This is a genomic window from Cupriavidus sp. SK-4, assembly GCF_000611125.1.
In the GTDB taxonomy this organism is placed as follows: Bacteria; Pseudomonadota; Gammaproteobacteria; order Burkholderiales; family Burkholderiaceae; genus Cupriavidus; species Cupriavidus necator.
Window position 1 is genome coordinate 1 of the sequence record NZ_JFJW01000146.1, and the last position, 56,906, is coordinate 56,906.

Sequence of the window (56,906 nt, forward strand, 5' to 3'; positions counted from 1 at the left end):
CGCCGGCTCGCTGACCGGCAGTGTCATGCCGATCCGGATCGCGTCCGCCTGCACCTGCGCGAACACGCTGCCGCCGTGCATGGTGGCGATTGCCTTGACGATGGCCAGCCCTAGTCCGTGGTTCTGCAGGCTGTCGCTGCGCGCGGCGTCGGCGCGGTAGAAGCGATCGAACAGGCGCTCGGGCCGAATCGTGGACAAGCGATCGGATTCATTGCGCACGGCGATGGTCAGCGTCCCCGCCGATTGCGCGATCGTGACCGTCACCGGCCGCCCGGGCCGGCCGTGCTGCAGGGCATTGCTCATCAGGTTGGTCAGCGCGCGCTGCAGCAGCGAGACGTTGACGCGCACGCGTGCATCGCCGGTCACGTGCAGCGTGGCGCCGGCTTCCTCGAACAGCATGTCGAGGAAGTCCGCGCTGCGACGGACTTCCTGGGCGACCGAGACGTCGACCAGGTCGCGCGCCAGCGCCCCGCGGTCGGACTGCGCCACGAACAGCATGTCGATCACGATGCGGCTCAGGCGCTCCAGGTCTTCCAGGTTGGACTGCAGGATCTCTTCAAGCTGTTCGGCGCTGCGCGGACGCGACAGCGCCACCTGGGTCTGGCCGATGACATTGCCCAGCGGCGTGCGCAGTTCGTGCGCCACGTCGGCATTGAAGGCGGATAGCTGCTGGTAGGCGTGCTCGAGCTTGTCGAGGGCGCCGTTGAAGGCATGCACCAGGCCGCATAGCTAGGCGGGCAGGTCGGCGTCAGGCAGGCGCTCCAGCTGCTTGGGGTCGAGTGCGCCGGCATGTTGCGACAGGCGCTCGATCGGCGCCAGGCCCGACTTGGCAATGCGCCAGCCAAGCAGGCTCACCGCGATCACGCCGAGCACCGACGACACCACCAGGGCGATGCCAAGCGTGCGGCTGGTCTCGAAGAATGCCGCCTGGTCCACCGCGACCGCGAGGGCCACCTCGGGGCGATCATTCAGCGCCGGGATGCGGCGCTTCAGCATCAGGAAGCGGTTGTCGCCGAACTCCACCGCCCACACGTCGGGTGCGCGCGGGCTGGTGTCAGCCTCGCGCGGGAAGGGCTCGCCGTAGTCGAAGCGGGGGTCAGTGCTTTCGACAAAGTAGCGCACGCTGTGGTCGGCCGGCGTCAGGGTGCGCAGCATGGCGGCAAAGTGCTCCCATTGCTTTTCGGTGCCCAGGCCCGCGGCCTTGGTGCCGGCGAGGTCGAAGCGGGCGCGGATCTCTCCGAGCTGGCGCTTTTCCAGTTCCACGCACTGCACGCGGTACAGCACCATGCCCGTGATGGTGAAGACCAGGGCTGCCGCCAGCCCGAACATGGCGGCCAGCCGCGCCGCGATCGAGCGTTGCCGGTTCATGCGCTCAATCCGTCGCGGTGCTCCAGCACGTAACCCATGCCGCGGATGGTATGCAGCAGCTTGGCTTCGCCGGGCCAGTCGAGCTTGGCGCGCAAACGCTTGACGGCGACCTCGACCACGTTGGTGTTGCAGTCGAACGAGATGTCCCAGACCAGTTCCGTGATCGCGGTCTTGGACACGATCTGCGCCTGCCGCCTGGCCAGCACCGACAACAGCGTGAATTCGCGTGCGCTCAGTTCCAGTCGCCGCGTGCCGCGCGTTGCGCGCCGCGACAGCAGGTCGATGCGCAGGTCGCCCACGGTCAGTTGCGACGGCTCCGTCTGCCGGCCGCGCCGCGTCAGCACGTTAAGGCGGGCCAGTAGTTCCAGAAAAGGGAAGGGCTTGGACAGGTCGTCGTCGGCGCCGGCATCGAAGGCATTGAGACGGTCATCCAGGTCGTCGCGCGCGGTCAGCATCAGCACCGGGGTCTGCTGCTCGCGGCGCAGAGACTTCAGCACCGAGACGCCATCCAGCGCGGGCAGCATTACGTCGAGCACGATCGCGTCGTAGGGCTCGGTACAGGCCAGGTGCAGGCCGTCCACGCCGTTGTGCGCGGTGTCGACTATGTAGCCATTCTCGGACAGGCCGCGGCGCAGGTAATCGACCGTCTTGATCTCATCTTCGACCAGCAGGAGTTTCATTGGTCCAATCCTCGGAATCTAAGCAATATAGAAGATGTGTGCGGCTCCAACCTGTCAATCCTGTCAGTTTCCCGGTGCCGCACCGAAGCTGTGCAGCCAAGCCTTGCGGCGCCCGCTCCGCAAGCATGACAGGTGCACGTGCCGCTATTGTTCACGCTGGTGGAAAAGATTGTTTGAAGGCGCGCTGCCGGTCCAGCCTGACGCAATTGTCAGCGTTGCGTCAGGGTGGCGTCGGCTGCGCTCCCTAGACTCCATACGTGCCCGGCCGGGCCGGTTTTCCCACATGCACAGGAGTCTTTCCATGACCTCATTCAAGCGATCCCACCACCACGAAAGCACAGGCCACCGTTCCGCGCGGGGCGCAGGCACGCGCCGGCCACGCCTGCTGTGGCTGCGCGGTGGCACCCATCGGCGCGCGCTGCTGCACGCCCTGATCCCGACCTTGCTGATGATGATTGGCGCAAGCATTTCGTTGTCGGCCAAGGCTGCACCGCGGTCCGTTGACCCGTATACCGATGGCGCGGCCAGCGCGGCGACAGCCAAGGGCCGCTTCGATGTGTATAGCGACGGCGCCCGGGTGCGTGACCCGCGCGACACGTACACGGACGGCGCGCGCAGCGAGCCACGGCCCGCTGATGCGAACGGCTGAGGCCGCACGCAACTGCAGCGAAGGAAAGGCCCGGCGGCGTTCATCACTGCCGCCGGTTTGCCCCCCTCTCCCGCGAGCGGGAGAAGGGGGCAGGGGCAGGGGCAGAGGGCAGGCGCCTGCATACCACCGGCATGAACTGGATCGATACGCCGGCCGTCATCCCAACGGGGCTGCTGTGCCCCGATATTCCCGCAGTCCGCCGCCCAAGGCCCGATACAGCGCCACAGCATTCACCAGCCGCCGCTCGCGCGCCTGTACCAGTGCTTGCTCCGCAGCCAGCAACTGCCGTTGCGCATCAAGCGATTCAAGCTGCCCGGTGACGCCGCTGCACCAGCGCTGGCCAGCCAGCCGTACGCGCGCGGCCTCCGCGTCGCGTACGGCCATCTGGGCCGCCACCTGTTCCTGCAGCGTGGCGCGTGCCGCCAGGGCATCGGCAACGTCGCGGAATGCGGCCTGCACGGCGCGCTCGTAGGCGGCTACCTGGATCTGCTTGCGGGTTTGGGCCAGGTCCAGCCCGGCGCGGTTGCGCCCGACGTTGAATACCGGCAGCACCAGCTGCGGCGAGAACAGCCACGTGCCTGTGCCTGCCTCGAACAGGCTCGCCAGCGTCGGACTGATGCTGCCTGCCGTGGCGGTGAGCGTGATGCGCGGGAAGAAGGCGGCACGCGCAGCGCCGATGATGGCATTGGCCGACAGCAATTCCTGCTCGGCCTGGCGGATGTCCGGGCGCTGCGCAAGCAGTGCGGAGGGCAGTCCCGCGGGCAGGTCGGTCGTCACGCCCTGGTCGGACAGCGCGAGCGCATCGGGTAGCCCGACGATCGCACCAAGCGGGGTGCCAGTCAGGACCTCCAGCGCGTTCTGCGCCTGCGCACGCTGGCGCGCCAGTTCGGCGCTGGCGACGCGCGCCTGCGCTACCAGCGACGCGTTGTCCTGCACCTCCAGCGCGGACGCGGTGCCGGAGCCAAAGCGGCGCTGGCTGAGCGCCAGTGCGCGCTCGCGCGCGTCCAGCGTGGCGCGTGCGATGTCGGCCTGCTCGGCGTACGAGCGTTCCGCAAGATACCCGGTGGCCACCTCGGCCACCAGCGAAAGCTGCGCGGCGCGGCGTGCTTCTTCCGTGGCTGCGTACTGCGCCAGCGCGGCGTTGGACAGGCTGCGCACGCGGCCGAACAGGTCCAGCTCGTAAGCGGCAACGCCGCCGCCGGCCTGGTAGGTCTGGCGGATGCCGCGCTGGCCACCGGGCGGTTGTGCCGCCGAGAGGCGCTGGCGCGTGGCGCCCGCGGTCGCATCCAGTTGCGGCAGCAGGTCGGCACGCTGGACCTGGTACAGCGCGTGCGCTTCCTCGATGCGCAGAGTGGCGATGCGCAGGTCGCGGTTGTTGTCGAGCGCTGCCGCAATCAGTGCCTGCAGGCGCGGGTCGCGGAAGAATTCGCGCCAGCCGATGTCGGTGGCGGCGCGCGTGTCCCGGGCCAACGGCTCGGCAAAGCCCGGGGGCGGGTCGGGATAGGCAGCGGCGACCGGCGCAGGTGGCCGGTCGTAGCGTGGCGCCAGCGTGCAGCCACCCAGCATGGTGGCCAGCGCGGCAGCCAGCGCGAGCGCGCCACCCGGACGCGGCGTGTGAGATGTCCTGGCAGCCATCGTGGCCTCCTATTTGGTTGTGGCAGCGCCCAGCGGCGCCGCCGCCAGAGGCCGGCGATAGCGGGACAGCCGGTCCAGCGCGAGGTAGACCACTGGCGTGGTGAAGAGCGTCAGCGCCTGGCTGAGCAGCAGGCCGCCTACCACGGCCACGCCCAGCGGCTGGCGCAGTTCCGCACCGGTGCCGAAGCCCAGCATCAGCGGCACCGCGCCCAACAATGCGGCCAGCGTGGTCATCATGATCGGGCGGAAACGTGTGAGCGCCGCCTCGTAGATCGCCTGGCCGGCGCTGACGCCGCGGGTGCGCTGCGCCTCCAGCGCAAAATCGATCAGCAAGATGCCGTTCTTCTTGACGATGCCGATCAGCAGGATCACGCCGATCAGCGCCATGATGGAAAAGTCGAACCCGCCCAGCCACAGCAGTGCGAGCGCGCCGATGGCCGCCGACGGCAGCGTGGACAGGATCGTCAGCGGATGCACCAGGCTTTCGTAGAGCACGCCAAGGATGATGTAGACCGCCAGGAGCGCCGCCAGGATCAGCCAGGGCTGCCCGGCCAGGGCCTCCTGGAACGCCTGGGCCGAACCCAGGAACGTGCCTTGGATGGCGGCCGGCATGCCGATGCGCTGCCGTACCTGCTCCAGCCGCGCTACCGCATCGCCCAGCGGTGCGCCCGGCGCGAGGTTGAAAGACAGGTTGACCGCAGGGAGCATGCCGTGGTACAGGATCGAGACCGGCCCGGCGCCCGGCGGCGCGATGCTCACCACCGCGGCGAGCGGCACCATCTCGCCCGACAGCGGGGATCGCAGGCGGAACGACTGCAGCGTCTCGATATGCCCGCGCCCGTCGTCGTCGACTTCAAGCACCACCTGGTACTGGTTGGTGTCGGTCTGGAACTCGTTGATCTGGCGCTGCCCGAAGGCGCTGTAGAGGGCCTCGTCGATATCGGCTGAGGTGAGACCCAGCCGCGCTGCCGCCGCGCGGTCGATGCGCATGCGGATGACATTGGCGCCGAGCTGCAGGTCGCTGGACAGGTCGCGGTAGAGCGGCTCGCCTTGCAGCGCGCTGGTGAGCCGCTGCGACCACGCATAGAGCTCGGCGGTTTCGTTGCCCTTGAGCACGTACTGGTACTGCGCACGCGGCTGTCCGGCGCCGATATTGATGTCCTGTGCTGCGCGCAGGTAGAGCTGGATGCCCGGCACCGCGGCCAGCCTGGGCCGCAGGCGGTCGATCAGGCCGCTGGCCGAGACGTCGCGGTCGGAACGGTCCTTGAGCACGATCCAGAAGCGGCCGTTGGCCAGGGTCTGGCTGCCGCCGGTCATGCCGACCGAATGGTTGACCGTCAGCACGGCCGGGTCGGCAGCGATGATGTCGGCGAGGGCGCGATGCTTGGCGACCATGTCCGCATGGGGGATATCCGCCGCCGCCTGCGAGGTGCCCAGCACGAATGCGGTGTCCTGCAGCGGGAAGAAGCCCTTGGGGATCAGCACGAAACCGGCCACGCTGGCGCATACCGTCAGGCCGAACACCACCAGCACGCGCGCCTGGCGCCGCAGGCACCAGCGCAGCCCGGCTGCGTAGCGCTGCACCAGCCACGCGGACAGGTCCGCCTGGCGCGCCCCCGTATCGTGGTGCGCCTTGCGCATGGCGATGCCCGCCAGCGCGGGCGCCAGCGTCAGCGACACTACCACTGAGATCAGGATCGCCACCGCCGAGGTCAGCGCGAACTCGCGGAAGAGGCGGCCCACGACCCCGGACATGAACAGCAACGGGATAAACACCGCCACCAGCGACAGGCCGATCGACACTACCGTGGGCCCGACCTCGGCCACGCCGCGGCGCGCGGCCTCACGCAGGCCGAGTCCGGATTCGCGGTAGCGGTGGATGTTCTCCACCACCACGATGGCGTCGTCGACGATAAAGCCGACCGCCACCACCACCGCCACCAGTGTGAGGTTGTTCAGGCTGAATCCCATCAGGTACATCGCCGCGCAGGTGGCGGCCAGCGACACGCCCAGCACGGCCGTGACGATCAGCGTGGCCGACCACTCGCGCAGGAACAGGGCCATCACGCCGATCACCAGCACCACGGCGATCAGCAGGGTCAGCTCGACCTCGTGCAGCGAGGCGCGGATGGTGCGGGTACGGTCGTTCAGGACCTCCACGCGGACATCGGCGGGCAAGGCGCGCCGCAGGGCCGGCAGCGCTTCGGTGATGCGATCGAAGGTCTGCACGATGTTGGCACCAGGCTGGCGCATGACGGCGAGCGCCACGCCCGGCCGGCCATTCGGAAAGCCATTGACATAGGCGTCTTCAGGCCCGATCGCAACCCGCGCGACGTCTTTCAGGAATACCGGGCCGCCGTTGCGCCAGGCCACGACAAGCTCGCGGTAGTCGTCCGGCTCCAGCAACTGCCCATTGGTCTCCAGCGTGCTGACGCGCGCCTCGCCGTACAGCGCGCCCTTGGGCGCGTTGCGGCTGGCCGCGCGGATTGCGCTGCGGACGTCAGCCAGCGTCAGGCCCACGCCGGCCAGTGCCGCCGGCGAGGCCTGCACACGGATCGCGGGGCGGCGCAGGCCGGTGGTGTTGACCAGCCCAACGCCCGGCAACTGCCCCAGCTGGCGCACCAGCACGCGCTCGGCGTAGTCGCTGACTTCGGTCAGCGGCAGCGTGTCAGAGGTGATGCCAAGGATTGCCACCGGACTGTCCGCGGGATTGACCTTGCGCCAGGTCGGCATTGCCGGCATGTCCGGCGGCAGCCGGCTGGTGGCGCGGTTGATGGCCGCCTGTACCTCTTGCACGGCGCTGTCGAGCCGGGTCTCCAGCGTGAACTGCAGCACGATGGTGACCGAGCCCAGCGCACTGGTCGAAGTCATCTCGGCAATGCCGGGGATTGCGCTGAACTGTACTTCAAGTGGGGTGGCGACCGACGAGGCAATGGTGTCCGGGCTGGCGCCGGGCAGCAGGGCATTGACCTGGATGGTTGGCACTTCGGCTTCGGGCAGCGGTGCAACCGGCAGCCGGAAATAGGCGGCCGCACCCAGCAGCACCAGGGCGGCAGCCAGCAAGGCGGTGCCGATCGGGTGATCGATGCACCAGCCGTATAGCGAGGTGGATGACTTCACTTCAGGCTCTCGGGGCTGGGGTTGCGATCGGCAAGGAGACACGGCTGCCGGCGCGCAGCCGGGACTGGCCGTCTGACACCAGCTGGTCACCGGCGGCGACGCCCTCCAGCACCACCTGCTGGCGGTCCTGGTAGCGCACGCTGACGGGCACGATCTCCACGGAGTTGTCCGGCTTGACGCGGAACACGTAAGGTTGGTCCTGTTCCCCGTAGCGCAGCACCGCGGGCCGGGCCACCAGCGCATCGCGCAGCAGCCCGGTTTGCAGCCGCACCGCGACAAACTGGCCAGGCCACAACTCGCCGGCGCGGTTGTCGAACTCGGCCTTGACCCGGACCGCGCCATTGCCCGTGCCCACGCGGCTGTCGATCACAAGCAGGCGCCCCTGCGCCAGCGGCGCGCCGCCGTCCCGTGCATGCGCCTGCACGGCCGCGTTCGCGCCGCCGGCGGTCAGGTGTTGCAGCACCGGCAGCGCCGACTGCGGCATGGTGAATTCCACGGTGATGGGCGACAGCTGCGTGACGGTGAAAATCCCGTCGGCATCGCCGACCCGCACCAGGTTGCCTTCATCGACATTGCGCAAGCCGATGCGCCCGCCGATGGGCGAGCGGATGCGGGTGTATGACAGGCGCACTTCCTCGGCGGCGATGGCGGCGCGGTTGCCCTGCACGGTGGCGCGCAGCTGCTCGACGGTGGCGAGCTGCTGGTCCAGCGTCTGGCGCGGGATGGCATCGTCGGCGATCAGCGTGCGGTAGCGCCCAAGGTCGAGTTCGGCCGCGCGCAGCTGCGCCAGGTTCATCGCCAGCGTGGCGCGGGCCTGGCCCAGTGCGGCCTGGATCGGCCGGTCGTCGAGCGTGGCGAGCAGCTCGCCGCGGGCCACCTGCTGGCCTTCGCCCACATGCAGACGCATCAGCTGGCCGTCGATCTGCGTGCGCACCACCACGTCGCGCAAGGGGCGAACGGTGCCGACGCTTTCCGCCTGGCGGGCGACGTCGCGTGCCTCCACCCGTGCCACGCGCACAGGAACTGGCGGTGGCGGCGGTGGAGGCGCATCGGACTGGCTGCGCCGGATCAGGCCGAGCGTGCCGAGCGCGAGCACGCAGAGCGCGGCGGCTGCAAACCACAACCGTCGTGCATAGGGGCTGAGCGCCGTGAGGAGATAGGAGGTGAGGGAGAACGCAGGCATGGCAGTCGGACCCGCCGGGTCCACAAGTCATTGGCATGCTGGTTTATAGCCAACGGAGGTGGTTGGAACGGTGACGCCAGCCTGTCAGGGCTGTCAGGAAGGCCGAGGCGCCAGACTGGGTTCGCGCGTGCGGTGGTACACGGCCTGTTTGCTGACGGCTTTGCCAGTTGGCCGTCAGCACGCCGTTGGCCGCGGGCAGCTAGGCTGTGCGGTTGATCGATTGGCCGGGCCGGGCCATCATGCCCGGAATCCGGCGCACCGCAGCGAGGCTGCCAGTGAGGGTAGACGACGTGGAGGACAGCTTGACATCCAACCGCAACAAGCTGAACGCAGCCAGGGCCGTGCTGGGTGCCGTGGCACTGACCGTGGCTGCGTGCGCCGGCATCGACAGCGGTGGCCCGCAGCCCGCGCGCGCGAGCTTCAGCGACTACCGTAGCGAAACCCTCAGCCATTTGCAGGCGCGGCGGCACTTCCAGCTTGCCGACAAGGCAGCCGAACTCGCGTGGATTGGCCCCGGCGAATGGCTGCCAGCGCCGTCCCGTACCGGGACGAAGCCGGAGAAGGGCATCCTGCTGATCCACGGCCTTGGCGATTCGCCGTGGTCGTTCCATGACCTCGCCCGGCAGCTCGCCGCGCAGGGCTTCCTGGTCAGGACCGTGCTGCTGCCCGGTCATGGCACGCGGCCAGAGGACCTGCTGGACGTGACGCTGGAAGACTGGCAGCGCGTGGTGCAGGAGCAGGCCGAGGCGCTGCGCCGCGATGTCGGGCAGGTCTACCTGGGCGGCTTCTCCACTGGCGCCAACCTGGCGCTTGAATACGCTTACGCTCACCCGGACGTGGCGGGGCTGGTGCTGTTTTCACCAGCATTCCAGTCCAACAGCCGCTACGACTGGCTGACCCCGCTGATTGGCTGGATCCGCCCATGGCTGCTGGAGCCGGACGGGCGCCGGCCGATGCAGAACGCCGTGCGCTACATGACGGTGCCAACCAACGGCTTCGCCCAGTTCTACCGCAGCAGCCGCGCGGCGCGCCAGCGGCTGGAGCAGGGGGCCTACGACAAGCCGGTCTTCATGGCGGTGGCGCAGTACGATTCGGTGCTCGATACCCGCTATTTGCTGTCCGTGTTCCAGGACAGGTTTACGCATCCTGCAAGCCGCCTGATCTGGTATGGCCAGAAGCCGGAAACCACGGCGGACACCGGTCGCGTGCTGGTGCGCGGCGATGCGCTGCCGCAGCTGCGGATCAGCCAGTTCTCCCATATGGGTTTGCTGTTCTCGCCGGCGAATCCGCTGTACGGAGAACAGGGCCGCCTGCGCATCTGCTGGAACGGGCAGGATGAGTTGGCGACGCAGGCTTGCGAGCGTGGCGAGACCGTGTGGTATTCGGACTGGGGCTATCGCGAAGCCGGCAAGGTGCATGCGCGGCTGACGTTCAATCCCTATTTCTCCTGGCAAGGCGAGGTGATCGCGGGGGTTATCGCTGGCGCGGACTTGCGTGCCGGCGACCGTGCGCCAGAAATGCAGCGCATGACGCGGGACGACGACGGGCACAGCTTGCAGGCGATGTAGGCGAATGCAAAGCATGCAAGCCACCGGCAGTCCGCGCCCGGCTCCGCTGCATGGTGGAAAACCCGGGCGTGTCCCGCACCGGAACAATCTCTAATATGAAGTACCCGCCGCCAGCGCGGCGCACAACGATAACGTGGAGACTTCATCTATGGATCGTCGACAGTTCCTGAGCGCCGCGGCCATCGCGGCGACCGCCGGCGTCGCGCCGCACGCCATGGCGCAGCAGTGGCCGGCGCGCGCCATCCGGCTGGTCGTGGCCTATCCGCCTGGTGGCGGGACCGACGTGGTGGCACGCTTGTTTGCCGACTACCTGACGCGCGTGACCGGGCAGTCGGTGGTGGTGGAGAACAAGCCCGGCGGGGCCACCATTCCCGCCACGCAGGACGTGATCCGCGCCAGGAACGACGGGCAGACGCTGCTGGTGACGCTGGGTTCCTCGGCCACCTCGGGCGCGCATATCAACCGCGTCCCTTACGACCCGTTGACCGACCTCACCGCGCTGGCGGAACTCGGCCGCGCCCCGGTGCTGCTGGCGGCCAACAAGGATGCGCCGTATTCCACGCTGAAGGAACTGATCGCCTATGCCAAGGCGAACCCGACCAAGCCGATCCACTCGGCCTCGTACGGTCCGGGCACGTCGTCGCACTTTGGTCCGCTGCTGTTCAACCGGCTGGCCGGCACCAACCTTGAACCGGTGCTGTACAAGGGCTCGGCGCCGGCCACGCAGGACCTCGTGGGCGGCGTGGTGCCGCTGATGATCGACGGCCTGACCACCGGCGTGCCGCTATACCAGGCCGGCAAGACCAAGGCGCTGGCCACCACCATCCCGGAACGCTCCGATCTGGCGCCCGGGGCGCCTACCTTCCGCGAGCAGGGCTTTCCTGAGATGGAGCAGCTCAGCGGCTATTTCGCGCTGTTCGGCCCCAAGGCCATGCCCAAGGCCACGGTCGATGCGGTCTCTGCTGCGGTGCGCAAGGTGCTGGCCGATCCGGCATACCAGAAGCGGCTGGCAGGCGTTGGCGTGCTGCCGCCGCAGGCGGTCACGTATGAGGCCTTCGCCGCGCAGATCCGGGCCGATCATGCGCGCTGGGGGCAGTTCATCAAGGATATCGGCTTCAAGATCGATGGGTGAGGGCGCCGCGGCTGCGTCGGCGTGTGCGCAGGTGCATCGGCGTGGGTGGCGAGAGGCGGATTCTTGTCCATACTGAACTTTGACTGGCGGGCTGTCGCTGCCCGCCGGGATCAATCGCCCAAGGAGAAGAATCGTGTTCAAGCACATCTTGCTGGCCACCGATGGCTCGGAACTGTCAAAAATGGCAATGGATGCGGCCATTGGCTTTGTCAAAGCCGGCGGCGCCAGGCTGACGGCCTATACGTGCATGGAAGAGTATCCCTACGTGGCGTCAGGCGATGCCGGCCATCCCAGGCGCAAGGCCTTCGAAGAGCAAGAGGCCGCACATGCAAGCGCCAGGCTGGAAGCGGTTGTCGCTGCGGCCAGGGCCGCGGGAGTCACATGTGAAACGGATATGACGACCTCGATACCCTACAAGGGCATCATCGATGCGGCCGCGAGGCACGGGTGTGACGTGATCTTCATGGCGTCGCACGGCCGCAGGGGCCTGGAGGGCTTGCTGGTCGGCAGTGAAACCCAGAAGGTACTTACCCACTGCCGGGTTCCTGTCCTCGTCTACCGCTAGACACTGCGCAGCGTGCCGCCGCGGGTGCTGGCGTACTGTCGAATCCACCTCAGGGAGGAATCTGCCATGACGGAAATCGAACAGGAGAAAGTCGTCGGTGTGCTGGATCGAATACTCGAAGCCGAGCTCGCCGGGGTTGTGCGCTACACGCACTATTCGTTCCTGATATTCGGCTTCGGCCGCATTCCCATCGTGTCGTGGCTGCGTGAGCAGGCGAATGAGTCGCTGCTGCACGCGCACCAGGCCGGCGAATGGATCACGACCCTCGGCGCCTATCCCTCGCTTGGCATCGGCGAGCTGCTGGACAGCCACACGACCGATATCGGCGCGATCCTGCGTGAATCGCTTGCGACCGAGATGCAGGCCCTGGACCTGTACCGTGAGCTGCTAAGCCTGGTCGAAGGCCGTTCCGTCGCCCTGGAGGAGTATGCGCGGCAGTTGATCCAGCTGGAGGAACTGCATGCGGGAGAGGTCGAGAAAATGCTGCGCAAGCCCGGCCTTGCGGCGACGGTGCAGCCGCGGCAGGGCTGACCTGGGCTGGCCCGCCTGCATTCTCGTGCGTGCGAAAGCGCGCGTGCCACAAGGGCCGTGTCATCGCACCGGCCACCCACCCCCTTCGCGCACCGCGCCAACCGACCCCGTCGCCAGCGCCAATGTCGCCGCAGCGGCGAGCGCCCCGTTATAGGCGTCGGCAGACGCATTGCGCGCCAGCAGCAACTGGTTCTGCGCCAGATTGGCTTCGGTGACAGACCCCACGCCCTTGCTATACGCGGCGAAGGCTGCGTCATAGGTGGTCTGCGCGGCTTCGGCCAAGGCTCTGGCCGCATCGTAGGCGGCCAGGCTCGATTCGAGTGCGCTCTGGCTGACCACGACCTGGCGCACGGACTCTTCCTTGGCGCGCGTCAGCCTGGCCGACGCGCTGTCGGCGTCGTTGCGCGCCTGCGCCAGCACCGCGGAGCGCACCCCGCCGTCGTAGATCGGTACGGTCACGCCCAGGAACACGCTGGCGCCGTAGCGGTAGCCGCTCAGGTTGACCGTGGGCGGCTGCTGGCCGACCGGCGGAATCGCGGTGATTGCCGAGCCGCCGGACGCGTACGACGTGAATGCCGACATGAATACCTTGGGCATGAAGCCGGCCTCGGCCGCCCTGACCTTGGCCTGGCTGGCGCGTTCGATGGCATAGGCCGCCAGCACGTCTGGCCGGCTTGCAATGGCACGTTCGACGATCTGTTCGATCGAGCTGCGCATGGCCGGCGACAGGGGCCGCACCGGCATCTCGGCAATGCGGGGTTTGGAAAGCGGGGAGATGCCGATGGCCGTGACCAGTGCCAGGTAGGCATCGGTCTCGGCCCCTTGCGCCTGCACTGTGGCAAGGTTGGTCTGCGCACGATTCTGCGTGGCCTGGGCGACTTCCACCACGGTGCCGATGCCGCGCTGGTAACGCGCCTTGGCGGCGGCAAGCACGGCATCGGCGTTGCGCATCGCCTGCTGCACGGTGGTCGCGCGTGAACGCGCGGCCTGGTAACGGTAGAACGCCGTGCTGACTTCGTGAATGATCTTCTGGTGTGCCGCGGTAAAGCCGATGTTCGCGGCAATCGATGCCTGTTCAGTGGCATCGACAATACCCGCGCGCTCGCCGAAATCGAACAGCAGCCACTGCAGCGACAGCACCGAGACCGCGCCATGCGTCGACGCGTTCGCGCCCAGCGTGCCCAGCGCCGTGGACGAGGCGCTGTGCCCGTTCTGGTAGCCGCCCATCGCCGCCGCGGAGATGTACGGCAGGTAGCTGCTCCTGGCGATGCCGGCGGCCAGTGCGGCATTGCGCGCGTCGTTCCAGGCAATCCGGGTCAGCGGGTTGGTGGATTCGGCCAGGTCGATCAGCTCGGGTAGCGTGTACGCGTGCGTGGTGTCGAGTGCGGCAGGCGGGGGCACGGACGCCAGCGCGGTGTTGGCCGGCAGCGTGTAGTCGGATGGCCGGGTTGCCGGCGCCGGCTTGCTGGCCGCGCCCGGCACGATCTCGCCGGACGCGGTGGTCTCGGGCTGCCAGGGCCGGTCGGAGGCCGGCGGGGCCAGGTCGAGCGATGCGGTGGCACATCCGGCCAGCGTCACGGCGGCTAGTGTCAGCGGGATCGCCAGCGAATCAGGTTTGCGCATGAATGGAAGTCGGAGAGGTCGCAGCCGGTGCCTCGGCGGGCGAATCCGCCAGGCGCCGGTCGACCATTGCCAGCAGGGCGTGACGGGCCTTGTCGGCTTGTGCATCGTCGGTGCCGTTGGCAGCTTGCGCGGTTGGCGCTACAGCGTCGGTAGCCTGCAGCGTGTGCAATCGTCGTGCAATTTCCGGGTCGCCGGGAAAGCGTTCCGCGAGCAGGAACACGGGTCCCGCAATCGCATCGAGCACGGCCAGGCGCCGGCGCCGGTCGTCGATCCAGTCCCGGCCCGGGCCGACCGATGCGGGTTCATAGTTGGCCAGGATCAGGTCCTGCGTGATCTCGCCGTGCAGGGCCATGGCGGCCGCGGCATGGCTGCGCCGTGCATCGGACCGGCGCGCCTCGGTCAGTTGCTGCCATTGCGTGACCAGTGCCGCCAGTGCCGCTTCGATGCGGCTGGCAATGCTGACCGGCCAGATCCGCGTGAAGACCAGGTACACGACGAGATTGCCCAGCACCACGCCAATCACCCGGTCGCGTGCAATGGTCAGGTCAAAGCCCGGTCCGGAACCCTGGATCACGCACAGGTAGAACGCAAAGGCCACCTGGAAGCCTGCGTAGGCAATGCGCGGCGAGCCCTGCGCGACCCACGCCGATATCCACGTGCCGGCAAACACCAGCAGCATCAGCCCGCCCACCGAGGTGAGTGAAGGCACCACGTAGACAATGGCTGCCGTGCCGATCACCGCGCCGACCAGGCAGCCGGCCAGCCGCAGCGTCAGCTTTTCCACGGTTTCCGCCGCGGTGCCAAGCGACACCAGGTAGCAGGTGATAAAGCAGGTATGAATGCCCGGCCAGTTCAGCTGCTGATACAGCAAGTAGCAGAACATTGCCGCGCCGGTGGTCTTGAGGGCGTAGCGGACATGGACCGGATTCGAGAACGCGTCGGCATCGAGGAAGCCGCCATGCGCTTTGTCGGCTTGCTCCTGCGGCGCTGGGTCGCCTGGCTCCGCATAGCGGTTGATGGCGCCGACCAGTTCCGCGGCAACCGCTGCCTGCACGGGCGGCAGCCCTTCAAGACCGGGCACGCCCAGCCCGATTTCCACCGGATAGCCGCCGGCATCGAGCATGCGCGCCATGTCGTCGAGCGTGGCGGCGATGGGCATGGCAACTGCTGCCGGCAGTTGCGCCCCGGGCTGCCGGCGTGCGACATCTGCCGCCAGCAGGATCGCCATGGTCGATGACGCGGCCTGCCGCAGTGCCAGCAGGTCCTGCGCGTCGATGCTGCCTTCGATCTTTGCCAGCTTCAGCCAGCCTGCAATGGGCTGGACGCCATCGCGCAAGGCCTCGTGCAGCGCCTCGGGGTCACCATCGGGAGCTTGCAGGCTGCGTGAGGCAAGCCGCAGGCAATGGGCCAGGCGGTCGGTCGCCAGCCGGCGCGGCGCCGGGCCCAGCACCAGGTTGACCACCACATTGACGCCGAGGGGAATCGCCACCATCAGCCAGGCATAGAGCAGGGCACGCGTGGCGATTTCGCCGGCCGGCACCAGCCCGAGCTCATCGAGCGCAAAGCCGATGATCATCGCCACGATGCCGCCGATTGGCCGCAGCTTGCTGGCCGAGGTCAGGAACAGCACGGCCGCCGACGCCACCGCCATGCACGCCACGCGGCGCAGCGGGTCGTCGACACTGAAATCCGCCAGCCAGATAACCAGGCCGATGACCAGGCTGACCAGCACCAGCGCAGCCACGCTCATGACGATGCTGGAGGTGCGGTCGGCCCGGTTGATGAAGAAGATCACATAGGCGGAGATGGCAGCTTCAGGGGTGCCATAGATACTGGTCACCAGTACTGTCAGGGTGCAGGCCAACGTAATGCGCGTGGTGGCCGCCGCACGGCCGGGGAGCGGCGCCAGCAGGGCCCGGATATCCGCCAGGCCCAGGCGCAGCTTGTCAGCTGCAGGCTGCGCCATGCCGGATCTCGACGGTTGCGCTCGCGCCCACCCTGGCCAGCGCTTCCGGCGGATCTGCCAGCTTGATGCGCACCGGGAAGCGTTTGGCCACGCGTACCCAGTTCACCGACGGCTGGACATAGGGCAGGGAGCGCGGCAGGTTCAGGCGTTCAGTATCGGCGATGCCGACGCCGATGCCTTCCACCTTGCCGCGGATGGCCCGGCGCCGGTCGATCATCGAGTAGACCGTGGCACAGTCGCCGACATGGATATCTGCCAGCGAAGTCTCGCGGAAGTTCGCCACCGCGAACCATTCCCCGGTATGCACCAGCAGGAACAGCGACTGGTTGGGCAGCACGACCTCGCCGGACAGCACCGTCAGCCCGCTCACGCGGCCGGCATGCGGGGCGCGCACGACGGTGTCGTCCAGCGCGCGCCGCGCAATCGCCAGCGCCGCCTCGCGCGCATGCACGGTGGCGATGGCACCGGCTTCATCACCGACCGCCTGCGCCGTGGCGGCGCGCTGCACGTTGGCCTGCTTCAGCGTCACCGCTGCGTCGCGCTGCGCCACCTGCGCCTGGTCCAGCTGCTGCTTGGGCACGTAGCCATCCGCAGCCAGCGGGCGCAACCGTTCCACCGTGCGCGCCGTGAGCGCGTAGTTCTGCTCGGCCCGGGCGATCTGGTCTGACGCCACCGCCGCCGTGGCCTGCTCGGTGGCAATCGTGCGCCGCCGCGTGCCAAGGGTTGCCTGCGCCAGCTCCAGGTCGGCACGGGCCTGGGCCATGGCCAACTGGTACGGCACCGGATCGATCTCGAACAGGACATCGCCCTTGGCCACCAGCTGGTTCTCCGCCACGTGGATGCGCGCAATCCGGCCGCCGACCGGCGACGCTACGTGGACCAGGTCGGCATCGAGCGCGGCATCGTCCGATGCCGGGAAGCGAAGCGTGCGATGGTAGGCGTAGAAGGACAGCAGGGCGGCCAGCAGGACGATGACCAGCGCGATCAGTTTGCCGCGCAGCGGGCTCTTGCGGAGGCCGGCCATTTTCATAGGATGTGTCCCGTACCCAGTAGCCAGACGATTTCAGCAATCATGACGCCGATCGCCGTATTGACCAGAAGCTGGTAGCGGACCGTTTCCGCCCAGCCCGTCATGATGAAGATCCGATAGGACACAACCGCCCCGGCAATGCCAAGCACGGCGCTCAGGAGCCAGAGCGGGAAATAGGCACCGAACAGGCTGAAGGACGGGGCGCCGGCGCAGCCGTAGAGCGATGCCGCCAGCGCGGCGGGCAAAAGCGTGCGTGCCATGGAGGTTGGACCAGGATCGATCCACGCAATATAACAGCGTGGATTCTTGCTTGTCCAAGGCGCGGGCAGCGTGGGCGCACGGGCTGTTGCGTCGGCGATCAAGGATGATCGCGAACGCATGCGCGCGGCTATGGCAAATGCTTGCCGGGGAGCGTGGGTGCGGGTCCGCGCGTGCTGACAGGGCGTGCGCTACGCGGGTCGGCGGCTTGCCTGCCTGGCTTTGCCGTATTGTCCCTGCGCCCGGTGGGCATGCCGCGATTGCTGTCGGTGCGGTGCGTCGGACCGCCGAACGCGCCGATCCTGACTTCCTCGCCCATGCCCCCGACCACATGCTGCGCAAAGGCGGCCCCCGAGGCCGTAGTCAGCATGGCGATTGCCATCAGCGGGTACGCGTGGATCTTCTTCATTTTTGCCTGTTTTTTGTGTGGTGGGCCCGGGCGGGCAAGGTTCAGGCAGCGGAGGGTAAATCAAGCGGATGTCCGTGTATGTAAGCTATTGTTAGCGACGCCGGCAGTCGGATAGGGATGCGTGATTGGCGCGAGTTGTTCCAACCACCAAAGAATGGGGGTAAGTGCTTGTTGGTGCACGTGCGATCAAGAGGTGGATGGCTTGGCGACCGGCACTGGACGCTGCCCGGAGCCAGCTCCCCGATCAGGAGGCTGGCTCATTTTCTTGCCCGATGCGGTGTCAGACGTGCCCGAGGAACTGCCACCAAAGCGGGCCTATCACCAGCCAGACGAACATGTAGATCAGGCTCATCAGAAAGCCAGCCTTCCACCATTCCCCCTGGGTAACGTAGCCCGCGCCGAACATGACCGGTCCGGAGCCGATGCCATATTGGGTCAGGCAACCATTGACATTGCTCAGGACGCCGAGGGCGACTGCCGCGGTGAACGGCGGGATACCGGCCGCGACCATCAGCGCCATGGATAGCGGGAAGAGCGCGCTGATATGCGCCGTGGCGCTGGCGAAGAAGTAGTGAACGTAGCAATAGATCGCCGCCACCAGCATATAGACGGCCAGCCTGTGGAAGCCCTCTAGGTGTGCCCCGAACTCCTTCCCGAACCAGGCAACCATGCCGTACTCATTGAGCTTGGAGGCCAGCATGATCAGCAGGCCGATCCAGATCATGGTGTCCCAGGCGGACTTCTCGTTCAGGGCATCCTCCCAGGTCAGCACGCCGGTGATGAACAGCAGCGAGACGCCGAGAGCCGCCGCCAGCGTTGCGCCGATGGCCAGGTCCTCACCGAAAATCCAGAGCACCAGCAAGCCAAGGAAAATTGCCGCCATGATGATTTCCTTGGCGGAGATGGGACCCAGGGCGACGAGTTCCCTTTGGGCCAGGGCCGTTGCATCGGGGGTCTGGCGGATCTGCGGCTGGACAATCCACAGCATCGCGACCGGAATGATGGCCAGGCACACCAGGCCGGGAACCGATGCGGCCACCGCCCAGTCGAGCCAGCTGATCGAGACGCCCTGGTCCGCGGCCAGCTTGACCGCAAGGGGATTGCCAGCCATCGCCGTGATGAACATGCCTGCGGTAATGATGTTCGCGTGGAAGGCGCAGAGGATCAGATAGCTTCCCACCTTGCCGCGGGATTCCGGGTCATCGGCATGGCTGCCGAGGACTTCCGCGATCGCCTTGGTAATCGGCAGCATCACCCCGCCGGCGCGGGCGGTGATGCTTGGCATGGCGGGCGAGATCATGAGTTCGGTCAGGGCCAGCCCATAACCAAGTCCCACGGTTCGCTTGCCCAGCAGCCGCATGAACAGCAGTGCAATGCGGCGCCCCAGCCCGGTCTTGATCACGCCTCGGGAAATGAAGAAGGCGAGCATCACCAGCCAGACCAGGTCCGTGCCCGTGGATTTGGTGACGTCGGCAAAGGACACGACACCAGCAAGCACGCCTGCCGTGGCGCCGATGATGGCGACGGCCGCCATCGGCAGGGGAGCGGTCATGATGCCGGCGATGGTGGCGACAAATACCGCGAACATGTGCCACGCCTTCACCTCCAGGCCGGCCGGCGCCGGCAGGAACCAGAGCACGATGCCGATTCCCACCGGGACTAGAAATCTCCAGAGATCTTTGAGATGCCCTGCGGGGGCCGCTGGTTTCGTGGCCGGGGAGCTTGCAGGCGGTGGAGCCTTGGCGGGCGATACATCCATGATCAGCCTCCTGGCGGCGGCGTGGTTCGGTACTCCGGAGCGTGCGCGATGTCCCTACCGGTCCAGCAGCACGCTGTCGGTTGCCTCCTTGACGATGCGCGCGCTGCGCCGCAGGCCCTCGCGCTCGGCGGGGTTGAGTTCCGGGTAAGCCAGCAACTGCGCTCCGCCGCCATTGAGCACCATTGGCAGCGACAAACACACCTCTGGCACGCCTTCGACTTCGGGATGCACGATGCCAACCGTGAGAATGAGGTCGGCGTTATGCACGATGGCCTGGCAGATTCGCCCGATCGCACTGGCGATGCCATAGTGGGTAGCGCCCTTGCCTTCCTTGATGAGCTTGGCCGCCTCGTGCACGGAGCGTAGGATCAGATCGCGGCTGGCTGGCCCCAGCTCCTTGCCGGTCCTGGACAGGAAGGTTTCGAGGGGCATGCCGGAGACCGTTGCGCAGGACCATGCGATGACTGCGGATTCGCCGTGTTCGCCGACAACGTAGGCGTGAATCCCCGGCGCCACGACGCCCAGCCGCTCGGAGAGCAGCGATCGCAGTCGTCCGGTGTCGAGCGAGGTGCCGGTGCTGATGACGCGCTCCCGCGCGCAGCGCAGGCGGTCAAGAACGACGCCGGCCAACACATCGCAAGGGTTGGTCGCGATGACATAAATGGCATCCGGCGCCAGGGGCGCAATGCGATCCACGATTTCCGCCGCAATGCCCGCATTGGTCTTGGCCAGGTCCAGGCGAGTCTGTCCTGGTTTCACGCCGACGCCGGCGGTGATGACGACGACGTCCGCGTCGCGCGCGTTGTCGTAGTCGCCCGCGTAGAAGCGATTGTTTCCCCAGAATGCGGCGGAGTGGGCGAGGTCCAGCGCCTGCCCTTCGGCCCGGATTCGCGCAACATCGATGATGACCACCTCCGCGCTCGGGATGGCCACGGCCGCAAACAGGGCCGCCGAGCCGCCAACCAGTCCTGCGCCGACCACGACGATCTTGGGTTGATGCATTGGCATGCCTCCCACGTGCGTGGATAGTCGAATACCTGAACCAGGGGCCAGTCCGTGAACGCCGACGTCAAATGTGGAGTGAGGGGCGCGGGGCAGGCGAATAACCGTTCGTATGCTATGGTTTATAGACCTTTCCGGTAGAAGCGCCAGCGTCGTGCCGGCGCCGCCGAACGACGGCATGCCACCAGACGGGGCTCGAGGAGTAAGTCATGCATCCCAGCAAGCTAATCGTGGCGGCGGCACTCGCCGTGGCAACTCTTCCGGTGCTGGCACAGCCCGAGACGCGCGTGGACACGGTGTCGGGCGTGGGGGCTACCAGGACCACCGGCACGGTCAAGGCCACTGCCACGGTGGTGGCCATCGATGCCGCCACGCGCACCATTTCGCTCAAGAACAAGCAGGGGAAGGTCACGGACGTACAGGTCGGCGAGGACGTGCGCAACTTCGAGCAGCTCCGCGTGGGCGACATGGTCACCGTCGAGTACACGCAGGCCTTGTCAGTGGCTCTCGCCAAGCAGAGCGGCATGCGCTCCAGCACCGAACGCGAGACCGCCGACCGGGCCGTTCCTGGCGCCAAGCCCGGCGGCACGGTCGGGCGCGAGGTGACGGTCACTGCCGATGTGGTGGCCGTCAACGCCAAGACCGGCATGGTGACGCTCAAGGGGCCAAGGGGCAAGACGGTGGACGTGCATGTCGAGGATCCGAAGCAACTGAAGGCGGTTCGACGCGGTGACCAGGTGCAGGCCGTCTACACCGAAGCCCTTGCCATTTCTGTCACGCCCAAGCAGGCCCGCTGAGTAAGGCGGCGTCGGGTGGGAGCATGCCGATGGGTTTCCTGGGGTGGTTGCGCCGGCGCAATGCGCAAGTCCATGCGCACGGCAAGCAGGAGATTGCCGAGCTGGCCGAGCGCGTGACCCGGATCTATCCGCGCTTGCGGCTGGTGTCGCGCTACCAGCAGCGGCTTCGGCCTGCGCTCGAGCAAGCGCAGGACTACGTGCGCGAACTGGTCCAGGCTCTTCCCGCGCCGCGGGAGGCCAGCATGCAGGCATGGGGCGAAGACCCCTATATTCACGCCTTCTTCGGCACGCCGCGTGACGTGCAGCTGGCCTTCAGCCGCTCTCCTGAACTGCGAGCGTTCTTCGAACAGTGGCCCGATACGCCGCAGGCGTTTGCGGTGCTGGGGATGGCGATGACCGAGCGGCGCACGCTCGGGGTTGCGCTGGAAGGCGATGTCATGCGCACGGAAGTGCCGCAAACCACCGTCAGTTTCGGCGATCACAAGGTCAGGATCATCGCTCGCAGCGAGGCCGCGCTGCGCGAGGAAATTGTCCGGCGCATGTTCGATCAGTTCAGCATGGAGGGTCTCGCCCGTTTCGCTGCCGGCAAGTCACGCCGCGACGTGCTCGCGCGCGAGCAGGCGCTGCTGGTGGCGCGCCTGCGCCTGCTCCAGCAGCAAGGCACCGGCATGCGTTCGGTGCTCGGCGGCGATGCCGACGCAAGTCCCGGCGAGCAGACCGGCCTGAGCGAACAGATTGCCGTGAACGAGCAGGAACTTGCGCAGCTCGGCCCCGAAACCGGGGCGCTTGACCGTCAGCTGGAATGCCTGGCGGAGGTCCTGGCGGACGCACGCTCCTGCTTTTCCATCGAGCAAAGACACTTGCGGCTTAGTGCCATGAACGTGCTGCTCGCGGCGGACAGCGCGGGGCCGGCACAAGACATCGACCTGCTCACAGCCCACGTCCCGGGCGATCCGCCGCTGGTGCGATCCATCGCACTGGTGCGTTTCGCGCGTGGCGACATGCTGTCGCCCACCGCCCTGATCGAGGAGGCGGAGCGGCTGCTGTGAAAGCGAGGGGTTTTCTTGCGGAGGCCCGGACCCCTTAGGCCCGCACGGCGCGGCTCGGCCTGGAGCGCGATGCACTGGAGTACGCACCTGCGCTGCGTAGGCTATGCGGACGATGCCACCGCAATCCTCCTGATGGCTCCCCCGCAGACCACAGCCCTATAATGCTTCGTTCCCAATGCAAAGCGCTGCCGGAGTGATCAGACCGGCGCGACCCACACATGTCTTCGCATCCTTTCGAGCCGATTGCCGGTACCAAGCTGGTGCCCCCGCGACTTGCACGGCGGCCGTTGGTCCGCGATGCGTTGGCCGAACGCCTGCTCGAAGCGCGGCATCGGCGTTGTGTGGTGGTCCAGGGGCCGGCCGGATGCGGAAAGACCTCGACGCTCGTGACCTGGCGCAAGGCGCTGGTTTCGGTTGGCTTTGAAGTTGCTTGGCTGTCGGTGGCGGAAGAGGACAATGACCCGGCGCGCTTCTTCGACTGCCTGCTTGCCAGCATTCCGCTGGTTGATGCCGATATCGCGGCCAAAGCCGCCGATCTGACCGGGGACGGCAGCGATGCTTCGCGGGCAGAGCATTGGCTGGTGACGCTGATCGAGGCGATTGCCGGCCAGCCGCGCGACCTGGTCCTGATGCTTGACGACCTCCACCATATCGAGGACGCGCGCATCTGGCAGGCGCTGCAATGGCTGCTTGACTACGCGCCGCCGCAGCTGCACCTGGTGCTGTGCTCGCGTAGCCAGCTGTCGCTGTCACTGGCGCGCATGCAGTCGCAAGGGCTGCTTGCCGTCATCGATTTGCGCGACCTGCGCTTCAGCCTTGAGGAATCGGAGGCCTACCTGCGCGAGCAACTGGGCGAGATCAGCCCGCGCGATGCCCGGCGGCTGCATGAGCTGACCGATGGCTGGGTCGCCGGGCTGCAACTGTTCGCGCTGGATATCAAGGCCAAGCACGGCACCGGCTTCTCGCCCATTGCGCTGCGCGATGCGGGCGCCTTCGCCCGGTATTTCGAGCGCGAGGTGCTGTGCCGGCTCGACGCCGACGACCAGAAGCTGCTGACCTGCGTGGCCATTTGCAGCCGCTTCTGCGCGCACTTGTGCGCAACGCTGGTGGGCGAGCCGCGCGCGGTGGCGCGGATGATCACGCGGCTGGTCAGGCTCGACAGCAGCAATCTGTTCCTGATTCAGGTGAGTGGCCACGACCACGAGAGCTGGTACCGTCTCCACCCCTTGCTGCGCGAAGTGTTGCTTGCGCGTGTTGCGGCCATGCCCCACGCGCAGCAGCAAGCGCTGCACGCGGCTGCCTGGCGCTGGTTCGCGCAGCGCGAATACGTTGACGAAGCGGTCCGGCACGCGATGCTAGCCGGCGAGGAAGATGCCGCCGCGGATGCGATCCAGGCCCGCGCATCTGAACTGCTGGCGCGTGGCGGTCTTGGCCGGCTTACCAGCCTGCTGCGCTTGCTCCCCGCCAGGCAGGTCGAGTCGCGCTTTGCGCTGCAAATGCTGCAAGCGCACATCGACCTGCGCTCGTGCCATCTCGACGCAGCGGCCGAGGCGATCGGGCGGCTGGCGACGCAAGCTGCCGCCCTGGGCGAACGCGAGCGCTACGCCGTCACGGTGCTGCGGGGCGGCATGGCGCTGATGCAGGATGACATTGACGCGGCGGCGGCCTTGTTGCCGGAGCTGGAACGCGTGCCCCCTGACACGGATGACTTCCTGCTGACCGCGCGCGGCAATGTGATGGGCTGGGTCCACATGCACCGCGGCGAGCACGAGCGCGCGCGCCAGGTGCTGGCCGACAGCACGCTGCAGGGCGGCGCCATGGTCAGCGGCCTGGTCGGACGCTGCCTGTCCGGCCTCAGCTTGTCGATGGAAGGCAAGATCCTGCAGGCCGAGCCCGTGTTCCGCCAGGTACTGAGCGAGGCTGAGCAGCTCGGCGGCGTGTATGTGGGCGCCGCGCACATGGCAGCGGTGCTGCTGAGCGAGACCCTGTACGAACTCAATGAAATCGATGCGGTCTGCGAACTGCTGGAGAAGCGGATCGAGCAACTGGAGGCGGTCTCCGTTCCCGATGCGGTGCTGCGTGCCTTGCTGACGCTCGCGCTGGCGCACCGTGTCGCGGGCAGGCGACTGGAGGCCGCGGCCTACCTCGACCGTCTCGAAGACTACGCCGTGCAGCACCGCCTCGATCGCCTGCTGGTGATCGCACTTGGCGTCCGTTCGCGCTGGCTGTTGCAGGAGGGCGAGATCGACCAGGCCGAGGCCACCGTGACCCGTGCCCGCAAGCTCTGCCCGGACAGCGCATGCCGCTCTGCAACGTGGGAGATCAACGTCGCCGCGAGCCTGGCCTGCAGCGGATTGTGCCTGCACCGCCATGACTACGACGGTGCCATGACGCGCCTGAAGCCCCTGCTGGACAGCGTGCAGCTGGCCTCGCGCGGCCGGCACATTGCCATTGTGCTGATGCAGTGCGCCGTTGCCGAGCAGGGGCGCGGCAATGCCCGCGCCGCGCAGCATCACCTGTGCGAGGCCCTGCGCTATGGACAGCGGTTCGGCATGGTGCGCAGCCTGCTGGACGCCGCCAACGGGGGCATGAAGCTGATGGGCGAGTTTCTGCAGGCGCAGGCGCTCGAGCCGGTACTGGCCTTCTATGCGAGACGCCTGCAGGAGGCATCAGCGCGGTGGCGCGCCCATGCGGCGCCGGCCGCCGCCACGCGCCGCTCTGCGCCGATCAGGACGCTTAGTGAACGCGAAGCCGAGGTCCTGCAGCTGATCTCGCAGGCAATGTCGAACAAGATGGTGGCGCGCACCCTGTCCGTTTCGCCCGAGACGGTGAAGTGGCACCTGAAGAATATCTACATCAAGCTGGGTGTGACCGGCCGTGACGAAGCGGTGGCGTTGCTGCGCGACCTGCAGGCCGACGCGCCTGGCCGTCCCTCCGGCCGTCCATCCGGCCACTAAACGCCAGGCGCGTGTGCGCCCATTCTCCCTTGGATATTCCGGCCTTTGGCCGGCGCGGCTTGCCGACAGGCATCGCGCCGCCACGGCGAGGTGCTGCTCGTCTCCGCGAGGTGACGCTGACGCCCCATCTGTAACCGCCGCAGGGGGAGGGGGGAAGACTACCCAAATCGGGGAGGGGTGGTGGAGGGGCTCGCCCCGCATCATTGGCTCACCGCGGGCCGGCCCGGCATGCCAGCCGCCCAGCCTCGGCCAACACCGAACAGGGAGAAGTCTTCGTGGAAGTCGTCCGTCGTGTCTATCGTGAAGATCATGAGCAGTTCCGCACCACCGTGCGCCGGTTCCTGGAGCGCGAATGCCTGCCGCGACAGGAGCAGTGGTGGGCGGACGGCATCGTTGACCGCGAAACCTGGCTCAAGGCCGGGCGCGAAGGCCTGCTATGCACGGCGCTGCCGGTGGAATACGGCGGTGGCGGCGGCGACTTCGGCCACGCCGCCATCATTGCCGAGGAAATGGCGTTTACCGGCTGCAGCATTTCTTTCGGACTGCACTCCGATATCGTTGCGCCGTATATCGTCCGCCTGGGCACCGAAGCGCAGAAGCAGGCATGGCTGCCAGGCGTCTGCGCCGGCGAAACGGTGCTGGCGGTCGCCATTACCGAGCCCGGCGGCGGCTCGGACGTAAAGGCGTGCCGTACCACCGCCGTGCGGGATGGCGACGACTGGGTCATCAACGGCAGCAAGACCTTCATCTCCAACGGCTTCATTTCCGACATGGTGATGGTGGTCTGCAAGACCGACCCGTCGGCCGGGGCCAAGGGCATCAGCCTGATCATGGTCGAGACCAACCGTGAGGGATTCCGCCGCGGCCGCAAGCTGCAGAAGGTTGGCATGCACTCGCAGGACACCGCCGAGCTGTTCTTCGACAACGTCCGGGTGCCGGCAACCAATCTGCTGGGCGAGGAGAACAAGGGCTTCGGCTACCTGATGCACGACCTTGCGCAGGAGCGCTTCATCATTGCCATCAGCGCCGCCGCCAGGCTCGAGCGCCTGCTGGAGCAGACCATCGAGTACGTCAAGGACCGCAAAGCCTTCGGGCAGACCGTCTGGGACTTCCAGAACACCAGGTTCAAGCTCGCCGACGTCAAGGCCCAGTCAGTGGCGCTGCGCACGATGGTGGATTACTACCTCGGCGAGCATATGCGCCGCCGCCTCACGGCGGAGGAAGCCGCCATCGCCAAGCTGCATGCCACGGAAGTCCTGTGGAAGTGTATCGACGATATGGTGCAGCTGCACGGCGGCTACGGCTACATGCTCGAATATCCGATCGCCCGCGCTTTCGTCGACACGCGCGTCGCGCGCGTCTACGGCGGTTCCAACGAGGTCATGCGCGAGCTGATCTCGCGCAAGCTGTAACTCGCCCCCCCTTTCCAAGGAGACAAGACAATGTCCAAGCACGCGATAGTTGCCGGCGTCGGCATGATCCCGTTCAAGAAGCCCGGCCAGAGCGACCCATACGCCGTGATGGGTGCCAACGCCACCCGGCTCGCGCTGGAGGATGCCGGCCTTTCGTACGACAAGATCCAGCAGGGCTACGTTGGCTACGTGTATGGCGATTCGACCTGCGGCCAGGCGGCGCTGTACAAGGTCGGCGTGACGGGCATCCCCATCGTCAACGTCAACAACAACTGCTCGACCGGCTCATCGGCCTTGTTCCTGGCGCGCCAGGCGGTAGAGAGCGGCGCGGTGGAATGCGCGCTGGCGCTGGGCTTCGAGTTCATGCAGCCGGGCCCGCTGAAGAGCGCGTGGACTGACCGCGAGGCGGCCATGGTCGAGTTCACCAATATCGCTGCCCCGATGGTGCAGGACGCGGTCGAGGCCGGCGTGCCGCGCGCGCTGACGCTGTTCGGCGGCGCCGGCCGCGAGCACATGCAGCGCTATGGCACCAGGCTCGAGACCTTCGCCAGGATCCGCGCCAAGGCCAGCCGCCACGCTGCCAACAACCCGCTGGCCGTGTTCCGCACCGTCGTCACGGAAGCAGACGTGATGGCCGAGAAGGTGATGTGGCCCGGCGTGATGACCCGCTCTATGGCCTGCCCGCCGACCTGCGGCGCCGCCGCTGCCATTGTCTGCACCGAAGCCTTCGCGAAGAAGCACAACCTGCGCACCGACGTGCGCATCCTGGCCCAGTCGCTGACCACCGACGTGGCCCCGAGCTTCGAGCCGCCGTCGATGATCGGCCTGGTGGGCTTCCATATGGCCGAGGCGGGCGCGCAGGCCGTGTACGAGCAGGCCGGCGTCGGCCCGTCGGATATCCAGGTCTGCGAACTGCACGACTGCTTCGCGCAGAACGAGCTGCTGAGCTATGAGTCGCTGGGCTTCGCCAGGACCGGCGAGGCCGAGAAGATGGTGCTGGACGGTGACAATACCTACGGCGGCAAGGTCGTGGTCAACCCGTCGGGTGGGCTGCTGTCCAAGGGCCACCCGCTGGGCGCCACCGGCCTCGCGCAGTGCTACGAGCTGACTCGGCAGATCCGCGGCAGCGCCGGTCCGACGCAGGTGGAAGGAGCACAGCTTGGGCTGCAGCACAACCTCGGCCTGGGCGGCGCCTGCGTGGTGACGCTGTACGGCCGCGGCTGAACAAGATCCGGACAATCCAGAGGAGATCAGATGGCTGACAAGAGCATGATTGGGACGGACCTTGGCAAGGGCTCCATTGACGTGGAGAAGGGGCGCCTGCGCTTCTTCGCCAAGGCAACCGGCGAAACGAACCCCGTCTATATCGACGAAGCCGCCGCCCGCGACGCGGGGCACCGGTCGCTGCCGGTACCGCCGACATTCTTCATGTGCCTGAACAGCGACGTGACGGCCGCTTCCGGGATCGACCGCATGAAGCTGCTGCAGCTGGACCTCGGCCGCATCCTGCACGCGGAGCAGGCCTTCGACTATCACCGCATGGCCTACGCCGGCGACACGCTGCACTTCGACACAACGGTCAGCGACGTCTACGACAAGAAGGGCGGCGCGCTGCACTTCGTCGTCACCAGCACCCGCGTGACCAACCAGCACGGCGAACACGTCGCCGACATGCGCGGCACCCTCGTGGAACGCCGCGGCTGATCGTGCAGAAGGAGAACAGAGACATGCAAGCCCCCCGTTCTGCCGATGTGAAAGTTGGCGACAAGCTGCCCGCGCTGACGCTGCCGGCGATCAACCGCACCACGCTGGCGCTGTATGCCGGCGCGTCTGGTGACCATAACCCGATCCACATCGATATCGACTTCGCCCGCAAGTCGCGCATGCCGGACGTGTTCGCCCACGGCATGCTGTCGGCGGCCTACCTCGGGCGCCTGCTGACCGGCTGGGTCCCGCAGACCGCACTGCGCGGCGTGGCGATTCGCTTCACCGGCATCACGCACCTTGGCAACCAGCCGACCTGCACCGGTGAAATCGTCGAGAAGCTGGAAGCCGACGGCGAAAAGCGAGTCAAGGTCGCGATCAGGGCCACCAACCAGTACGGCGAAGACAAGCTGCTGGGCGAAGCCATCGTCGCGCTGAGCTGAATCCGGACAACCATATCTGTAGCAAGGAAAAGACACCATGAGCAAACTCGCAGGCAAGTCCGCCATCGTTACCGGCTCGGGCCGTGGCATTGGCCGTGAAGTGGCACTGAAGCTGGCGTCCGAAGGCGCCCGCGTGGTGGTGAACGACCTCGACGCCGACCCGGCCCACGAAGTCGTCGAACTGATCAGGTCGCAAGGCGGCGAGGCCGTGGCCTGTGCCGGCAGCGTGACCGCCCCCGATTTTGCCGATCGCCTGGTGGGCACCGCGGTGAAGCACTTCAAGGGCATCGACATCATCGTCAACAACGCCGGCTACACCTGGGACAACGTGATCCAGAAGATGACCGACGAGCAGTGGTACGCCATCATCGACTGCCACCTGACTGCCCCGTTCCGCATCTTGCGAGCCGCCCAGCCGGTGATCTCGGCCGCCGCCAAGGCCGAGGCGGCCGAGGGCCGCGAGGTGTTCCGCAAGATCGTGAACATCTCGTCGGGTGCTGCCGGCGGCAATGCCGGCCAGTCGAACTATTCGACGGCCAAGGCCGGTATTCTCGGCATGACCAAGACCCTGGCCAAGGAATGGGGGCGCCTGAAGGTCAATGTCAACGCCGTCGCGTTTGGCCTGATCGAGACGCGGCTGACGCAGGCGCTGGCCGGCGACCAGTCGAAGACGGTCAGCATCGAGGGCCGCGAGATCAAGGTCGGGGTGCAGCAGGCGATGCTGGACAACGCCAGCCGTGTGATCCCGCTGGGCCGTCCCGGCAAGGCGGAAGAAGCGGCGGGCGCGGTGTACCTGCTGTGCACGCCGGAGTCGAACTTCCTGTCGGGACAGGTGCTCTACTGCGGCGGTGGCCCCGGCGCCAACTTCTGAGCTGGCAGCCTAAAGCCGCCAGCCTGCCCACCAACCTGTGGGGCGGGGCCATCTGGCGGCGACAAAAACAGATGGCCGGCGTCCCTGCGGACGCAGCGGCCTGCACCGCCAGGGCATGCGGCGGATGACGGAGACCCAGACATGTACATGACTCAGGCGCTGCACCGTTCCATGCAGCAGCGACCCAATGCCGAAGCGGTGCGCTACATGGGCCGCAGCTTGACCTTTGCCGCGCTGGGGGAGCGCGTCGCGCGGCTGGCCGCAGGCCTGCGCAAGCTGGGTGTCAGGGACGGCGACCGCGTCGCGATGTTCTCGCTCAACTCGGCGCGCTATATCGAGTACTACATGGCCGTGCCCTGGGCCGGCGCCGTGCTGAACCCGGTCAACATCCGCTGGAGCGCGGCGGAGATCCTCTACTCGTTCGAGGATTCGGGAACATCGGTGCTGATCGTCGAGGACACGTTCAAGACCGTGGCCGCCACGGTGGCCGCGGACAGCAAGGGCCTGCGACACGTCATCTATGCCGGCGACGGCGAGGTGCCGCCGGGCATGATCTCGTACGAGGCGCTGATTGCGGAAAACCAGCCGATGGAAGACCGTCTGCGCCGGGGCAGCGATCTTGCGGGCATCTTTTATACCGGCGGCACCACGGGCTTTCCCAAGGGCGTGATGCTGAGCCATGGCAACCTGGTTTCGTCGGCGAGCAATGGCCTGATGGCCGGCACGGCGACCCTCGGCGGGACCATGTTGCATGTCATGCCGATGTTCCACCTGGCGTGCCTGTCTGCGATCAACACTGTATTCCTGGCCAACGGCACGCACGTCCCGATGGACGCGTTCGACCCGGGTCGCGTCATGCAAGCCGTCTCGCGAGACCAGGTCACAGACCTGCTGCTGGCGCCGACCATGATCCAGATGTGCCTGGACTGGCTCGACCAGCATCCGGAGCGTGCTGCGGCGCCGGATGTCTCGTCGCTGCGCGCGCTGCGCTATGGCGCGTCGCCGATGTCGCTGACGCTGCTGCAGCGCGCACGCATCGCATTCCCGAAGGCCGGTTTCAGCCAGGGCTATGGGATGACCGAGCTGTCGCCAGTGGCGACCTTGCTGGGGCCGGAGTACCACAACGAGGAATCGCTGGCCAACGGCCGCATGCGTTCGGTCGGCCTGCCGGCGTTCACCACTGAGGTCAGGATCGTCGATCCTGAGGGCAACGAGGTGCCGCGCGGCATGGTCGGCGAGATCGCGGTGCGCGGCCCCGGCGTGATGCTGGGCTACTGGAACCAGCCCGAGCAGACCGCTGCAGCCGTCCGTAACGGCTGGATGCATACCGGTGACGGCGGCTACATGGATGAGGACGGCTTCGTGTTCCTGTGCGACCGCATCAAGGACATGATCATCTCGGGCGGTGAAAACGTCTACTCGGCGGAGGTCGAGGCGGCGCTGGCGAGTCATCCTGCGGTCGCGCAGTCGGCAGTCATTGGCGTGCCACACGAAAAATGGGGCGAATCCGTGCATGCGGTCATCGTGCTCAGGCAGGGCACCAGTGCAACCTTCGAGTCGCTCCAGTCCCACTGCCGCGAACGCATTGCCAGCTACAAAGTCCCCCGCAGCGTCGAATTCGTGGAGGCGCTGCCGTTGTCGAGCGTCGGCAAGGTGCTCAAGCACGAACTTCGCAAGCAACACTGGAAGTAGGCGTTCGCTGGCATGCAGCCTTGCTCAAGGTTGCATGCTGACCGCTGCTTCACGCTGCGCGGGCACCACGACCGGATTCAGGAATGCCGGCGCCAGGCCGGTCAACTGTTCGGCAGCGGCCCGCAAGGGCGGGAGGAAGCGCTTCACCGCTTCCTCCCGCGTGACTTCGCCCGAGGGCAGGTTGACGCTGATCGATGCCACCACGTTGTGGTGTTCGTCGCGCACCGGCACTGCCAGGCCTGCGATGTGCTGGTCGAATTCTCCATCCACCCACGCATAGCCATCCCGGCGCACGGCAGCGAGCGCTTCAAGCAATGCCGCCTTGTCGTGCACGGTGCGGTCCGTGTAGGCGCGCAGGGAGGCCTCGTCGAGAAAATGCGAGAGAAATTCCGTGGTCTGGAAGCCCAGCACCGCCCGGCCCGGTGCCGTGGCGAAGGCCGGCACATGGCTGCCCACGCCAAGTCCCAGTGAGCGGATCTTCAGCGACGGAATGCGCAGGACGTACACCGCATCGTGCCCGTCGAACACACACATACCGCACGACTCAGTGACCTGCGTCCAAAGGGTTTCCAGCGCGCGCTGGGCGTGGCCCCAGAAGGGCAGCGAAGTCAGGTAGGTCATGCCGAGGGTGAGGATCTTCGGCGTCAGGCGAAAACCCCGCGTTTCGGATTCCGCCGCGTAGCCCAGCTCGCACAGCGTGAGCAGGATCCGGCGCACCACGGTCCGCGGCAGGCCAGTGGATGCCGTGATGCTGGCAACGGTGTGCGTGCCGCTGCGCCCGAGTGCGTGGATAACGGCCAATCCGCGAGCAAAAGAGCGTACGAAGCCATCGTTGTCGGTAGTAGTCATGTCTGTGCGAGGTCTGATTTCAGGTTGACATTGTAGCAAGGCCGGACGTAAAGTTCGAAAAAACGGGCGACAATGACCGCTAGGCGGACATGATTGTCCGAAAAAATCAAACAGGAGACAACCATGAAGCGGCGTTTTCTTTGCCAGGCGCTAGCCTGCCTTGCTGTCGTGTCCACCTCGGGCCTCGCATTCGCCAACCCGTCCCCCGAGACCTTCCAGGCCAAACGTCCTCTGCGCCTGATCGCGCCCAGTTCGCCCGGCGGCATCCTTGACCTGACCAGCCGCCTGCTCGGCAAGACACTGTCTGAGCAACTGGGGCAGCCCGTCGTCGTGGAGAACCTGCCGGGCGCGGGTGGCGTGATCGGGATGCAGGCCATGCTGCGCGCGGAACCGGACGGCCACACGCTGGTGATGGGCAGCCTTGGCCCCAACGCGGCCAACTACGCGTTGCACGACAAGTTGCCTTACAAGTTCGAGGACTTTGCACCGGTGGCGCATGTGCTGACGATGCCGGACGTCGTGGTGGTCAACCCGAAACTGCCGGTCAAGACCATTGCCGAGCTGGCGGCTTATGCCAAGACGCGCCCCAACGGCTTGTCCATGGCCGTGTCGACGAGCGGTTCTTCCGGTCATCTCGCCGGGGACCTGCTGAAGCAGCGCGCCGGCATTACCGCCGTCGACGTGATCTATCGGGGCGCATCGCCGGCGCTGACTGACCTGGTGGCAGGGCAAGTCGATTTCATGGTGGACAACCTCATCACCGCACTGCCGCTGGTGCGCGCCGGCAAGCTGCGTGCGCTTGCCGTCACGACCAGGCAGCGTGCCCCGGAACTCCCGGATACGCCGACCATGGCCGAATCCGGTTACCGCGACTTCGACGTTTCGGTCTGGCTCGGCCTCTTTGTCTCATCCAGGACGCCGCTCGCGGTGGTGCAGGCGTTGAACGCTGCCGTCAACAAGGCGCTGGCCGATCCCGCGCTGCGCCAGAAGCTGGCGCAGCAGGGCGGTACGGCGGCGGGCGGGTCGACGCGGCAGTTCGACAGCTTCGTGCGCGCCGAAAAAGCCCGCTGGGAGCAGGTCATCAAGGACGGGAACATCAAGCCCGAGTAAGCGCGAACAAATTCATCACTCTCTTCTTGCAGACAACGCCATGCAAAACAATTTCAAGGACAAAGTCATCGTCGTCACCGGAGCCGGCAATGGCATCGGCCGTGCCATTGCCATGCTGCTCGGCGCGCAGGGCGCCAGGGTGGTCGTCAACGACCTGGGCTCCAGCGGCAGCGGCGAGGGCAGTGATGCCGGACCAGCCCAGAAGGTGGTTGACGAGATCCGTGCAGCCGGCGGGAAGGCTGCGGCGAACACCGATTCGGTAGCGACTGCCGAGAGCGCGCAGGCCATTGTCGATACCGCCATCCGCGAGTTCGGCCGCATCGATGGCGTGATCAACAACGCTGGCATCCTGCGCGACCGCATCTTCCACAAGATGAGCACCGCCGAATGGCAGGCGGTACTGGATGTGCACCTGGGCGGCGCTTACTTTGTCAGCCGTGCTGCGGCACCTTATTTCAAGGAACAGCACAGCGGCACCTACGTCCACATGACCTCCACCACCGGCCTGATCGGAAATTTCGGGCAGGCCAATTACGCCGCCGCCAAGCTTGGCATCGTGGCACTGTCGAAATCCATCGCCCTGGACATGGCCCGCTTCAATGTCCGTTCCAACTGTATAGCCCCGTTCGCATGGAGCCGCCTGATCGGCACGCTGCCCAGCGAAACCGAGGCCGAGAAGAAGCGCCTTGAGCGGATGCAGGCGATGAAGCCGGAGCAGGTTGCCCCGGTTGCCGCGTTCCTGTCCGGCGATGCTTCGGCCGACGTCAATGGCCAGGTGCTGGCCGTGCGCGGCAATGAGCTGATCGTCATGAGCCAGCCGCGCCCGGTGGCATCGGTGCATCGCGCCGAAGGCTGGACGCTGGAGACGCTGGCGGAGCATGCCGTGCCGGCGGTGAAGCGCGCCTTCACGCCGCTGGAGCGCTCGCCGGAGGTGTTTTCCTGGGACCCGATCTGAGAACGGAGGTACGCAGCGATGGCCATCGACTATCACCGCCTGCGCTCGTGGGCGTTCTTTGACCAGGTTTCCAGCTATGCGGCGAACGACAGCATTCGCTATGCGCTGAGCCTCGGCTTCGGCACCGATCCAATGGACGAGGCGGACTTGCCCTTTGTCTTTGAGGAAGGACTGAGCGTGGTGCCCACCTTCCTCGCCACCGTCGGCGCGCCGGGTGCGTGGGCAAGCGACCCGGGTACGGGCATCGACTGGATGCAGATCCTGCACGGCGAGCACCGGATGCGCTTTTTTGCGGTGCCCGCGGCGTCTGGCGCGGTACGCAGCCAGACGCGCGTCAGCCGCGTGGTGGACAAGGGCGCCGGCAAGGGCGCGCTGGTGGTCACTGAGCGGCGCATCGACGACCAGGCCAGCGGCGAGTTGCTGGCGACCGTCGAGCATGTGTCGTTCTGCCGGGCGGATGGTGGCTTTGCCTGCGCCGCCACGCCCGGCGATGCACCGCTCGAGCCATTGCCCGCGGTGCCGGAGCGCGTGCCTGACATGATCATGTCGATGCCGACCCAGCCTTCGGCGGCCTTGCTGTACCGCCTCAATGGCGATCGCAATCCCATCCACGCGCTGCCCGCCGCCGCCCGGCAGGCCGGCTTCGAGCGGCCGATCCTGCATGGCCTTTGCACTTACGGCATAGCGTGCCGGGCGCTGCTGAAGCAGGCTTGCGGTGGGGATCCGTCGCGCCTGGCCAGCCTTTCGGTGCGCTTTTCATCGCCATTCCTGCCGGGTGAAACACTGCGCGTGGAGATGTGGCGCGGCGAAGGGCAGGTCCAGTTCCGTGCGCTCGCCGACGAGCGCAATGTGGTGGTGCTGAGCCACGGCGTCGCGGACCTGCATCCGTAATCAAGGAGTCAAGATGTCCGTGATCGAGCAATTCGCCCGTGCCACGCCCGACCGGGTTGCCTACCGCATGGTGCCGTCCGGCCAGGCGGTGACGTGGGCCGAACTGGAGCAGCGTTCGCGACAGTGCGCTGCCGCACTTCTGGCTGCCGGTTTGCGCGAGGGCGACGGCATTGCCGTGCTGCTGGAGAACCATGTCCGCTATTTCGAGATCCTTTGGGCCGCGCACCGGATCGGCTTGTACTACACCACGATCAGCCGTCACCTGAGAGCCGACGAGGTGGAGTACATCGTGCAGGACTGTGGCGCCCGGGTACTGTTCTGCTCGGCGCAGACCCTTGGCGACCTGGCGCCCGGCGCGCTGGCATCGCTTCGGGTCACGCGTGTGCTTCTGGATGGGAACGACCCGGGCTACAGCAATTACGAAGCGTGGCTGGAGCAGATGCCGGCCGATGTCACGTTGCCGCGCACGGTAGAGGGAACTGACTTCTCATATTCGTCCGGCACCACGGGCAGGCCCAAGGGCATCAAGCGTCCACTGCAAGGCGCAAACGCTTTCTTCCGCACCGGTGATGACCCTCGCCTGGCCTGGAAGTCGCTGGACCGCGACACGGTCTACCTGTCGACCGCGCCTTTCTATCACACTGCCCCGGTACGCTGGAACATGGCCACGATGCGCGCCGGTGGCACCTCGATCTTGATGGAAAAGTTCGAGCCGCTGGCGGCGCTGGATGCGATCGCGCGCTACGGCGTGACCCATAGCCAGTGGGTGCCGACCATGTTCGTGCGCTTGCTGCGGCTGCCTGCCGCGGAGCGCGAGCGCTTCGACTTGTCGACCATGCGCTATGCGATCCACGCCGCCGCGCCGTGTCCGATTTCGGTCAAGCAGCAGATGATCGACTGGTGGGGACCGATCCTCTATGAGTTCTACAGCGGCACCGAACTGGTCGGGCGCACCTCGCTGGACTCCGTGGAATGGCTCGCGCACAAGGGGTCGGTCGGACGGGCCGAGTTCGGGCGGGTACACATCGTCGGCGACGATGGCAATGAAGTGCCGCAGGGCCAGACCGGCGTTGTCTACTTCTCCGGCGGCGGGACCTTTGCCTACCACAATGATCCGGAGAAAACCCGGCAGGTCTATAACGACCGTGGGTGGGCCACCTATGGGGACGTCGGCTATGTCGATGCCGATGGCTTCCTTTACCTCACGGACCGCCTTGCCAACACCATTGTCTCGGGCGGCGTCAACATCTATCCGCAGGAATCCGAGAACGTGCTGATGAGCCATCCGGCGGTCTTCGACGTGGCGGTGGTCGGCGTGCCGAATACCGAGTTCGGCGAGGAAGTGAAGGCGGTGGTCCAGTTGCATGAGCCTGAGCGGGCGTCGCCGGTCCTGGCCGAAGAACTGATCGCGCTTTGCCGCAGCAGGATCTCCCCGATCAAATGCCCGCGCTCGGTCGACTTCGTCACGGCGCTTCCGCGCACCGAAACCGGCAAGCTGCTCAAGCGCGCCGTCAAGGCCAGCTACTGGCCAACCGAAAACCGAATCGCGCATTAAGCGCGCCTGATGCCATGTCCCGACAAGAAGCCAGCTACCACGCGCCGCGCAAGATGTTCGCGCCGGAGCACGAGATGTACCGCGACAGCGTCGCCCGTTTCCTGGCTGACAAGGTCATGCCTGGACACGCCGAATGGGAAGCTGCCGGCCTGGTTCCGCGCGGCCTCTGGCGCGATGCCGGCGCCCATGGCCTGCTGTGCCCCGGATTGCCCGAAGCCTACGGCGGTGCCGGCGGTGACTTCCTGCACAGCGCCATCGTGGTGGAAGAGATCGCCCGGGCCCTGGCCAGCGGCGTGACCGGGTTCACCACGCACTCGGAGAACGTCGCGCCGTACCTGCTGGAGTTCGGCACCGAGGCGCAGAAGCGTGAGTTCCTGCCGCGCATGGCCAGCGGCGATGTGGTCGGATCGATCGCGATGACCGAGCCGGGGGCTGGCAGTGACCTGAAGGCCATCCGCACCAGCGCTGTCAAGGTGGATGGTGGTTACCGGCTCAACGGCCAGAAGACCTTTATCACCAACGGCTACCACGCTGACCGCGTGCTGGTGTTCGCCAAGACAGTGCCGGCCGCCGGTGCGCGCGGCATCAGCCTGTTCTGGGTCGACACCACCAGCCCCGGATTCAGCCGCGGCCGCCTGCTGGACAAGATCGGCCAGAAGGCCCAGGACACCGCTGAACTCTTCTTCGAGAACGTCTTCGTGCCGGACGACATGCTGGTCGGCGAGCGCAATGCCGGCTTCGGCTACGCCATGAGCGGGCTGGTGCGTGAGCGCCTGCTGATCGCCTTGCGTTGCGCCGTGGCGCTGGAGGTGGCGCTTGACTGGACCATCGCGCATGTCAAGGAACGCCGCGCCTTCGACAAGGCGCTGATCGAGAACCAGTTCATCCGCTTCCGCCTGGCCGAAATCAAGACACATGCCTGTGCCACGCGTGCCTTCGTCGATAGCTGCCTTGAACAATACCTCGCCGGCACGCTGACGCCCGATGGTGCCGCCATGGCCAAGTACTGGGCCGGCGAGGCCACGCGGGCCATCGATGACCTGATGCAGTTCTTTGGCGGCTACGGCTATATGCGCGAATACCCCATCGCCCGTGCCTACACCGACGTGCGTCCGAACCGGATCTACGGCGGTTCGGCCGAAATCATGCGCGAAGTCATCGCGCGCGCACTCTGAATTCACCATGACCAAGAACCTTCCTCGCTCGGTCGCCATCGTCGGTGCCGCGGAATCCGACCTGGGCAAGGTGCCCGGCAAGACGGCACTGGAGTTGCAGGCGCAGGCCGCGCGGCTGGCCCTGCAGGACGCGGGGCTGTCGCTGCGCGATGTGGATGCCGTCTTTGCGCATACCGATGACCGTTTTGCCACCGTGCAGCTGGCCGAATACCTCGGTATCCAGCCAAGGTACGTCGACTCCAGCAACGTCGGGGGCATGTCCAACCTGATGCACATCCGCCATGCGATGGCGGCCATTGCCGCCGGCATGTGTTCGGTGGCGCTGGTGACCTATGGCAGTACGCAACTGTCCGACGGCTCGCGCAAGAGTGGCGCCGTCGCCGCGGATACGCCGGAATCGCCGCGTGGCCAGTTCATCGCGCCCTATGGCCAGCTCAGCCCGATCGGCTACTATGCAATGGTTGCCCAGTTGCACATGCATCGCTACGGCACCACGTCCAGGGATCTCGCCGAGGTGGCAGTGGCGGCGCGGCGCTGGGCGCAGCTGAACCCGAAGGCATACCGGCGCGAGCAAACCAGCATCGAGGAGGTCATGGCGTCGCCTGTGATCGCGTCGCCGCTGCGTACGCGTGACTGCTGCCTTGTCACGGATGGCGGTGGCGCACTGATCATCACCTCCTCCGATCGTGCCCGAGACCTGAAGTCGAAGCCGGTCTATGTGATGGGCGCAGCCGAGACCTTCTCGCACCACTACACCCCGTTCAGCACGGCCGACTGGCTGGATACGCGCGTCGCCGAGACGGCGGACGAAGCGTTCCGCATGGCGGGCGTTACCCGCGAAGACATCGACGTGGTGCAGGTCTATGACCACTTCACCATTGGTGTCATCCAGTCGCTGGAAGAGCTGGGCTTTTGCAAGCGAGGCGAGGGCGGTGCCTTCGTCGCCGATGGCGCCCTGGGCCCGGGTGGCCGCTTCCCCATCAACACCTCTGGCGGCGGCCTCTCCTACGGCCACCCTGGCATGTTTGGCATGTTCGTGCTGATCGAGGCCGTGCGCCAGCTGCGGGGGGAGTGCGGCGAGCGGCAATTGCCCGATGCCGAACTGGCGCTGTGCCATGCGCCCGGACTGGTCTTCTCCTGCAACACCACCATGATCCTCGGAGTCTGAAGCATGAGCGAAGCACAACGTCCCCTGCCGCGTCCCACCGAGATCACCGAAGGCTACTGGCATGCGGCGGCGCAGGGCCGGCTGGTGGTGCAGGGCTGCCGCGCCTGTGGCCACCGCCAGTTCTATCCACGCACGCTGTGCCTTGCGTGCGAATCGGACCAGGTCGACTGGACCGAAGTCTGCGGCTTTGGCTCGATCTATACCTTCACGATCAACCATCGCGCACCCAATGCCTTCATGAAGGCGCGCGTGCCGTACGCCGTGGCCATTGTCGAACTTGACGAAGGGGTGCGCATGATGGCGAACATCCTCAACGCATCGCCCGAGGCCATCGCTATCGGCAAGCGCGTTCGAGTGGTGTTCGAGAAGGCGAGTGACGACGTGAGCCTGCCGCAGTTCGAAATGATCGACTGACCCAATCCTTCCCCAAGGAGAGCCTATGCCCATCATCACTTCGCCGCGGCGGTGTGCTGCCCTGGCCGCGCTGGCGTGCATCGCCGCGCTGCCGGCCTTGTCGCACGCCGCGGACGATTCTGCCTATCCGCAAAAGCCCATCCGGCTGGTCGTGCCATTCCCGGCCGGAGGCGGATCCGACACCGTGGCCCGCTTGCTCGGCCGCGAGCTGACGGCGATGTGGGGCCAGCCGGTGGTGGTCGAGAACAAGCCCGGCGCAAGCGGCACCATTGGCACAGCGACGGTCGCGAAGACTGCGCCGGACGGCTATACGCTGCTGTTGGGTGCCACGCCGCTGGTGCAGTTGCAAGGCGTCTACAAGTCACTGCCCTATGACACCTTTCGTGACTTCGCGCCGCTGGCGCGCCTGGCGCTCTCCTCGGACGTATTCACCGCGCCGGTATCCACTCGCGCTGGCAGCGTGAGTGAGCTGTTGTCCGCGGCCAGGGCCACGCCTGGCAAGATCAGCTACGGCTCCTACGGCAACGGCACTTCCTCTCACATGCACGGGGAGTTGCTGCGGATGCAGGGGGACGTCGACCTGACCCACGTGGCCTACAAGGGCGGCACGCCACTGATCCAGGACTTGCTGGGTGGGCAGGTCAGTTCCGGGTTTGTGGATGTGGCCAGCGGCAAGGCCGCGCTCAACTCCCCGAAGATCAAGGTACTGGCTGTCACGGGCGAGCGCCGGCTGGCGTTGCTGCCGGAGGTGCCGACGTTTACCGAACTGGGCTACCGCGATTTCGAGCCAAATGGCTGGTATGGCCTGTTCGTGCCGGCGGCGACGCCGAAGGCGGTGAAGGACAAACTTTCCGCAGCGGTACTGGCAATCCTGGCCAAGCCGGCCATGCAAACGGCGATTCGTGAGCAAGGGCTGGAACCGGGAACGCTGGAGCCCGAGGCATTCCTGAAGCTGATGCGGCGCGATGCCGAGATCTGGGGACGGATCGCGGCCAACGCGCGCATCACGCTTGACTGATCGGTGTGCCGGCCGGGGCCGCCCCCTCCCTGTTTCGGGGAGGCCTGGCCTGGCCGGACGGCTGATAGCCTCCGAAGCTCCAACGTACTGTACGGAAGACTTTCATGCTGAATCAGGGGGATCGTTCATGCTTTCCGGTGTAAGAGTTGTCGAGATTTGCGGGATCGGTCCAGGCCCGTTCTGCGCCATGCACCTCGCCGATCTCGGCGCCGACGTGATCGCCGTGGAACGCGCGGCACCGGCCAACAGTGCGGCGCCATCCACCGAAGGCTACGTGCTGAACCGGGGCAAGCGCTCGGTGGTTGCCGACCTGAAAACGGCCGAAGGGCGTGAGCTGGTGCTGGCACTGATCCAGGATGCCGACGCGCTGATCGAAGGCATGCGCCCCGGCGTCATGGAGCGCCTGGGGCTGGGCCCGGATGTCTGCCTGCAACGCAATCCCCGGCTGGTCTACGGGCGCATGACAGGGTGGGGGCAGAGCGGCCCGATGGCGCAGGCCGCGGGGCATGACAACAACTACATCTCGCTTTCCGGCGCGCTGTACTACCACGGCACGCCGGCAGAGCCACCATCGTCGGCCATTACCGTGGTGGGCGACGTTGGCGGTGGCGCGCTTTACCTGGCGGTAGGGCTGCTGTCTGGCATCCTCAACGCCCGCGCCACCGGAAAGGGAACCGTGGTGGATGCATCCATCGTGGATGGCTCGGCCCATATGCTGCAGCTGTTGCTTTCCACGCGCCGCAAGGGCTTCATCACCGGCGAGCGCGGCAACAACATCCACGATGCCTCTCATTTCTATTCGACCTACCGCTGCGCGGACGGGAAGTTCGTCACGCTCGGCTCGATCGAGCCGCAGTTCTACGCGCTGTTGCTGGAAAAGCTGGGCCTGACCGAGGATCCGCGTTTCGCCCGGCAATGGGACCGCGAGCGTTGGCCGGAGCTGCATCAGCACTTTGAAGAACTCTTTGCCACCAGGACTCGCGCGCAATGGTGCGCACTGCTGGAGAACACCGACGTTTGCTTTGGTCCGGTACTGAGCCCTGAAGAGGCCGCCGGGCATCCGCATCTGGTCGCGCGGGGCGTCTACTTCGAAGCGGAGGGCCATCTGCAGGCTGCGCCCGCGCCGCGTTTCGATGGCAAGGCCATGGCGGCGGGCGCGATTCCACGGCGCGGCCAGCACACTGGCGGCATCATGGCCGCACTGAAATCCGGCCAGCCCGGCGCATTCTGGACAACTGACTGAGGGTTGATGCGCGCGGCGAGGGTCGGATCCCGCCGCAGCGATTGAGCTCCGGCCATCGGTCGGAGCGTTTTTTCTTGCTGTCGGCTGCTGCAGCGGCATCGGCAATGCCGCTCCGCTCACTGCAAAAAAAATCCCCCGAGGCTGTTACTTGGGGGATGTGCTGGTTTGTGGCCGGGGGCGCTGAGTGCCGGCCACGAATTTCGTGAGGGGGACACTTTTTTCTGTAGTTCCTTACATACTGTCGTCAACGAGTCCATCGCGGTTGGTGATTCTCGCGCCATCGGTGAACACGTCGCGTCTATCCGAGACTTTCGCCCCATCTGAATAGACGTCAAACTTTGTGGTCTTGCCCCCATCGGTATATGGGTCTCGCGGCCCCATCACGCTGGCGCCGTCAGTGTAGACATCCCGCGTCCCGATGCCGGCATAGGCAACTCCGGCACTAAGCGCAGCACCCGCCGCAGCGAGCAGTATGACTGTTTTAAGCATTTTTTTTACCTCCATTTCAGGTCGTTGCAAAAACACCGAAACGATTCTTCTTTCGCTTCAGTTTGAGGGTCGCAACTTCGCACAAGTGCAATGAAATGTAGGCCCTGGCGGGAAGCATATGAATAAGGCTTTTTTCCGAAAAGAGGCTAGGGGATTGCCCTAGCCGGTGGGCAGGGCAGACTCAGTCCAGCATTACTGCACGATGCCGATCGAATCTATTCGGCTACGCTTACCGCGCAGGGGAGTTCTGACGTAGATTCATAGTAGTGTTGCGGCACCATGGTTTTGCAGCACTTCGCCTTGCATCGATTCGGTGCAGGCTCGTGATTTGCCGCAGGTGCATGGAACATTCACTTTCGCAAGAGTGTCGTCATTCCGTTTAACGATAGAAATGACTGGATGTGACAGTGTCTGTTCCCGAGGTTTGATGCGAACAATGTTTATTATCCCGCGCAACTTTAGACTCAGCCTTTTCGTCCATGCCGGATTTGTCGCTTTGGCGTATTACGCAAGTGCCAAGCTGGGACTTGCTTATGCAGTAGTGGGCGGTGCAGTGTCTCTGGTGTGGCCTTCCAGCGGCGTCGCCCTCGTTGCGCTCCTTGTCATTGGCTTTGCAGCTGCCCCCGGAATTGCCATTGGCTCCTTTTTGGCCAATATGTCGGTCGGCGTGCCACTGCCAATGGCCGGGGTGATTGGCCTCGGCGCGACGGCGGCAGCGTTGACGGCCACATTGTTGTTGAAGCGCGTGGCTCAATTCCGGATCGCCCTCGACCGCATCAGGGACGTGTTGGCCTTCATCATCCTGGCTGCGACGGTCAGCACCGCAGTGAGTGCCCTGATTGGTGCGACCGCTCTCCTTGGAGCGGGTCGGGTGTCAGTCACCGAATACGGCGCCGCCCTTCTGGAATGGTGGCTCGGTGACATGATGGGTGTGCTGGTGGTGGCTCCGCCCCTGCTCGGCCTGCTTGCGAGTCCCATGCCTGTGCGCTCCGCAAAGCAGGCAGTGGAAGCGTGCGGGCTGGCCGTTGCAATCCTCTGGGCAAGTTACCTTGTCTTCGGCGCCCCCGAGCTTGCCGGGCACGGCTACTATCCTTCAGCCCTGGCGATTCTCCCGTTCATTATCTGGGCGGCTCTGCGCTTCGATCACCTGGGCACCACCTTCGCAACCTTGCTGGTCTCGATCGTGGCCATCTGGGGCACCACCAACGGCACCGGTCCCTTTGCCGCAGAGTCTGCAGTGGATAGCCTTGTGAGATGGTGCGCCTTCGCGAACGTCGTGGCAGTGACCGGGCTGCTGCTGGCGGCGGCACATGCCCAGGAGAAGCGCGTCCATAGCCTGCTGCAGGCGTCCCACATCGAACTGGAGCGGCGCGTGCAAGAGCGAACCCGGGACCTGGAGCGAGCAAACCATGAGCTGAAGCAGGAGATGGCGCGGCGTCGCCTGCTGGAAGCGGAACTGATCCGAATCGGCGACCAGCAGCAGAGGCTCATCGGCCGGGAACTGCATGACGGCCTCGGGCAGCACCTCACCAGCCTGGGCTTCTACTGCAGCACCTTGAATCAAACACTGCAGAAGCATGGCCACCCGGCCGCCGCGGACGCGGCTACCATCGTCGGACTGGTGAAGCAGGCGTCCTTGATGACTCGCAAGATTGCCCATGGCCTGGACCCGGTCACCATGGAATCTGGTGGCCTTGCGGTCGCACTGCAGGGGCTGGCGCAGACGACCTGCGCGCTGGATGGCATAGACTGCACGCTGCGCATTGGGTCAGACGTGGATTTGCTGGATCCGCCGATGCAGATCAACCTTTACCGTGCGGCACAGGAAGCCGTGAATAACGCGCTGAAATATAGCCAGGGACACCACATCGGGATCGACCTGGAGCGCGAAGGCGGGATGCAGCGGCTTTCCATCAGTGACGACGGGGTGGGGGTCGACCCGGAAAAAATGGAGCGTGCCTCGGGGCTGGGGCTTCACAACCTGCGTCACCGGGCGAGCCTCCTGGGCGGCTCCTGCACGATCACTCGCAATGCTCTGGGTGGCACCACGGTTGCCATCAGTTATCCGATACCAGAGAGTCCGGGCCATGCGACAGAAGCCATCTAGCCCGGGCCACGCAACCCAGATCCTGATCGTGGATGACCACCCCATCATCCGGGAGGGGTTAAGCCAGATGCTGAATCTGCATGAGGACCTGCACGTCTGCTGTGTGGCCGGCAGTTCTGAAGATGCTCTGGCGTTGATGGCCTGCCAGCCTGACATGGCCATTGTCGACCTCAGCCTGCACTCGAACTCCGGCCTGGATCTTGTCAAGACGCTCCGGCAACACTATCCAAAGCTGGCAATCCTGGTCCTCAGCATGCATGACGAAATGCTGTTTGCCGAACGCGCACTGCGGGCAGGAGCAAACGGGTATCTGATGAAACTCGAGGCCACGGAGCATATTGTGAATGCCATCCGCGAGGTGCTGGCAGGCAATGTCTACCTGAGTGCCGCCATGCATGACAAGCTGGCGCGGGCCCTGAAGGCTCCTCAAAGAAACCCCGCGGGCTCGATCGCGAGCCTGTCGGAACGGGAGTTCGAAGTCCTGCACCTGATCGGACTCGGCTTCAGCACGCGCCAGATCGCCGGGAAACTGAATCGCAGCGTCAAGACCATCGAGGCGCATCAGGCCAACATCAAGGAAAAGCTGGACATTCCTAACGGCAAGGAGCTGATGCGCTTCGCGATTCAGTGGATCGAGAGCCACTAGGCGTTGAGTTGCTTTCGCCTGCTTGAACGCCCGACTGCTCGCGGCCCTGGGCCGGACGGAGCCTGGTTGCGCGTGTCAAGGGCGGGGAAGCCCCCACATAACCTGCCTTCAGATCTGATTTGAATACCGCTTTAGCCGGCCCTGGCCTGCACCACAGCCCGCCTTTCGCACCGCAGCAAATCTCGTCAGTCTTTTTCCCCCGAACGGGGCGTTCCGCCAATGGCGGAATTTGCATACACTCGCCAACTTCATGGACCGACGGCCAGCCCAGGCGCTGTGCGCTCCGGTCATGGTGAGCCATCGGAATGCGGCAAGTCGGAGACTTCATGAAGGTAGATCCAATTAGTGACTGGCAATACGCTGAAACGGTCCTGAACGCGCGAACGCCACAGGAAGTGTCCCAGGTCGCGCTGCGCGCGGCGCGGGGCATGGGCTTCAATCACCATGCTTATGTCATGAAGCAGCCGGTAATCGGTCCGGAGAGCGACAACGATTTCGTTTGCTTCCACGATTTCTCCGCGGACTGGGCGCGGGCGCGCTACGAGCCACTGCGCGCCAGGCGGCATGAGGACAGCGATGCGCGCGTGGAGCACGTGCGCGCGGGCATGCCGGCGACGTCATGGAATGCGCTGGGCGAGGTTGACCATACGCGCCGGGATATCGGGCAGCGCGCGCGCAACCTGTTGCGCAGTGCCGGCGAGCATGGGCTGAGATCGGGCCTCACCATCCCGCTGTGGACGCCCGGCATCGACTGGGCCTTCATGACCCTGACAACGGATGCCACCACCGATCTGCGCGCGCTGCGCACGACGCTGGCGCCGATGAGCTACTTTGCACACTGCCTGCACTCGGCGTTGCGCCGCCTGCAAGGCGAAGCCTGCCGTCCGGTACTGAGCCGGCGCCAGCGTGAGATCCTGCAATGGGCCGCCATCGGCAAGACCACCTGGGAGATCTCGACCATCCTCGCGATCAGCGAGAGCACCGTCTACTTCCACCTGAACGTTGCCGCGAGCAAGCTCAACACGCGCGGGCGCCAGGCGACCTGCGCACGCGCGGTGGCGCTGGGGCTGCTGTCGATCTGACACGGACCCTCGCTGACCGTTAACGCGCGCAAGCCCCGGGCAGAGTATTCTCCCCGGGGCTTGCAGGCTGCGGCGAAACCGGGCCTCAGTTTGCCGGCGTGTAATAGCGGCCGACGATCCTGGTGCCCGCGTCGCCCCACTGGTTCCAGACCAGGGCCGCATTGCCCTTCTCGTTCACCGCCACGGCAGGTATGGCGGCAGTGTCGCTGGAGCTCTCGCCGAGCGTCGCCGTGCCCCAGCCGGTGCCGGCCACGTAGCGGTTGGTCCAGAGATCGGCCACGCTGCTGCCGTCTGGCTTCTGGGTCCATGCCACAAAGCCGTTGCCGGCGCCGTCGAGGCCGACCGTGGGCAGGCTGGGCTCGCGCGTGCTGGCATTGAGCAGCACGGTCGCGGTGCCCCAGGCACCGTTGGCCGGCGCCAGGCTGGCCACCAGCGCGTTGTCGTTGCGGCCCCAGGCCACCATGGCGTCGCCGCGCGCATTGACCGACAGCCGTGCCTTGCTGACAAAGGCTTCGGCCACCGGCGGCGCCACCTCAACCGTGTTTTGCCAGGCCGAGGTAAATCGCTTCGAGTACAGCGTGCTTTGCGTGGTGCTGTTTGCGGTATCGGATTGCCCCCATACCAGCGTGGCATTGCCGCTGCCGTCCATGGCAATGGCGGGGAAGCCGAGCGTCCGGTCGATGCTGTCATCGCGCACCAGTTCGCTGGGTGCGTCCCAGCTGCCGCCGCTGAAGCGGCTGGTCCAGATGCCGTTGCTGGCCAGGTCAGTCAGTTCCCACACGGCAATGGCGTCGCCCGAGGGCGCCACCGCGATCTGCGGGCGCACGTTCTGCACACCGACATCATTGGGCGTGGCGAATGTCGTCTCCGTGCCCCAGCCGCTGGCGGCGGTATAGCGGTTCGCCACGATCTTGAACGGGCCGAACTGGCCGTCGCGCTGGAACCAGACCGCAAGCGCGTTGCCGCTGGCATCCATGCCGACCTGCGGCTGGGCCGCCAGGCCGACCCCCGACTCGATACGGGCCAGAGTCCCCCAGCCCGTGCCCGGGTCGAACGGGCGGGCCCAGATGTCGTAGGCGCCCGCGGTGGTGAGTTGCGCCCACACGACCATGGCGCGGCCGGTGGCGCGGTCCATCGCGATCTGCGGGCCGTCGGTGGCGCCCGCGGGGTCGTTTTCCAGTGCCACCGGGGCGGACCAGCCGGAACCCGGCACATAGCGGCTCGCCAGCACGCTTTCGTTGGCGGTGCCCGGATCCAGCTGCATCCAGACCGCGATGGCGTTGCCCGCGGCATCGATGGCGACGTTCACATTGCCGGCGCCCGCCTCGGTGAAGGGCGCGGGGTCGCTCCATCCGGCCGGGGTGGCCGGCGTGCCGGGGTTGCCTGGCGTGCCAGGCGTACCGGGGGTGCCCGGATCCCCCGGATTGCCTGGGGTGCCGGGGTTCGGCGAATTGGTCGTGTTGTTATCGTCCCCGCCACACGCGGACAGCGCCGCGCAAATCGCCATCAGCAAAATCGTCTTACGCATTGAGTCTTCCCTTTCGGATCTTGTTCTTCAAAGACCAATTCGCGTGCCGGGGCTGGCATGGAGATAACGCAGATCTGCCCGGAGCTGGCCCCGGAGAACGGGGCTGGCGCGAATTGCCTTGGACGAGAATAGTGAAAGGCCGGGGTGGTGGAGCGGGCACCCTGTGGGATTCCACAGGGGGGTGTTGCGGCGCGGGCCCGAGGTTGGGGCGTTTCTGTCCCTTCCCGCTCGTTCAACCAATTGACTCGAATACACGCCCGGCGGCCCGGGCGCCGGAAAAAAACCTGCTGCCGTTACTTCCCAAACTCACTGAACTTCGCCGCCAGGAACTCCACGAACAGCCGTATCCGGGACGACAGTTGGTGCCGCTGCTGATAAACGGCATAGATGTCCGCCTCCGGCGTCGCGTATTGCGGCAGTACCTGCACCAGCCGGCCACTGCGCAGGAATCGCTCGATATCCCACTCAGCGCGCATCAGGATGCCGTGGCCTTCCAGCGCCCAGTTGACCGCGATCTCGCCGTCATTGGTGGTGAGGTTGCCGCGCACATGGACCGATTCGGTCCGCGCCTTGGTCCCTTTGCCTGAGGTCAGGCGCCACACGCCATAGGCGTCGCTGCCCTGGCGGATGCCGATGCAGTTGTGTTGGCGCAGGTCGGCGGGCGTGTGCGGGGTGCCGTGGCTGCGCAGGTACTTGGGCGAGGCGCACAGCAGGCGCCGGTTTGGCGCCAGCTTCCTGGCCACGATGCGGGCGTCGGGCGGCTGGCCGAAGCGGACGCAGACGTCGAAGGCATCTTCGCTCAGCGGCGGCGGGTCGGCGGACAGCTGGAGCTGGACATCGACCTCAGGGTAGGTGGCGACGTACTCGGAAATCACCGGCGCCACATGCATGCGCCCGAACCCCAGCGTGGCATTGACCCGCAGCAGGCCGCTCGGCCGGCCCTTTGAGCGGGTCAGGATCTGGTCCAGGTCGTCGATCTCGCTGAGGATGCGCCGGGCGTGCTCCAGGTAGACCTCGCCCTCGGGCGTCAGGCTCATGCGCCGCGTGGTGCGCGTCACCAGCGGCATGCCGATGCGCGCCTCCATCTGCGCCAGCCGCTTGCTGACCGCGGCGGTAGTGATCCCAAGGTCGCGCGCGGCCGCGCTCAGGCTGCCTGCCGTGGCCACCGACGTGAAGAATCCCAGTTCTGACGGTTGGATGCCGGACGATAGCGCCATTCCATCTTTAATTTCAGGTTAACAATGGTTTAACTCTACAAGCGATCCAAAACCTTGTCCACGGCCCAGAATCCGCCCCACGCACTCAACTTGTATTTGAATCGATCTGGACCAGGAGACACGGATGAAGACGTACCGCATTGCAACGATCCCCGGCGATGGCATTGGCAAGGAGGTGGTGCCCGCCGGCCGTGAAGTGATGGAGGCGCTGGCGTCTGCCGGTGCAGACTTCCGCTTTGAATTCGAAGACTTCGACTGGGGTGGCGACTACTACCGCCAGCACGGCGTGATGATGCCCGCCGACGGCCTGGATGCGCTGCGCGATAAGGATGCCATCCTGTTCGGCTCCGCCGGCGACCCGCATATCCCCGATCACATCACGCTGTGGGGCCTGCGCCTGAAGATCTGCCAGGGCTTCGACCAGTACGCCAACGTGCGCCCGACGCGCATCCTGCCCGGCATCGATGCGCCGCTCAAGCGCTGCGCCGCGGAGGACCTGAACTGGGTGATCGTGCGTGAGAACTCGGAAGGCGAGTATTCGGGCGTGGGCGGCCGCGTGCACCAGGGCCACCCGATCGAGGCGGCCACCGACGTCAGCATGATGACCCGCGTAGGGGTGGAGCGCATCCTGCGCTTTGCCTTCAAGCTGGCCCAGTCGCGTCCCCGCAAGCTGCTGACGGTGATCACCAAGTCCAACGCGCAGCGCCACGCCATGGTGATGTGGGACGAGGTCGCCGTGCAGGTGGCCAAGGATTTCCCGGACGTCACCTGGGACAAGGAACTGGTCGATGCAGCCACGGCGCGCATGGTGAACCGTCCGGCCTCGCTGGACACCATCGTCGCCACCAACCTGCATGCCGACATCCTGAGCGACCTGGCGGCGGCGCTGGCCGGCAGCCTGGGCATCGCCCCGACCGGCAATATCGACCCGGAGCGCCGCTACCCGTCGATGTTCGAACCCATCCACGGCTCGGCCTTCGACATCATGGGCAAGGGCCTGGCCAACCCGGTCGGCACCTTCTGGTCGGTGGTCATGCTGCTGGAACACCTGGGCGAGAACGAGGCGGCGCAGCGCGTGATGCAGGCCGTCGAAACCGTCACCGCCAACCCCGCGCTGCATACCGGCGACCTGGGCGGCAAGGCGACTACCGCTGAAGTGACCAAGGCGGTGTGCGACCTGCTTGCCGCTGGCCAGCAAGCCAAGGCCGCCTGAGCGCTAGGGCCGTTTCGTGAGCCAGCATTATTCCGAGCCCAACGTGTTGCTGCGGCGCATGTTCGATGCGGCGGTCGCCGCCGCCCAGCCGGCCAGGACCCTGGCGCGGCACCTGCCGCCGCCGCCGCGCGGACGCACCGTCTTCATTGGCGCGGGCAAGGCCTCGGCGGCGATGGCGGGCGCGCTGGAAGCGGCATGGCCCGGGCCGCTGGAAGGCCTGGTCGTTACCCGCTACGGCTATGCGGTGCCGTGCTCGCGCATCGAGATCGTGGAGGCCGCTCACCCCGTGCCGGATGATGCCGGGCTGGCCGCTTCGCAGCGCATGCTGGCGATGGTGGCGGGCCTGGCCGAGGACGACCTGGTGATCTGCCTGGTCTCCGGCGGCGGATCGTCGCTGCTGCCGCTGCCGCTTGCCGGCATCACGCTTGACGACAAGCAGCGCGTCAATCGCGCGCTGCTCAAGTCCGGCGCCACGATTTCCGAGATGAATTGCGTGCGCCGGCACCTGTCCGCCATCAAGGGCGGCCGGCTGGCAGCCGCGTGCCATCCGGCGCGCGTGCTGAACCTGCTGATTTCCGATGTGCCGGGCGATGATCCCATCGATATCGCCTCGGGTCCGACCGTGCCTGACCCGACCACGCGCGCCGATGCGCTGGCCATCGTCAAACGGTATGCGATCGACCTGCCGCCCAATGTGATGGCAGTGCTGGCATCCGACGCGGCCGAGACGCTCAAGCCCGGCGACCCGCGCCTGCCGCGCATCCGCACCGAGTTCATCGCCACGCCCCGGCTGGCGCTGGAAGCGGCGGCGCAGGTGGGCCGCGACGCGGGCTTCGCCGTGCACATGCTGGGCGACGCCATCGAAGGCGAAGCCCGCGATGTCGGCAAGGTCATGGGCGGTATCGCGCTGGCGGCGACCAGGCATGGCCAGCCGTTTGCGGCACCGTGCGTGCTGCTGTCCGGCGGCGAGACCACGGTCACGGTGCGGGGCGCGGGCAGGGGTGGCAGGAACGTGGAGTTCCTGCTCTCGCTGGCGCTGACGCTGCGCGGCGAATCCGGCATCCATGCGATTGCGGGCGACACCGACGGCGTCGACGGCCAGGAAGAGATCGCGGGTGCGGTGATCAGCCCGGACACGCTTGAACGCGCCTGGCGCGCCGGACTGCGTCCGCAGGATGCGCTCGCCGCCAACGACGGCCATGGATTTTTCGAGGCGCTGGGGGATGCCGTCATCACCGGTCCCACGCTGACCAACGTCAACGACTTCCGCGCGATCTTGCTGACGCGCGCTTCTGGAGCCTCCGCATGAGACGCCTTCGCAATGCCAAGATCGTGGCCACGCTGGGTCCGGCCAGCACCGACCCGGCCATGATCGAGCGCCTCTTTGACGCGGGCGCCGATGTATTCCGGCTCAACTTCAGCCACGGCACCCATGCCGACCATCAGCAGCGGCTGCAAAGCATCCGCGCCATCGAGCAAGCGCGTGGCCGGCCCATCGGCGTGCTGCTGGACCTGCAAGGGCCCAAGCTGCGTATCGGCACCTTTGCCAACGGCCCGGTGCAACTGGCCGCACAGGCCGCGTTCCGGCTCGATCTCGATGCCAGCGTGCCGGGCTCCGCGGAGCGGGTCAGCCTGCCGCATCCGGAGATCTTCGCGGCGCTGCAGCCCGGTGCGGAACTGCTGGTGGACGATGGGCGCGTGCGCCTGCGCGTCGAACGCTGCGGCGCGGAGTACGCAGAGACCACCGTGATCAATGGCGGCACGCTGTCCGACCGCAAGGGCGTCAATGTGCCCGGCGTGGTGCTGCCGCTGTCGGCGATGACCGAGAAGGACCGGCGCGACCTGGACTTCGGGCTGTCGCTGGGCGTGGACTGGATTGCGCTGTCGTTCGTGCAGCGCGCCGAGGATATCGAGGAGATCCGGCAGATCTTGGACGGCCGCGCCGGCATCGTCGCCAAGCTGGAGAAGCCGGCCGCGATCCAGAGCCTGGAAGCGATCGTGGCGGCATCGGACGCGGTCATGGTCGCGCGCGGCGACCTGGGCGTCGAGATGCCGGCGGAGCAGGTGCCGTCGCTGCAAAAGCGCATCGTGCGCGCCTGCCGCAAGGCCGGCAAGCCGGTGATCGTCGCGACCCAGATGCTGGAGTCGATGGTGGCCGCGCCGGTGCCGACGCGCGCCGAAGCGTCCGATGTGGCAACCGCCATCTACGACGGCGCCGACGCCGTGATGCTGTCCGCGGAATCGGCATCGGGCAGCTATCCGGTGGAAGCGGTGCGGATGATGGACAGCATCATCACGCGCACCGAATCGGATCCGCATTACCACGAAGCCATCCAGGCATCGCACTCGGCGCCGCGCGCGGAAGCCGCCGACGCCATCGGCTATGCCGTCAGGCACGTGGCCAACCTGCTGCGCGTGCCTGCCGCGGTCACCTACACCAGCTCAGGCTACTCCGCGCTGCGGATGGCGCGCGAGCGGCCCGAAGTGCCGATCCTCGGCATGACGCCGCGGATCGCCACCGCGCGCCGGCTGGCGCTGGCCTGGGGTGTGCATGCGGTGCTCTGCCATGAAGTGGTGGATGTGCTGGAGATGACCAACCTGGCCAGCCGCACCGTGCTGAAGGAGCAGTTTGGCGTGGCCGGGCAGCAGATCGTCATCTCGGCCGGCCTGCCGTTCACCGTGGCCGGCACCACCAACCTGCTGCGCATCGCGCAGGTCCAGTAGGCAGACATCAGACAGGGGAACCAAGGCGCTATCAAGCATTAATCAGCCGAAAGCCGGCTGCAAACATAGAACATTCAGGAGACAAATCATGCGTGGTACTGAACTCGTGCGTCGTATTTCCGGTGTGGCCGTGCTGGCAGCCGGCTTCATTCTCAGCGGCACTTGCCTGGCACAGGAATGGCCAGCTAAGCCGATCACCCTGGTGGTTCCGTTCCCGTCGGGCGGTACCACGGACGTGCTGGCCCGCGCGCTGGGCGACCAGTTGTCGAAGAGCCTGGGCCAGCCCGTGATCGTGGAGAACCGGCCCGGCGCCGGCGCCACCGTGGGCGCGGACTACGTCGCCAAGGGCAAGCCGGACGGCTACACGCTGCTGATGGGCGCAGTGCACCATACCATCGCCAGCAGCGTTTACAAGAAGCTGCCCTACAGCTTCCAGAAGGACCTGGCGCCCATCGCCACGGTCGCCATGGTGCCCAACGTGCTGGTCATCAATGCTGCGCAGACGCCGGCGAAGAACGTCAGCGAACTGGTGGCCCTGGCGAAGAAGGCATCGCCGGAGTTTGCCTATGGCTCCAATGGCAACGGCACCGCGCAGCACCTGATCGGCACCCAGTTCCAGGCAGCGACGGGAGCGCCGCTGCTGCACGTGCCTTACAAGGGCAGCGGCCCGCTGACGACCGATCTGCTCGGCGGACAGGTGACGATGTCGTTCGATACCCTGACGCCGGTGCTGCAGCACATCAAGTCGGGCAAGCTGCGCGCCCTGGCCGTGACCACCGCGCGGCGCTCCAGCGTCCTGCCTGATGTGCCGACGCTGGAAGAGGCGGGGCTGAAGGGCTTTGATATCGGCACCTGGTTCGGCGTGCTGGCGCCGGCCGCCACGCCCGCGCCCATCGTGACGCGGCTGAATGCCGAGATCGTCAAGATCGTGAAATCGCCGGACTTCCAGCAACGCATGGTTGCGGTCGGCGCCGAGCCGATGGCGAGCACCCCGCAGGAGTTTGCCAAGCGGATCCAGGACGAGACGGTCAAGTTCGCCAAGCTGGTGAAGGACGGGAAGGTGACGATCGAATAGGTGATCAGCGGTCATTCGGTTCCTTGCCTTCTCGCCTATATTGAAGTCTGCCCGGCATCGCTCCAATGCGATGCGGGGCAGAATGCGAGTAGCGGAAGGAGGGGGGCCATGAAGATCGCGAGCATCGAAGCCATCGTCCTGCGCATTCCGTTCACGGTGGGCGGCGTTTCCGCCGCGGGCGTCTGGGGCGGCGCCGGGATGCAGGCCGCCGATTCGCTGCTGCTCAAGGTGACGACCGACGACGGGCTGGTCGGCTGGGGCGAGACCTTCGGCTTCGTTGGGATTCCGGCGGTCAAGGCGGCCATCGAGCAGATGCTGGCGCCTGCCTGCATCGGCCGGGATGCAACCCGGATCGATGCCCTCGGCCTGGACCTGCAGCGCAGGTTCCATGTCTTCGGGCGCAGCGGGGCCATCTTCTATGGGCTGTCCGCGCTCGATATCGCCCTGTGGGACCTCTGCGGCAAAGCGGCCGGGCTACCCGTTCACCAGCTGCTCGGCGGCGCGCGCCGGGACCGCCTGCCTGCCTATGCCAGCCTGATCCGGTATGCCGATCCCGAAACGATGGCGGTCAATGTCAGGCGCGCCATCGCCGATGGCTACCGGAGCCTGAAGCTGCATGAGGTCGACCTCACGGTCATCCGCGCTGCCCGCGAAGCGGCGGGCCCGGACGTCGAGATCACGCTGGATACGAACTGCCCGTGGCCACTCCATGAGGCCATCGACATGGCGCGCGCGCTGGAACCCTTGTCGCTACGGTGGCTGGAAGAGCCCCTGTGGCCGCCGGAGAACTACGCCGGACTGGCCGCCCTGCGCCAGCAGTGCGCCATCCCGGTCGCCGCCGGCGAGAATGCCACCACGCTGATGGAGTTCCAGCACCTGCTCAGCGTGGGCGCCGTTGATGTGGTGCAACCCAGCCCGGCCAAGATGGGCGGCATCAGCGCCTTGCGCAACGTCTTTGCGCTGGCCGAGGCGCACAACACGCAAGTGATGGTCCATACCTTCTACGATGGCCCGGGGCTGCTGGCCAGCATCCATGCCACGGCAGCGCTGGGGGATGCCGCGGCCATGATCGAATGGCGTTACTTCGACATGGACGCGCAGGTGCTTGGCGATGCCGTGGTGCCTCGCGATGGCATGATCGCGGTACCCGCTGGCCCGGGCCTGGGCATCGACCCGGATCCGGAGGTCATCCGGCGCTATCGCGTTGCGTGAGCGGGCTTGACATGACCGCTAGCTAAGTCGTCGAGGCCGCCTGGCGTGGGCCCAGCGACGTGCTCGTCGCATGTTCGACGTCGCTGCAGTCGTTTTTCTTCTTTCCAGGTCGGCCAATGCCAAAGCCAGTAGATCGCGGTGATAGGAATAGCGATGGATAACCTGGTTCACAAGTAGGCCACCAATGGCAGTCCGCCAAGGAAGGCGAGGCCGTAGGTGAGAATCTGACCTTGCCAGGAATTGGTAGTCGATAGCAATTCCTTACTGGCGACCCATGCGCCACCAGCGAGGGCAAATAGGGCGAGCTTGTCTGAGCCGCCAAAGAACAATGTGAAACGGCGTTGCAGCCGCTCAATGCGGACCTTGAGCAGCAGATCAACTTGCTGTAGCGTATGCCGCCCAAAAGGTCTGAGCCTGTCTATATGTTCGGCATCGTGATGCGCCTCTCGGCGCAGGCGCATGAAGTCGCGGCTTCGAAAGCGCCATAGTGCATAGACTAGCGGAACAAGATCAACGACGATGGATGCCAATGCCATGATGCTGGTGATGACGCTGCTGGCGAGGAGTCCGATGCGCCATGCTGGCCCAAGTGAAGTCGACAAGAAGCCGGCGAAGCCTGCGGCTCCCCAAGTGACCAGGAGCAAAGCGAGGGCAACTGAACGGAGCCAGAAGACAATTCGCGCGCAATGAATCTCGAGGCGCGATTGTTGGTCAGCTCCTTTGGCTGGACGGATCTTGCTGAGAAGGAGCAGCAGTTCCTTGTAGGGCTTGGTCAAGGCGAGTTCAAGTCTGATGATCGAATGGTCTATATCGGCCGGCAAGAGTTGCTCTTTAGAGCCAAAGGGCGCTTGGTATCGTTCGATACCCTGACACCGGTGCTGAAGCATCAAGTCCGGCAAGTTGTGCGCCCCGCCTCTTCCAGCGTCCTGCCCGATGGGCCCACGCTGGAAGAGGCGGGGCTCAAGGACATTTGGAATCGCTGCGCTGGAACCTCCAGGGCGGCCACCAGGGCCGCAAGGCAGTCAGGACCCGCCGCCGGGCGCGGCCGCCTTGCGTCCGGCCATATGACGCAGGTACGCCAGCAGGTCCTTCAGGTCCGCGTTGGACAGCGTCTTCTCGTCGATGGCCGACATGCGCGAGTTCGGCCACCAGCGCAATGATTGCGGGTCACGGATCAGCCTGGCCAGCTTGTCATCGCCCAGGTACTCCACTGGGTTGTACGGCACGTTCAGGTCGGGGCCGAGGTTGGCATCGCCGACCCGGTTGAGGGAGTGGCACGAGAAGCAGACGCGCTGGAAGGTCATGAAGCCGCGCATGACCGGTCCATCGGCAGGCTGGCCAGCGGCGGGCCGGATCGCTGCATAGCGCTCGGCGGGCGACGCGGTGATGTCAATGCGCACGATGCTGTAGGTCCAGTGACTCTCGTTGATCGCCGCAGCGGCGCGGCCGGACGGCACGGTCCAGATCAGCCGAAACGGGCCGATGTCCTGGTCCTTGAGCCTTGGCCACGGCGCGGCAGGATTCTCGACCGCCAGCCACGCGCGTGGCCCGTCGGCGCGCTCGGCCAGCAACAGGCGCATCGGCAAGTGGGCAACATAGCCATCGCTGGCCGCGGTCGTGGCACTGGCGCTGTCGTTCACCGGCATGCCCTGCAGCAGCGCTGTCAGGGGGATGGCCTTGAATGTGAGACGGCGCTTCAGGTTGTCGTCATCCACCGTCACATCTACCAGGAGCGGATCGCGCAGCAGTTCGTCGCGGGTCCAGCTGCGCTGCTGCGTGCCTGCCGAAATGGTCAGGGTCGCCGGGTCCGCGGCGCACGCCGGACCAGCCAG

General features: G+C 66.3%; 50 protein-coding genes (1 of these 50 running past the window's edge). 31 read left to right on the forward strand and 19 right to left on the reverse strand.

The window, feature by feature from the left end; all coding sequences use genetic code 11:
* The 3 genes from CF68_RS38755 to CF68_RS28930 all read right to left on the reverse strand — a co-directional run.
* Positions 1–717: heavy metal sensor histidine kinase (locus CF68_RS38755; protein WP_235205922.1), on the reverse strand; the 717-nt coding region annotated here is incomplete at its 3' end.
* A gap of 12 nt (positions 718–729) precedes the next feature.
* Positions 730–1,368: a hypothetical protein gene (locus tag CF68_RS38760; RefSeq protein WP_235205923.1), complete on the reverse strand. Its 639-nt coding sequence runs from the start codon at positions 1,366–1,368 to the stop codon at positions 730–732.
* The gene (locus CF68_RS28930) at positions 1,365–2,048 is read right to left on the reverse strand and encodes a heavy metal response regulator transcription factor (protein WP_035825746.1); all 684 of its coding nucleotides are present in this window, start codon (positions 2,046–2,048) and stop codon (positions 1,365–1,367) included. The genes CF68_RS38760 and CF68_RS28930 overlap by 4 nt, the downstream gene beginning before the upstream one ends.
* A gap of 301 nt (positions 2,049–2,349) precedes the next feature.
* On the opposite strand from CF68_RS28930, the gene CF68_RS38765 reads away from it, so the two are divergent.
* Complete coding sequence (locus CF68_RS38765; protein WP_051591738.1) at positions 2,350–2,697, forward strand: hypothetical protein; 348 nt, start codon at positions 2,350–2,352, stop codon at positions 2,695–2,697.
* A 156-nt stretch (positions 2,698–2,853) separates the two neighbouring features.
* Here CF68_RS38765 and CF68_RS28940 read toward each other — a convergent pair whose 3' ends face one another.
* The 3 genes from CF68_RS28940 to CF68_RS28950 are packed head-to-tail and all read right to left on the reverse strand — an operon-like array spanning position 2,854 to position 8,635.
* Entirely contained in the window at positions 2,854–4,332 is a 1,479-nt protein-coding gene (locus CF68_RS28940; protein ID WP_051591739.1) for an efflux transporter outer membrane subunit, read from the reverse strand.
* Between the two features lie 9 nt (positions 4,333–4,341).
* On the reverse strand, positions 4,342–7,452 hold the full coding sequence (locus CF68_RS28945) for an efflux RND transporter permease subunit (protein WP_035825749.1): 3,111 nt from the start codon (positions 7,450–7,452) through the stop codon (positions 4,342–4,344).
* Between the two features lies 1 nt (position 7,453).
* Positions 7,454–8,635, reverse strand: coding sequence for an efflux RND transporter periplasmic adaptor subunit (locus CF68_RS28950; protein WP_035825750.1), 1,182 nt, complete (start codon positions 8,633–8,635; stop codon positions 7,454–7,456).
* A 302-nt stretch (positions 8,636–8,937) separates the two neighbouring features.
* On the opposite strand from CF68_RS28950, the gene CF68_RS28955 reads away from it, so the two are divergent.
* The 4 genes from CF68_RS28955 to CF68_RS28970 all read left to right on the forward strand — a co-directional run bounded on the left by CF68_RS28955 (position 8,938) and on the right by CF68_RS28970 (position 12,431).
* Positions 8,938–10,203, forward strand: a complete 1,266-nt coding sequence (locus CF68_RS28955) for a carboxylesterase (protein ID WP_235205924.1) — start codon at positions 8,938–8,940, stop codon at positions 10,201–10,203.
* 148 nt (positions 10,204–10,351) lie between these two features.
* On the forward strand, positions 10,352–11,335 hold the full coding sequence (locus tag CF68_RS28960) for a tripartite tricarboxylate transporter substrate binding protein (RefSeq protein ID WP_035825757.1): 984 nt from the start codon (positions 10,352–10,354) through the stop codon (positions 11,333–11,335).
* 133 nt (positions 11,336–11,468) lie between these two features.
* Positions 11,469–11,900 (forward strand): universal stress protein, encoded by a 432-nt coding sequence (locus CF68_RS28965; protein WP_035825758.1) that lies wholly within the window; start codon positions 11,469–11,471, stop codon positions 11,898–11,900.
* Positions 11,901–11,966: 66 nt separating this feature from the next.
* Complete coding sequence (locus CF68_RS28970; RefSeq protein WP_035825763.1) at positions 11,967–12,431, forward strand: bacterioferritin; 465 nt, start codon at positions 11,967–11,969, stop codon at positions 12,429–12,431.
* A 60-nt stretch (positions 12,432–12,491) separates the two neighbouring features.
* Here CF68_RS28970 and CF68_RS28975 read toward each other — a convergent pair whose 3' ends face one another.
* The 7 genes from CF68_RS28975 to CF68_RS29005 all read right to left on the reverse strand — a co-directional run bounded on the left by CF68_RS28975 (position 12,492) and on the right by CF68_RS29005 (position 20,478).
* Complete coding sequence (locus CF68_RS28975; protein WP_035825765.1) at positions 12,492–14,054, reverse strand: TolC family protein; 1,563 nt, start codon at positions 14,052–14,054, stop codon at positions 12,492–12,494.
* Positions 14,041–16,020, reverse strand: coding sequence for an FUSC family protein (locus CF68_RS28980; RefSeq protein ID WP_035825766.1), 1,980 nt, complete (start codon positions 16,018–16,020; stop codon positions 14,041–14,043). The genes CF68_RS28975 and CF68_RS28980 overlap by 14 nt, the downstream gene beginning before the upstream one ends.
* Positions 16,001–17,050: a multidrug transporter subunit MdtN gene (mdtN, locus tag CF68_RS28985; protein WP_035825769.1), complete on the reverse strand. Its 1,050-nt coding sequence runs from the start codon at positions 17,048–17,050 to the stop codon at positions 16,001–16,003. Before mdtN ends, CF68_RS28980 begins: the two co-directional genes overlap by 20 nt.
* Positions 17,047–17,310: a hypothetical protein gene (locus CF68_RS28990; protein ID WP_013957040.1), complete on the reverse strand. Its 264-nt coding sequence runs from the start codon at positions 17,308–17,310 to the stop codon at positions 17,047–17,049. The genes mdtN and CF68_RS28990 overlap by 4 nt, the downstream gene beginning before the upstream one ends.
* A gap of 128 nt (positions 17,311–17,438) precedes the next feature.
* The gene (locus tag CF68_RS28995; RefSeq protein WP_035825771.1) at positions 17,439–17,717 is read right to left on the reverse strand and encodes a hypothetical protein; all 279 of its coding nucleotides are present in this window, start codon (positions 17,715–17,717) and stop codon (positions 17,439–17,441) included.
* Between the two features lie 280 nt (positions 17,718–17,997).
* The gene (locus tag CF68_RS29000) at positions 17,998–19,476 is read right to left on the reverse strand and encodes a DASS family sodium-coupled anion symporter (protein ID WP_035825773.1); all 1,479 of its coding nucleotides are present in this window, start codon (positions 19,474–19,476) and stop codon (positions 17,998–18,000) included.
* Between the two features lie 54 nt (positions 19,477–19,530).
* The gene (locus tag CF68_RS29005; protein ID WP_035825775.1) at positions 19,531–20,478 is read right to left on the reverse strand and encodes a lactate dehydrogenase; all 948 of its coding nucleotides are present in this window, start codon (positions 20,476–20,478) and stop codon (positions 19,531–19,533) included.
* A gap of 209 nt (positions 20,479–20,687) precedes the next feature.
* Between CF68_RS29005 and CF68_RS29010 the strand changes: the two genes are divergently transcribed.
* From CF68_RS29010 to CF68_RS29050, 9 genes are all read left to right on the forward strand, one after another.
* A complete protein-coding gene (locus CF68_RS29010) occupies positions 20,688–21,275 on the forward strand; it encodes a hypothetical protein (RefSeq protein WP_035825777.1) in 588 nt (195 codons plus the stop codon).
* Positions 21,276–21,304: 29 nt separating this feature from the next.
* Complete coding sequence (locus CF68_RS29015; protein ID WP_035825779.1) at positions 21,305–22,324, forward strand: hypothetical protein; 1,020 nt, start codon at positions 21,305–21,307, stop codon at positions 22,322–22,324.
* Positions 22,325–22,542: 218 nt separating this feature from the next.
* Positions 22,543–25,281 (forward strand): LuxR C-terminal-related transcriptional regulator, encoded by a 2,739-nt coding sequence (locus CF68_RS29020; RefSeq protein ID WP_051591740.1) that lies wholly within the window; start codon positions 22,543–22,545, stop codon positions 25,279–25,281.
* Positions 25,282–25,556: 275 nt separating this feature from the next.
* Positions 25,557–26,693: an acyl-CoA dehydrogenase family protein gene (locus tag CF68_RS29025; RefSeq protein ID WP_035825872.1), complete on the forward strand. Its 1,137-nt coding sequence runs from the start codon at positions 25,557–25,559 to the stop codon at positions 26,691–26,693.
* Positions 26,694–26,723: 30 nt separating this feature from the next.
* A complete protein-coding gene (locus CF68_RS29030; RefSeq protein ID WP_035825781.1) occupies positions 26,724–27,917 on the forward strand; it encodes a lipid-transfer protein in 1,194 nt (397 codons plus the stop codon).
* A gap of 30 nt (positions 27,918–27,947) precedes the next feature.
* Entirely contained in the window at positions 27,948–28,397 is a 450-nt protein-coding gene (locus CF68_RS29035; protein ID WP_035825782.1) for a MaoC family dehydratase N-terminal domain-containing protein, read from the forward strand.
* 23 nt (positions 28,398–28,420) lie between these two features.
* Positions 28,421–28,840, forward strand: a complete 420-nt coding sequence (locus tag CF68_RS29040) for a MaoC family dehydratase (RefSeq protein ID WP_035825784.1) — start codon at positions 28,421–28,423, stop codon at positions 28,838–28,840.
* A 37-nt stretch (positions 28,841–28,877) separates the two neighbouring features.
* Positions 28,878–29,711, forward strand: a complete 834-nt coding sequence (locus tag CF68_RS29045; RefSeq protein WP_035825787.1) for an SDR family NAD(P)-dependent oxidoreductase — start codon at positions 28,878–28,880, stop codon at positions 29,709–29,711.
* 141 nt (positions 29,712–29,852) lie between these two features.
* Positions 29,853–31,403, forward strand: a complete 1,551-nt coding sequence (locus CF68_RS29050; RefSeq protein WP_035825790.1) for a long-chain fatty acid--CoA ligase — start codon at positions 29,853–29,855, stop codon at positions 31,401–31,403.
* Between the two features lie 24 nt (positions 31,404–31,427).
* Here CF68_RS29050 and CF68_RS29055 read toward each other — a convergent pair whose 3' ends face one another.
* Positions 31,428–32,252, reverse strand: a complete 825-nt coding sequence (locus tag CF68_RS29055; protein ID WP_035825793.1) for an IclR family transcriptional regulator C-terminal domain-containing protein — start codon at positions 32,250–32,252, stop codon at positions 31,428–31,430.
* Between the two features lie 123 nt (positions 32,253–32,375).
* Between CF68_RS29055 and CF68_RS29060 the strand changes: the two genes are divergently transcribed.
* The 9 genes from CF68_RS29060 (at position 32,376) to CF68_RS29100 (ending at position 41,781) form a co-directional block, all read left to right on the forward strand.
* Entirely contained in the window at positions 32,376–33,362 is a 987-nt protein-coding gene (locus tag CF68_RS29060) for a tripartite tricarboxylate transporter substrate binding protein (RefSeq protein WP_035825795.1), read from the forward strand.
* A 40-nt stretch (positions 33,363–33,402) separates the two neighbouring features.
* Positions 33,403–34,317, forward strand: a complete 915-nt coding sequence (locus CF68_RS29065) for an SDR family NAD(P)-dependent oxidoreductase (RefSeq protein WP_035825797.1) — start codon at positions 33,403–33,405, stop codon at positions 34,315–34,317.
* A gap of 18 nt (positions 34,318–34,335) precedes the next feature.
* Positions 34,336–35,208 (forward strand): MaoC/PaaZ C-terminal domain-containing protein, encoded by an 873-nt coding sequence (locus tag CF68_RS29070; RefSeq protein ID WP_035825800.1) that lies wholly within the window; start codon positions 34,336–34,338, stop codon positions 35,206–35,208.
* Positions 35,209–35,221: 13 nt separating this feature from the next.
* Positions 35,222–36,763, forward strand: coding sequence for an acyl-CoA synthetase (locus CF68_RS29075; RefSeq protein WP_035825803.1), 1,542 nt, complete (start codon positions 35,222–35,224; stop codon positions 36,761–36,763).
* 14 nt (positions 36,764–36,777) lie between these two features.
* The gene (locus tag CF68_RS29080; protein WP_035825805.1) at positions 36,778–37,938 is read left to right on the forward strand and encodes an acyl-CoA dehydrogenase family protein; all 1,161 of its coding nucleotides are present in this window, start codon (positions 36,778–36,780) and stop codon (positions 37,936–37,938) included.
* 7 nt (positions 37,939–37,945) lie between these two features.
* Positions 37,946–39,106 (forward strand): acetyl-CoA acetyltransferase, encoded by a 1,161-nt coding sequence (locus CF68_RS29085; RefSeq protein ID WP_035825807.1) that lies wholly within the window; start codon positions 37,946–37,948, stop codon positions 39,104–39,106.
* Between the two features lie 3 nt (positions 39,107–39,109).
* Complete coding sequence (locus CF68_RS29090) at positions 39,110–39,520, forward strand: Zn-ribbon domain-containing OB-fold protein (RefSeq protein ID WP_035825809.1); 411 nt, start codon at positions 39,110–39,112, stop codon at positions 39,518–39,520.
* A 25-nt stretch (positions 39,521–39,545) separates the two neighbouring features.
* Positions 39,546–40,538: a tripartite tricarboxylate transporter substrate binding protein gene (locus tag CF68_RS29095; RefSeq protein WP_035825811.1), complete on the forward strand. Its 993-nt coding sequence runs from the start codon at positions 39,546–39,548 to the stop codon at positions 40,536–40,538.
* 127 nt (positions 40,539–40,665) lie between these two features.
* On the forward strand, positions 40,666–41,781 hold the full coding sequence (locus CF68_RS29100) for a CaiB/BaiF CoA-transferase family protein (protein ID WP_035825814.1): 1,116 nt from the start codon (positions 40,666–40,668) through the stop codon (positions 41,779–41,781).
* 231 nt (positions 41,782–42,012) lie between these two features.
* Here CF68_RS29100 and CF68_RS29105 read toward each other — a convergent pair whose 3' ends face one another.
* Entirely contained in the window at positions 42,013–42,306 is a 294-nt protein-coding gene (locus tag CF68_RS29105; RefSeq protein WP_369798921.1) for a hypothetical protein, read from the reverse strand.
* 400 nt (positions 42,307–42,706) lie between these two features.
* On the opposite strand from CF68_RS29105, the gene CF68_RS29110 reads away from it, so the two are divergent.
* The 3 genes from CF68_RS29110 (at position 42,707) to CF68_RS35625 (ending at position 46,105) form a co-directional block, all read left to right on the forward strand.
* Positions 42,707–44,377 (forward strand): MASE1 domain-containing protein, encoded by a 1,671-nt coding sequence (locus CF68_RS29110; RefSeq protein ID WP_035825817.1) that lies wholly within the window; start codon positions 42,707–42,709, stop codon positions 44,375–44,377.
* Complete coding sequence (locus tag CF68_RS29115; RefSeq protein WP_084187508.1) at positions 44,358–45,023, forward strand: response regulator transcription factor; 666 nt, start codon at positions 44,358–44,360, stop codon at positions 45,021–45,023. The genes CF68_RS29110 and CF68_RS29115 overlap by 20 nt, the downstream gene beginning before the upstream one ends.
* A 326-nt stretch (positions 45,024–45,349) precedes the next feature.
* Entirely contained in the window at positions 45,350–46,105 is a 756-nt protein-coding gene (locus tag CF68_RS35625; protein ID WP_161786881.1) for a LuxR C-terminal-related transcriptional regulator, read from the forward strand.
* 85 nt (positions 46,106–46,190) lie between these two features.
* Here CF68_RS35625 and CF68_RS37810 read toward each other — a convergent pair whose 3' ends face one another.
* Entirely contained in the window at positions 46,191–47,633 is a 1,443-nt protein-coding gene (locus CF68_RS37810; protein ID WP_035825822.1) for a hypothetical protein, read from the reverse strand.
* Positions 47,634–47,926: 293 nt separating this feature from the next.
* Positions 47,927–48,850: a LysR family transcriptional regulator gene (locus CF68_RS29130; RefSeq protein ID WP_035825824.1), complete on the reverse strand. Its 924-nt coding sequence runs from the start codon at positions 48,848–48,850 to the stop codon at positions 47,927–47,929.
* A 124-nt stretch (positions 48,851–48,974) separates the two neighbouring features.
* Between CF68_RS29130 and CF68_RS29135 the strand changes: the two genes are divergently transcribed.
* The 5 genes from CF68_RS29135 (at position 48,975) to CF68_RS29155 (ending at position 55,074) form a co-directional block, all read left to right on the forward strand.
* A complete protein-coding gene (locus CF68_RS29135; RefSeq protein WP_035825828.1) occupies positions 48,975–50,063 on the forward strand; it encodes a tartrate dehydrogenase in 1,089 nt (362 codons plus the stop codon).
* Positions 50,064–50,121: 58 nt separating this feature from the next.
* On the forward strand, positions 50,122–51,372 hold the full coding sequence (locus CF68_RS29140; RefSeq protein ID WP_051591744.1) for a glycerate kinase: 1,251 nt from the start codon (positions 50,122–50,124) through the stop codon (positions 51,370–51,372).
* Positions 51,369–52,787 carry a pyruvate kinase gene (gene pyk / locus CF68_RS29145; protein WP_035825831.1) on the forward strand — a complete coding sequence of 473 codons (1,419 nt, stop codon included), beginning with the start codon at positions 51,369–51,371 and terminating at the stop codon, positions 52,785–52,787. The genes CF68_RS29140 and pyk overlap by 4 nt, the downstream gene beginning before the upstream one ends.
* An 88-nt stretch (positions 52,788–52,875) precedes the next feature.
* Positions 52,876–53,862 (forward strand): tripartite tricarboxylate transporter substrate binding protein, encoded by a 987-nt coding sequence (locus CF68_RS29150; protein WP_035825833.1) that lies wholly within the window; start codon positions 52,876–52,878, stop codon positions 53,860–53,862.
* Positions 53,863–53,970: 108 nt separating this feature from the next.
* Positions 53,971–55,074, forward strand: a complete 1,104-nt coding sequence (locus CF68_RS29155) for a mandelate racemase/muconate lactonizing enzyme family protein (RefSeq protein ID WP_035825835.1) — start codon at positions 53,971–53,973, stop codon at positions 55,072–55,074.
* 167 nt (positions 55,075–55,241) lie between these two features.
* Here CF68_RS29155 and CF68_RS29160 read toward each other — a convergent pair whose 3' ends face one another.
* A complete protein-coding gene (locus tag CF68_RS29160) occupies positions 55,242–55,850 on the reverse strand; it encodes a hypothetical protein (RefSeq protein ID WP_152548572.1) in 609 nt (202 codons plus the stop codon).
* Positions 55,851–56,096: 246 nt separating this feature from the next.
* On the reverse strand, positions 56,097–56,906 hold the 3' portion of the coding sequence (locus tag CF68_RS29165) for a cytochrome c (RefSeq protein ID WP_035825840.1). Its footprint extends 54 nt past the window's final position; 810 of the gene's 864 nt are visible here — the last part of the coding sequence; the start codon falls outside the window, past its right edge — the gene reads right to left on this strand; it ends in the stop codon at positions 56,097–56,099.

What these genes read in the sequence shown, in the direction of transcription:
- CF68_RS29155 (WP_035825835.1), top strand. Translation starts at nt 53,971, where the DNA reads ATGAAGATCGCGAGCATCGAAGCCATCGTCCTGCGCATTCCGTTCACG.
- CF68_RS29015 (WP_035825779.1), top strand. Translation starts at nt 21,305, where the DNA reads ATGGGTTTCCTGGGGTGGTTGCGCCGGCGCAATGCGCAAGTCCATGCG.
- CF68_RS28970 (WP_035825763.1), top strand. Translation starts at nt 11,967, where the DNA reads ATGACGGAAATCGAACAGGAGAAAGTCGTCGGTGTGCTGGATCGAATA.
- CF68_RS37810 (WP_035825822.1), bottom strand. Translation starts at nt 47,633, where the DNA reads ATGCGTAAGACGATTTTGCTGATGGCGATTTGCGCGGCGCTGTCCGCG.
- CF68_RS29035 (WP_035825782.1), top strand. Translation starts at nt 27,948, where the DNA reads ATGGCTGACAAGAGCATGATTGGGACGGACCTTGGCAAGGGCTCCATT.
- CF68_RS29030 (WP_035825781.1), top strand. Translation starts at nt 26,724, where the DNA reads ATGTCCAAGCACGCGATAGTTGCCGGCGTCGGCATGATCCCGTTCAAG.
- CF68_RS28975 (WP_035825765.1), bottom strand. Translation starts at nt 14,054, where the DNA reads ATGCGCAAACCTGATTCGCTGGCGATCCCGCTGACACTAGCCGCCGTG.
- CF68_RS29045 (WP_035825787.1), top strand. Translation starts at nt 28,878, where the DNA reads ATGAGCAAACTCGCAGGCAAGTCCGCCATCGTTACCGGCTCGGGCCGT.
- pyk (WP_035825831.1), top strand. Translation starts at nt 51,369, where the DNA reads ATGAGACGCCTTCGCAATGCCAAGATCGTGGCCACGCTGGGTCCGGCC.
- CF68_RS28940 (WP_051591739.1), bottom strand. Translation starts at nt 4,332, where the DNA reads ATGGCTGCCAGGACATCTCACACGCCGCGTCCGGGTGGCGCGCTCGCG.
- CF68_RS29115 (WP_084187508.1), top strand. Translation starts at nt 44,358, where the DNA reads ATGCGACAGAAGCCATCTAGCCCGGGCCACGCAACCCAGATCCTGATC.
- CF68_RS29085 (WP_035825807.1), top strand. Translation starts at nt 37,946, where the DNA reads ATGACCAAGAACCTTCCTCGCTCGGTCGCCATCGTCGGTGCCGCGGAA.
- CF68_RS29095 (WP_035825811.1), top strand. Translation starts at nt 39,546, where the DNA reads ATGCCCATCATCACTTCGCCGCGGCGGTGTGCTGCCCTGGCCGCGCTG.
- CF68_RS29055 (WP_035825793.1), bottom strand. Translation starts at nt 32,252, where the DNA reads ATGACTACTACCGACAACGATGGCTTCGTACGCTCTTTTGCTCGCGGA.
- CF68_RS29000 (WP_035825773.1), bottom strand. Translation starts at nt 19,476, where the DNA reads ATGGATGTATCGCCCGCCAAGGCTCCACCGCCTGCAAGCTCCCCGGCC.
- CF68_RS38760 (WP_235205923.1), bottom strand. Translation starts at nt 1,368, where the DNA reads ATGAACCGGCAACGCTCGATCGCGGCGCGGCTGGCCGCCATGTTCGGG.
- CF68_RS29135 (WP_035825828.1), top strand. Translation starts at nt 48,975, where the DNA reads ATGAAGACGTACCGCATTGCAACGATCCCCGGCGATGGCATTGGCAAG.
- CF68_RS35625 (WP_161786881.1), top strand. Translation starts at nt 45,350, where the DNA reads ATGAAGGTAGATCCAATTAGTGACTGGCAATACGCTGAAACGGTCCTG.
- CF68_RS28950 (WP_035825750.1), bottom strand. Translation starts at nt 8,635, where the DNA reads ATGCCTGCGTTCTCCCTCACCTCCTATCTCCTCACGGCGCTCAGCCCC.
- CF68_RS29100 (WP_035825814.1), top strand. Translation starts at nt 40,666, where the DNA reads ATGCTTTCCGGTGTAAGAGTTGTCGAGATTTGCGGGATCGGTCCAGGC.
- CF68_RS28930 (WP_035825746.1), bottom strand. Translation starts at nt 2,048, where the DNA reads ATGAAACTCCTGCTGGTCGAAGATGAGATCAAGACGGTCGATTACCTG.
- CF68_RS29150 (WP_035825833.1), top strand. Translation starts at nt 52,876, where the DNA reads ATGCGTGGTACTGAACTCGTGCGTCGTATTTCCGGTGTGGCCGTGCTG.
- CF68_RS29050 (WP_035825790.1), top strand. Translation starts at nt 29,853, where the DNA reads ATGTACATGACTCAGGCGCTGCACCGTTCCATGCAGCAGCGACCCAAT.
- CF68_RS28990 (WP_013957040.1), bottom strand. Translation starts at nt 17,310, where the DNA reads ATGGCACGCACGCTTTTGCCCGCCGCGCTGGCGGCATCGCTCTACGGC.
- CF68_RS28960 (WP_035825757.1), top strand. Translation starts at nt 10,352, where the DNA reads ATGGATCGTCGACAGTTCCTGAGCGCCGCGGCCATCGCGGCGACCGCC.
- CF68_RS29065 (WP_035825797.1), top strand. Translation starts at nt 33,403, where the DNA reads ATGCAAAACAATTTCAAGGACAAAGTCATCGTCGTCACCGGAGCCGGC.
- CF68_RS28995 (WP_035825771.1), bottom strand. Translation starts at nt 17,717, where the DNA reads ATGAAGAAGATCCACGCGTACCCGCTGATGGCAATCGCCATGCTGACT.
- mdtN (WP_035825769.1), bottom strand. Translation starts at nt 17,050, where the DNA reads ATGAAAATGGCCGGCCTCCGCAAGAGCCCGCTGCGCGGCAAACTGATC.
- CF68_RS29020 (WP_051591740.1), top strand. Translation starts at nt 22,543, where the DNA reads ATGTCTTCGCATCCTTTCGAGCCGATTGCCGGTACCAAGCTGGTGCCC.
- CF68_RS29070 (WP_035825800.1), top strand. Translation starts at nt 34,336, where the DNA reads ATGGCCATCGACTATCACCGCCTGCGCTCGTGGGCGTTCTTTGACCAG.
- CF68_RS29010 (WP_035825777.1), top strand. Translation starts at nt 20,688, where the DNA reads ATGCATCCCAGCAAGCTAATCGTGGCGGCGGCACTCGCCGTGGCAACT.
- CF68_RS29005 (WP_035825775.1), bottom strand. Translation starts at nt 20,478, where the DNA reads ATGCATCAACCCAAGATCGTCGTGGTCGGCGCAGGACTGGTTGGCGGC.
- CF68_RS29090 (WP_035825809.1), top strand. Translation starts at nt 39,110, where the DNA reads ATGAGCGAAGCACAACGTCCCCTGCCGCGTCCCACCGAGATCACCGAA.
- CF68_RS29080 (WP_035825805.1), top strand. Translation starts at nt 36,778, where the DNA reads ATGTCCCGACAAGAAGCCAGCTACCACGCGCCGCGCAAGATGTTCGCG.
- CF68_RS29060 (WP_035825795.1), top strand. Translation starts at nt 32,376, where the DNA reads ATGAAGCGGCGTTTTCTTTGCCAGGCGCTAGCCTGCCTTGCTGTCGTG.
- CF68_RS29110 (WP_035825817.1), top strand. Translation starts at nt 42,707, where the DNA reads ATGTTTATTATCCCGCGCAACTTTAGACTCAGCCTTTTCGTCCATGCC.
- CF68_RS29040 (WP_035825784.1), top strand. Translation starts at nt 28,421, where the DNA reads ATGCAAGCCCCCCGTTCTGCCGATGTGAAAGTTGGCGACAAGCTGCCC.
- CF68_RS28980 (WP_035825766.1), bottom strand. Translation starts at nt 16,020, where the DNA reads ATGGCGCAGCCTGCAGCTGACAAGCTGCGCCTGGGCCTGGCGGATATC.
- CF68_RS29075 (WP_035825803.1), top strand. Translation starts at nt 35,222, where the DNA reads ATGTCCGTGATCGAGCAATTCGCCCGTGCCACGCCCGACCGGGTTGCC.
- CF68_RS38765 (WP_051591738.1), top strand. Translation starts at nt 2,350, where the DNA reads ATGACCTCATTCAAGCGATCCCACCACCACGAAAGCACAGGCCACCGT.
- CF68_RS29130 (WP_035825824.1), bottom strand. Translation starts at nt 48,850, where the DNA reads ATGGCGCTATCGTCCGGCATCCAACCGTCAGAACTGGGATTCTTCACG.
- CF68_RS29140 (WP_051591744.1), top strand. Translation starts at nt 50,122, where the DNA reads ATGTTCGATGCGGCGGTCGCCGCCGCCCAGCCGGCCAGGACCCTGGCG.